Below are 49,749 nucleotides of genomic sequence, written 5' to 3' on the forward strand. Positions count from 1 at the left end.
GCCATGCCGCCATGCGGCGGTGCACCGTGCTTCAGCGCGGTCAGCAGGAAGCCGAATTTCTCTTCCGCCTCGTCCTTCTCGATGCCCAGCAGTTCGAAGATCTTCGCCTGCATGTCCTGGCGATGGATACGCACCGAACCGCCACCGATTTCGTAGCCGTTCAGCACCATGTCGTAACCCCGCGAGACAATGCTGTCGAGCTCGCCGGTGAGCTCTTCCGGCGTGTCGACCTTCGGCGCGGTGAAGGGATGGTGCATGGAATAGTAGCGGCCATCCTTGTCGTCGTATTCGAACATCGGGAAGTCGACGATCCACAGCGGCGCCCACTCGCCCTCGACCATGTCGCGGTCGTGGCCGATCTTCTGGCGCAGCGCGCCGAGCGCGTCATTGACCACCTTGGCCTTGTCGGCACCGAAGAACACCAGGTCGCCGTCGGCAGCCGCCGTCGCGTCGAGGATGCCCTTGCAGGCCTCGTCCGACAGGAACTTGACGATCGGCGACTGCAGGCCTTCCTTGCCCTTGGCCACGTCGTTGACCTTGATGTAGGCCAGTCCCTTGGCGCCATAGCGACCGACAAAGCTGGTGTACTCGTCGATTTCCTTGCGGCTGATTTCGTTGCCGCCCGGGATCTTCAGCGCGGCGACGCGGCCGTTCGGATCCTTCGCCGGGCCGGAAAAGACCTTGAAGTCGCAGTCCGCGACCATGTCGGCCACTTCCACGAGTTCCAGCGGGATGCGGGTATCCGGCTTGTCCGAACCGAAGCGCTGCATGGCCTCGGCATACGGCATGCGCGGGAAGGCGGCCGGCAGGTCGACGTCCAGGGTCTCGCGGAAGGCAGTACGCACCATCTCTTCCATCAGGCCCATGATGCCTTCCTCGTCCATGAAGGAGGTCTCGACATCGAGCTGGGTGAATTCCGGCTGGCGGTCGGCGCGCAGGTCCTCGTCACGGAAGCACTTGACGATCTGGTAGTAACGATCGAAGCCCGACATCATCAGGAGCTGCTTGAAGATCTGCGGCGACTGCGGCAGCGCGAAGAACTTGCCCGGATGGGTGCGCGACGGCACCAGGTAGTCACGCGCGCCTTCCGGCGTGGCCTTGGTCAGCATCGGGGTTTCGATGTCGATGAAGCCGGCCGTGTCCATGTAACGGCGAATGCTGGAGGTCAGGTCGTGGCGCAGGCGCAGGCGGCGCTGCATCTCGGGACGACGCAGGTCGATGTAGCGGTACTTGAGGCGGTGCTCTTCACTGACCTCGTCCGCCTCGTCCAGCTGGAACGGCGGCGTCTCGGCCGTGTTCAGGATGTCCATCTGGCGGGCATAGACTTCCACCTGGCCCGACTTCAGCTTGGGATTCTCGGTGCCCTCGGGGCGACGACGAACCTTGCCGGTGATCTTGAGGACGTACTCGGAGCGCACGCGCTCGCCTTTTTCGAACACGTCCTTCTCGTCCGGATCCATCACCACCTGCAGCAGACCGTCCCGGTCGCGCAGGTCGACGAAAATCACGCCACCGTGGTCACGCCGGCGATGCACCCAGCCGCATACCGTAACCTCTTGATCCAGAAGGGATTCATCTACCTGTCCGCAATAATGACTGCGCATTTGCACTTCCAACTCAGCGGGGCCCGAGGGGCCCGAAACGAAAAAATGCCGGCGCATACCGGCCAGAAGAGGCGGGATATTAAGTTTTTCAGGCAGTTACCGCAACCGAAAGGACCGCTTGACGGGCCCGTCCGAGGCCGCTGGCGAGTGTGGAAAGTCCGTGAATTGACAGGTTTTTCGGCTTCTCAGGGGGGCGGCAATACTGGTAGGCTTGCGACCTTCCGAAATGCGCTGATCCTGTCCCGGCGGTTGCCTTCCGCCCGAGGACGATTTGGCATCGCTCAAACTGATGTGGAGTTCCCAACCCGATGAGAATCCTGGGTTTCCTTATGCTGGCATGCAGCTTCCTCGGCCTTGCTGCCTGTGGCGGCGACGACAGTGATCGACCCATTGCGCGCATCAGCGTGGAATGCATCGATTACCTTTGCACCTTCGACGCGTCGGAATCGGTCGCCCGAGTTGGTACCGGTCTTGAATATGCCTGGAGCTTCGGTGACGGCAATGGCGCGTTCGGGCAGGTTGTCCAGCACGCCTACGTCGAACCGGCAGACTACGAAGTCGAGCTGCGCGTCGCTGACGACTTTGGCCAGCTCGACCAGGAGTTCGAGACGGTGACGATCGAGAACACCGATACCGTCGAGTATTTCCTGGCCGTGCAGCGTTCAGTCACCAACATGCTGTTCCTGTTCGATACCGCGACCACCTTCGTGGAGTCGGCCGACATCCTGCAGGACGAAGTCGAAGCCGCTGGCGTGCCGCCAAGCAACGGCTACGACCTGTCCTGCCCCGTGTCCGGCAGCGCCATCGTGGACAGCTGGGACGATGCCAATGCCAACCTGGTCATCGATAACGGCGAAGCGGTAAACCTGCGTCCGGCCGATTGCGAAACGGAGACGGACCGACTGCTCGATTCCGACGCCGATATCGGCCTTGAAGACGACTACGATGGCACCGACTTTGCCTTGCGCTCGCCTGCGGATATCGGCCTCGGGGTAACGACAGAGCAGCTGGAGCGCTGGAGCTACCGTGGCGACATGGTGTTTGGCGCGAGTCGCTCGTCGGGCGACATTGTCGGCCTGAACATCAGCAGCCCGGCGGCGTCGATCATCAACATCGCCGAGGAAGGCGGGCCGAACCTGATCGTGGACACCAGCTTCAACCTGTACGCCGTCGTGCCGGGGCCGGACAACATGACCGGCAGCATGGACTATCGCTACGGCAAGGGCGCCAGCAATTTCCAGACCAACGTGGTCATCGATGCCCCGCTGGTCATCGACAACACCGGTGACACGCCGGCGATCTCCGACGGGTCCTTTACGGTCACGTTCGGTACCGCGATTGTCGCTGTCAGCGTCGATGCCGATCCCGAATACCTGATGCTGGAAATCGACGAGGACGGCAACGGCAGCATCGACGACACCATCAGATTCCCGCAGTCCCAGGTCATCGTGACCTTCGACGACCTGGCGGTGATCCAATGACTACCGAGTTGACCAACATGAAAGTATCCCGACTGTCATGCCTGCTTGCAGTTGCCCTGCTGGGCGCCTGCGGCGGCAGCATCGATGATGCAACGCCACCGACCGGCTCGATCAGCTACACCTGTGATGAATTCGTCTGCACGTTCACGGCCGATGGCGACAACGGCGACGTGGACGGCAACCTCGGCTTTCGCTGGGACTTTCCCGGTGGCGTGGTTGAATCCGGCCGGAAGGTTCGTCACGTGTTTTCCACCGGCGGCGAACAGGTCGTGCAACTGACCACCGTCGATCGCCGCCAGAACACCTCGACTGTCGAGACCACGGTCACCCTGGAGAACGTGCCGGAAATGGCCGCTTATGTCGCCTTGCTGCGCAGCGGTTTCGCCACCCTCCAGTTCATGTCCACAAGCCTTGCCCAGTTGCAGCCGCAACTGGCCGCGCTGGACACGGCAACGGAAGCACAGCTGGGCGGCGCATCTTTGCCCGCCACCCTCCAGTGCGATGTCGCTGGTACGGCAACGCTGACCGCCTGGGAAGATCCCGAGGACGACCAGCTGCTCGGTCCGGATGACGAGCGCCGCTACGAATTCGATGGCTGCAGTTTCGACTCCACCCTCAATCCCCTGGATGCACCGACCGGGCTGGGCATTGGCGGTGATACACGCAGTGACGACTTTGCCCTTGGCAACAGCTTCGACAACGAGGGCGTGGATACCGGCGTCGCGTCGAATTTCCGCCTCGTGACCCAGGGCAGCTACTCGATGAGCGCGAGCCAGGAAGACTTCCTGCTCGAGGGAGATTTCGTCCAGGCGCTGCGCTTCAATGCAGTGGACAACCCGGTCAGCGAATATTCGCTGGAATCCCCCGACCTGCGCATCCGTTTCGACAACACGGAATTCTTCGGCAAGGCCCGACTGACATCGAGCACGCTCAACTCCGACTGGACGTTGCGACTCGATCCCGCGGTCACCTTCGCCGAAACCAATGGTGAAATGCGGATGACGTCCGGGCAGATCGATTTCGTCGTTGCTGGCGGCTCGACGATTCGTGTCACGGCGGCTGCCGATCCGGCCTACCTCCAGATCACGGTCTACCAGCTGAACGAAACGACGCCGGCCCTCTCCGGCACCATCGAACAGCGCTTCGTTCTCGAAGCCTTCGACGAATTCTGAGGCGTGCCCGGCATCGCCGGGCACCATGCAGAGTGACGCGCTGGATTGTCATAACGGGCTGCTCATCGGGAATCGGCCGTGCGGCCGCAGTTGCCCTGGCAGCGCGTGGCTACGAGGTCATCGCCACTGCACGCCGTGAAGCCGACCTCGAGGCGCTGCGCGCCGCGGGGCTGCATCCGGTTCACCTGGACCTGGCTGACGAGCACAGCGTCGCTGCAGCCTGCGCCGCGATAGCACACCTGACCGGCGGCGTACTGGATGCCGTGGTGAACAACGCGGCCTTTGCACTCCCCGGAGCCGTCGAAGATCTTTCCCGCGCCGCCATGCGGACGCAATTCGAAGCGAATGTCTTTGGCACCATTGACCTGACCAACCGGCTGCTGCCCCTGCTCGAACGGAGCGACAAGGGGCGAATCGTGATGATCAGTTCGATTCTCGGCCTGGTCGCGATGCGCTGGCGCGGTGCCTACAATGCATCGAAATTCGCCCTTGAAGGCTTCGTGCAGTCCATGCGCCTGGAGTTGCGGGATCGCAACATCAAGGTCATCACCATCAATCCCGGCCCCATCGAATCCCGCTTTCGCCTCAATGCACAGCAGCAGGCCGACCGGCATGTCGACATGCAGAACAGTCGCCATGCCGAACGCTATGCCGGGCTGCGCAAGGAACGCGAACAGGAAGACGGCAAGATCGGCTTCTCGCAACCGCCACAAGCGGTCGTCGCAAGAATCGTGACCGCCATTGAATCGAAGCACCCGGCGCTGCGTTACCTCGTCACCGGTCCGGCCCACTGGCTGACCTGGCTGAAACGCCTGCTCCCGGAACGTTGGCTGGACGCACTGCTGGCCCGCATCAGCTGACTTCCCGACCAGGACCACGCCCGCCCGGAGAACGGACGGGCAACCAGGTCAGCTGATCGCGTTCAGGACGTCCTGAACGTCAGCGCATCCGCGTCGACATCCACCCTGATCGTGTCACCCGGCAACAAGGCACCCTTGAGGATTTCCTGCGCCAGCGCGTTCTCGACCTGCTGCTGGATGGCTCGCTTCAAGGGGCGTGCACCGTAGACCGGATCGAAGCCGGCATCGCCGAGGCGGTCCAGTGCCGCCTCTGAAAACTCCAGCGCCATGTCCCGATCTGCCAGCCGGCGCCGGAGGTAGTCCACCTGGATGTCGACAATCGAACGGATCTGTTCCCGACCCAGCGGATGGAACACCACCGACTCGTCGACGCGGTTGATGAACTCCGGCCGGAAGTGCTGGCCGACCACTTCCATTACCGCCGACTTCATTGCGGAATAATTGTCTTCGCCTGCCCCTTCCGAGAACAGGTCCTGGATTCTTTCCGAGCCCAGGTTGGAGGTCATCACGATGATGGTATTGCGGAAATCCACCGTACGGCCGTGACCGTCGGTCAGGCGCCCGTCGTCCAGTACCTGCAACAGCACGTTGAACACGTCGGGATGCGCCTTCTCGACTTCATCCATCAGGATTACCGAGTACGGCTTCCTGCGCACGCGCTCGGTCAGGTAACCGCCTTCTTCGTAACCGACGTAACCCGGTGGTGCGCCGATCAGCCGCGCCACGGAATGCTTTTCCATGAACTCCGACATGTCGATTCGCACCATCGCCTCTTCGGTGTCGAACAGGAAGTGCGCCAGCGCCTTGGTCAACTCGGTCTTGCCGACACCGGTCGGACCGAGGAACAGGAAGGAACCCATCGGTCGGTTCGGATCGGCCAGCCCGGCACGCGAACGGCGGATGGCATTCGACACGGCCGTGACCGCCTCGTCCTGGCCAACCACCCGACGGCGAATCTCCTCTTCCATCCGCAGCAGCTTGTCTTTCTCGCCTTCCAGCATCTTGGACACCGGGATGCCGGTCCAGCGCGACACGACTTCGGCGATCTCCTCGTCAGTCACGTTGTTGCGCAGCAGGGTCGTTTCCTGCTGCTCGGCTTCCGATGCGGTCGCAAGCTGCTTCTCCAGTTCCGGCAGGCGGCCGTACTGCAGTTCCGACATGCGGTTGAGGTCACCGGCACGCCGTGCCGTTTCCATCTCCTGCTTGGCCCGCTCGATTTCTTCCTTGATGTGCGTGGCGCCCTGCATGGCCGCCTTTTCGGATTTCCAGATCTCTTCCAGGTCGGAGAACTTGCGATCCAGTTCGTCGATCTCCTGCTCGAGATCGGAAAGCCTCTTCTGCGAAGCCGCGTCCTTTTCCTTTTTCAGCGCTTCACGCTCGATCTTCAGCTGGATGAGACGGCGTTCGAGGCGATCCATTTCTTCCGGCTTGGAATCGATTTCCATGCGAATGCGCGAGGCGGCTTCGTCGACCAGGTCGATGGCCTTGTCCGGCAACTGCCGGTCCGAAATGTAGCGATGCGACAGCGTCGCGGCAGCCACGATTGCCGGGTCGGTGATCTCGACACCATGGTGCACTTCGTAGCGTTCCTTCAGGCCGCGCAGGATGGCGATGGTGTCTTCCACGCTGGGCTCGTCGACCAGCACCTTCTGGAAGCGACGTTCCAGCGCCGCGTCCTTTTCGATGTTCTGGCGATACTCGTCCAGCGTGGTCGCACCGATGCAATGCAGTTCGCCACGTGCGAGCGCCGGCTTCAGCATGTTGCCCGCATCCATCGCGCCCTCGGCCTTGCCTGCGCCAACCATGGTGTGAATCTCGTCGATAAAGAGAATGATGCGACCTTCCTGCTTGGCCAGGTCGTTCAGCACCGCCTTGAGGCGCTCTTCGAAATCACCACGGTACTTGGCACCGGCCAGCAGCGCGCCGAGGTCCAGCGACAGCACGCGCTTGTCTTTCAGGCCTTCCGGCACTTCGCCGTTGATGATGCGCTGGGCCAGGCCCTCGACGATCGCAGTCTTGCCCACACCGGGTTCGCCGATCAGCACCGGATTGTTCTTGGTGCGACGCTGCAGTACCTGCACGGCCCGCCGGATTTCCTCGTCGCGACCGATCACCGGATCGAGCTTGCCCTGCTCGGCGCGCTCGGTCAGGTCGATGGTGTATTTCTCCAGCGCCTGGCGCTGTTCCTCGGCATTCGGATCGTTCACCGTTTCGCCACCGCGGACTTCATCGATGGCGCTTTCGATGGCACCACGGACGGCACCCGCTTCCTTCATCGCCTTCCCGGCCGGGCCCTTGTCATCGACCGCTGCCAGCACGTACAGCTCGGATGAAATGAACTGGTCCTTGCGCTGCTGTGCCAGCTTGTCGGTCTGGTTGAGCAGCTTGCCGAGATCGTTCGAGAGGTGGACTTCGCCAGCGCTGCCCTGGACCTGCGGCAGGCGATCGAGCGCCTCCTGCAACTGCAAGCGAAGCACATTGAGATTGACGCCCGCCTTCTGCAGCAGCGGCCGCACCGTGCCGCCTTCCTGGTTCAGCAGGGCCAGCAGCAGGTGCGAAGGCTCGATGTACTGGTGATCACGACCGACCGCCAGCGACTGGGCATCGGCCAGTGCCAGCTGGAACTTGGAGGTCAGCTTGTCCATTCGCATGTGATTTCTCCCATGGCATCCGCCGCAGGTCCGCAGCGGTCATGCCTTGATTGTCGGCGCGAGGCAGCGCTGGACGCATTGACCTGCGTCAGCCGTGCGCGCCGTTGAATTTCAATGCTTGAGAGATGGGGGCGCGCTGCGGATTTTCAAGTTATCCACAGGCCGGGACACAGTGGCACGGGGGCTAGTGAAGCAGGGAATGGCCCAGCATGATCATGCCAAGCCCGGCAAAGATCATGATCACCTGCTGTGCCCCGCCTTTCAGGTCGGTTCGCTTGTGCAGGCCAGGAATGAGATCGGCCACCGCCACGTAGACGAAGCTGCCCGCCGCGATGGCCAGGACATAGGGCCGCACTGCATCCGCAGTTTCCAGTGCGAAATAGGCCGCAATGCCGCCCAGCACCGAGGTCAGCGAGGCGAGAATGTTGAACAGGAACGCCTTGCCGCGGCTCATGCCCGATTGCAGCAATACCGCCACATCGCCCACTTCCTGCGGGATTTCGTGGGCCGCCACGGCCAGCGCCGTCACCACGCCGAGGTGGAAATCGGTCAGGAAAGCCGTTGCGATCAGCACGCCATCGACCAGGTTGTGCAAGCCGTCTCCGATGAGGATCAAGGCGCCGGCGCTGCGCTCGGGGTGATGGTGTGCCGAATCCGGTGCATGGGTAACGCACTCGTCATGGTGGCAGTGCCGCCAGATGACGAGCTTTTCGAGAATGAAAAAGATCAGGATGCCCACGACAAAGGTCAGCCCGATGCGGTGCATCTCCGTATTGCCCGCCAGCTCCATGGCATGCGGCAACAGTGCCAGGAAGGCAGCGCCCAGCAAGGCGCCCACGGCAAAACTGATCAGGTGTGGCAGCAAGCGGCGATGCCAGGCATCGGACAGCAACAGGAACAGCGACGCAATCACGGCACCCAGCACGCCGCCAAGCGCGGTAAAGAGAATGATGGCGAGCAGGAGGGTCATGTGATCAGGTTCCGGGAATGGCTGTCAGCGCGGCATTCTCGCACAGCGCCGCGCGTCGTTCGATAGCAGCTCATTCGACAGCCAGCCAGGCCAGCGTGGCCATGCGACCCGTGCCACCGGCCTTGCCGACACCGCCCTGCCCGTCGCGCCGGTGCGAAAAGAAGGCATCGGTTTCCGTGAAGGTGTCGCGCCCGCCGCCGCGCACCGACCCGACGCCCAGCCCCGCCAGCTCCAAGCGTGCCAGATCATAGAGGTCGGCCAGGTACTTGTCGTGACCGTGGGTCTTGAAGGCAGCCTCCGCACCCGGCAATTGCGCGGCAAAGGTTTCCAGCAGCTCGGTACCGACCTCGAAGGAATCCGGCCCGATGGCAGGCCCCAGCCACGCCAGCAGCTGGTCGTGGCCAAGGCCATCCGCAGTCATCGCCTCTACCGTCGCCCTCAGCACGCCGTTGGCCAGCCCGCGCCAGCCGGCATGTGCAATGCCGATCCGGGTCCCTGCCCGGTTGCAAAACACCACGGGCAGGCAATCCGCCGTCAGGATGGCCAGTACCTGGCCGGGCTCGTCCGTCCAGGCGGCATCCGCCTCGGGCGGCGTATCAGGGGCCGCCCCCGTGACACGCAGGACATCGGTGCCATGCACCTGCGCCAGCCAGCGAGGTTCGGCCGGCAGCCCCAGCCGCCCCTTCAGCAGGCGCCGGTTGCCCGCCACGGCGTCGGGATCGTCACCGACATGGTCGCCCAGGTTGAAGCCGGCGTAGTTGCCCTGGCTGACACCGCCCACCCGCAGGCTGGTCGCTGCCCGGACATTGTCCGGCGCCTCCCAGTTCGGCAGCAGGAATTCAGGTGCGCTCATCGTGTTCCTTGAGATCGGCTGCCAGCACCTGCAGCAGGCGCTGGAAATCATCCGGCAAGGGCGCTTCGAACTGCAGGGCCTCGCCGGTCACCGGGTGCGCCAGCCCCAGCCGCCGGGCATGCAGGGCCTGGCGCTTGAATCCCTGCAAGACGTTGCGGGTTTCTTCGCTGGCCCCCTTGGGCAGCACCAGGCGGCGGCCATAGACCGGGTCGCCAACCAGCGGATAACGAATGTGCGCCATGTGCACGCGAATCTGGTGGGTACGGCCGGTTTCCAGCTTGACCGCGACGTGGGTATGGGCGCGGTAGCGCTGCATGACACGAAAATGCGTCACGGCCTCGCGACCGCCGGTGGGCCTGATGGCCTGGCGCTTGCGATCGACCGGGTGTCGACCAATGGCCGCATCAACCGTGCCGCCAGCCGTCATCACGCCGACACAGACCGCCTCGTACTCGCGGCTGATGTCGCGCTCGGCCAGCGCGGCCACCAGCGCGGTATGCGCCGCCAGCGTTTTGGCGATCACCAGCAGGCCGGAGGTTTCCTTGTCCAGCCGATGCACGATGCCGGCCCGCGGCACGTTGGCCAGCTCCGGCGCATGGTGCAGCAGCGCGTTCTGAAGGGTGTTGTCCGGATTGCCGGCGCCCGGATGGACAACCATCCCGGCCGCCTTGTTGATGATCAACAGCGCGTCGTCCTCGAAGACGATATCCAGCGGAATGGCCTCCGGCTTCAGCGGCACCTCGTTCTCGGCCTCCGCCTCCAGCACCCACTGCTCGCCGCCACGCACGGCATCGCGGGGCTTGGGAATGCGGCCATCCAGCGTCAGCCGGCCGGCGTCGATCCATTGCTTGATGCGGGAGCGGGAATAGTCCGGCAACAGGCGGGCCAGCGCCTGGTCCAGCCGCTGGCCGGCCATCTCCACAGGAATTTCACCGTCATGCTGGTAAGTCTGCGCCACTGCCCCTCCCGGAGATCGGCCTTGATCTGCTATGCTTCGCCCTCGCCCGACGGGTCCCGAAGGCCCGTGCATTCTAACAGTTTATGGATTCCCTACATGTTCACCCGCTTGCACGCTCGTTCGATCGAAACAGCTCTTCCCGGCTCGCTTGGCCGCCTGGCCCTGCTCCTGGCACTCGCCATGGCGCTTGGCGCCTGCGCGAGCAAACCGGATGACTACATCGAGCCCGCTGACGTGCTGTATGCCAAGGCCAACGAGGCCCTGGTGAACAACAATTTCCCGCTGGCCGCCGACCGACTCAACACCATCATGGCGCGCTACCCGTTCACGCCCTATGCCGTGCAGGCCCACCTGGACTCGCTGTATGCCATGCACCAGCTTGACCAGGCAGACATGGTGGGCGAGGAAGCCGAGCGCTTCATTCGCGAGAACCCGCGCCATCCGGCCATCGACTACGCCTATTACATGAAGGGCGTGGCCTACTACCGGGATCCGCCGAACGTGCTGGAACGCGTTTTCGATGTCGACGCGGCCACGCGTGATGTCGACTACGCTCGCAAGAGCTTTGCCAATTTCCGTGACCTGATCCTGCGCTACCCGGACAGCAAGTACTCGGTGGATGCGCGCCAGCGCATGCTGGAACTGAAATACCGCCTGGCACGGCACGAGATTCACGTCGCCGATTACTACATTCGCCGCGGCGCCTGGATGTCGGCCATCCGTCGTGCCAATCGCGTGCTGGAAGATTTCCAGGGCACGCCGGCGGAAGTCGACGCGCTGATGATCCTGGTGAAAGGCTACACGGAGCTGGGCATCGATGACCTGGTAGCCCAGCCGCGTGCCGTCCTGGCGGCCAACCCGGACCGGCAACCTGCCGTCCTGCCCCCGGACTTTCTCGACGACTGACCGTCGAGCGGCAACCTGCCACCGGATCTACTTCTGGTGGCGGTAGCCCGACGTGATGGGATAGCGCCGTTCGCGGCCGAAGGCGCGACGGGAAATCTTCACCCCCGGTGGTGCCTGGCGACGCTTGTATTCATTTCGCTGCACCAGTCCGACCACGCGTTCGACCGTCTGCCGATCGAAACCCCGCGCAACAACCTCGGCCACGCTGAGATCGTCCTCGACGTAAGCCTCGAGAATGGCATCCAGGGTGTCGTAATCCGGTAGCGAATCCGAATCCTTCTGGTCCGGCCTGAGTTCGGCCGATGGCGGTCGCGTAATGACCACCTCCGGAATCGCCGGCGACAGCCCGTTGCGGTACTTCGCCAGGCGGTACACCAGTGTCTTCGGCACGTCCTTCAGCGCCGCAAAGCCGCCTGCCATGTCGCCATACAGCGTCGCGTAGCCCACGGCCATCTCGGACTTGTTGCCCGTGGTCAGCACGATGTCGCCGGACTTGTTGGACAAGGCCATCAGGATCACACCGCGCGACCGCGCCTGGATGTTTTCCTCGGTCGTGTCCGGCGGCAGGCCTTCGAATACCGACGCCAGGATGTCCTCGAACGCGACCACCGGTTTCTCGATGGCGATGGAATGGTAGGTCACGCCCAGCATCTCGGCCTGGCGCGCGGCCTCGGTCGTGCTGATGTCCGAGGTGTACTGCGACGGCATCATCACTGCGGTGACCTTGTCGGCACCCAGCGCATCGACGGCGATCGCCAGGGTCAGGCCCGAGTCGATACCGCCGGAAAGCCCCAGCAATGCCCCCGGGAAGCCGTTCTTGTTGACGTAGTCGCGCACACCCATGACCAGCGCCTTGTAGACGCTTTCTTCCTGGCTGCCCTCGACATGCACCTCGCCCGGTTCGACATCCACCACGCCGTTCTCGCGCCTGAGACGAACCGGCGTCAGCACTTCATCGAAGGCAGCGCTGCGCACCGCGGCGCGCCCATGCCGGCTGACGGCCAGCGAACCGCCATCGAACACCAGCTCGTCCTGGCCACCGACCAGGTTCACGTAGACGATCGGCAGGCCGCATTCCTCGACCCGCAGTTTGAGGACCTCGGCCTCGCGGTGCATCTGCCTGCCCATCTGGAAGGGCGACGCCGAGACATTCAGCAGCACGTCGGCACCGGCATCGGCCGTCTGCCGGGCCACGCCCGGGTGCCAGAGGTCTTCGCAAACGGTGAGCCCCAACTGGAAGCCCTGGTACTCGACCACGCAGGGCACGTCGCCTTCGACGAAATAACGCTTTTCGTCGAACACGCCGTAATTCGGCAGCAACTGCTTGCGATACACGCCGAGCACATGGCCGCGAGTCAGCAACTGCGCGGTATTGAAGATCCGCCCGCTGTCGAACACGTATTCCGGCAGGCCGAGCAGCACGGCCACACCCTCGGGCAACTCTGCCAGCAGGCGCTCGAAGCCGGCATGCAGTTGCCCGCGCAGGCCACCGTGATGCAGCAGGTCTTCCGGCGGATAACCCGTCAGCATCAATTCGGGGAAGATCACCAGCTCGGCGCCCTGCTCGCGGACCGCCTGGGCCGTCAGCGCCAGCACCTTGTCGACGTTGCCCGGCACGTCTCCCACTGTCGGGTTGGCCTGGGCCATGCTGATGTTCAAGGTGTTGCTCATGTTGCTCCCTGGGAAGAAAAATTACCCTGCATACAAAATCCCCGCCGAAGCGGGCCTTGCATACAAAAATCCCCGCTGAAGCGGGGATTTTCCAACAACTTCACTGCAAAAGCATCAGCCGGCGAGCTTGGCGTGAATCGCTTCGCCCAGTTCGGCCGGGGAACGCACGGTGGTCACACCGGCAGCTTCCAGCGCCTTGAACTTCTCGTCGGCCGTGCCCTTGCCACCGGAGATGATCGCACCGGCATGGCCCATGCGCTTGCCCGGAGGCGCAGTCACGCCCGCGATGTAGGCCACCACCGGCTTCGAGACGTTCGACTTGATGAACTCGGCAGCCGCTTCCTCGTCGGTACCGCCGATTTCGCCGACCATGATGATGCCTTCGGTCTGCGGATCCTTCTCGAACAGTTCGATGACTTCGATGAAGTTCATGCCGCGGACCGGGTCGCCACCGATGCCGACACAGGTCGACTGGCCAAGGCCATTGCCGGTGGTCTGGTGCACGGCTTCGTAGGTCAGGGTGCCCGAACGCGACACGATGCCGACCTTGCCCGGCTTGTGGATGTGGCCCGGCATGATGCCGATCTTGCACTCGCCCGGCGTGATCACGCCCGGGCAGTTCGGGCCGACCAGGTTGGCTTCCGGGTAATCCTTCAGCGCCTGCTTGACCTTGATCATGTCGACGACCGGGATGCCCTCGGTGATGCAGATGATGGTCTTGATGCCGGCATCGGCGGCTTCGAGAATCGCGTCGGCCGCAAACGGCGGCGGCACGAAGATCATCGAGGCATCGGCGCCGGTTTCGGAAACCGCATCGCCAACCGTGTTGAATACCGGGCGGTCGAGGTGCTTGTCGCCACCCTTGTTGGGGGTAACGCCACCCACGAGCTGCGTGCCGTAGGCAATCGCCTGTTCGGAATGGAAGGTGCCCTGCTGGCCGGTGAAGCCCTGGGTGATCACCTTGGTGTTTTTATCAATAAGAATACTCATTGCTAATGCTTCCTGAATTCGGTGAGTGGGCTTACTTGGCGACCGCGGCGATGATCTTCTTCGCTGCGTCCGTCAGGTCGTCGGCCGGCTGGACGGCGACATCGGAATTCGCCAGCAGCTCCTTGCCCTTGTCGACGTTGGTGCCTTCGAGACGCGCCACGACCGGCACGGTGACACCGACTTCCTTCACCGCCGCGAGGATGCCCTCGGCGATCAGGTCACAGCGGACGATGCCGCCGAAAATGTTGACCAGGATGCCTTCCACGTCTTCGTTCGACAGGATCAGCTTGAAGGCCTCGGTCACGCGCTCCTTGGTTGCACCACCGCCAACGTCCAGGAAGTTGGCCGGCTCGCCACCGTGCAGCTTGATCAGGTCCATGGTGGCCATGGCCAGGCCCGCACCGTTCACCATGCAGGCGATGTTGCCGTCGAGCTGGACGTAGTTCAGCTCGTGCTCGTGGGCGATGTTTTCCTTTTCGTCTTCCTGGGTCGGATCGCGCATCTCGGCCAGGTCCTTGTGACGGAACATGGCGGAATCGTCGAGGTTCACCTTGGCGTCCAGCACCACGACACGGTTGTCGGTGGTGATGATCAGCGGGTTGATCTCGACCAGCGAGGCGTCCTTTTCAACGAACATGTTGTAAAGACCCTGCACGATCTTGCCGAAATCCTTCTGCTGTTCCTTGGTGATGCCGAGGCCGAAGGCCAGTTCGCGCATCTGGAACGGCATCAGGCCGGTCACCGGGTTCACGTGGACCTTGAAGATCTTTTCCGGGGTCTTCTCGGCGACTTCCTCGATGTCCATGCCACCCTCGGTGGAGGCCATGAAGGTGATGCGGCTGGTGTCGCGATCGACGACCACCGACAGGTACAGCTCGCGCGAGATGTCGGAGCCGGCTTCGATCAGCAGCTGGCTGACGGGCAGGCCTTCCGGTCCGGTCTGGTGGGTGACCAGGGTCATGCCGATCATCTTGTCGGCCGCCTCACGGACCTCATCAAGAGTCTTGCAGAGCGTGACACCGCCGGCCTTGCCGCGGCCGCCTGCGTGAACCTGGGCCTTGACGACCCAGAGGTTGCCGCCCAGTTCCTCGGCAGCTGACGCTGCGGCGGCGGCGGAATCGACCACCTTTCCGCGTGGAACAGGCATGCCATAATTCGCAAAAAGCGCTTTCGACTGATATTCGTGAAGATTCATGGTTATCCGCGTGTTGGAGGGTCAAAAATGAAGCGCGTATTTTGGCTGAAATGGCGCCAATTCGCAAAAACTGCCACAGTGGCAAGGATTTCCGGGCAAATGCAGCGCACAAAGGCCGCCGCAGGCCCGGCAGAAAAGGGAGCTTGCGCTTGAACCAGCCCGCCATATCCCGCTCCGACAGCAGGCCGGCCACACCGGGCAGGCCCAGCAGCGAGGACCGCCTGGCCATGCTGGCCGAGCTGTTCCAGGTCTCCGGTCGGGACCTGAACTGGCGAATCCTGCGGCTGCTGAACCTCTACCGGGTCCTGGCGGCCGGCGTCATGCTGCTGCTGTTCCTCGACACCACGGTCGCCACTTTCGGGGCGCTGCACCCCGACCTGTTCGTGTTCGGCGCCTTTTTCTGGCTGGGATTCGGCCTGCTGCTGTCCTTCCTGCTCAGGGGCCGCTGGCCGGGCATCACACTCTTGACCTACTTCTCGCTGCTCACGGACATCGGCATCGTCACCTTGCTGACCCACGCATCCGGCGGCCAGGGCTCCGGCCTGGCCGTGCTGTTGTTCGTCACCACGGTGGCGGGTGCCGCACTGCTCAAGGAGCGGGTCGCGCTTGCGTACGCTGCCATCGCCTCGCTCTCGCTGCTGGTGGAGCAGACCCTCGGGCATCTCGAGGGCACCAGCCAGTCCACGCTCTACGCCAATGCCGGCATTACCGGCATCATCCTGTTCACGACCGCCGTGGTCGGCTCGCGCGTGGCACAACGCTTCCGCGAATCGGAAGCCCTTGCGGAACGTCGCGGCATCGATCTCGAGAACCTGTCGCAGGTCAACGAGGCGGTGGTCGAGAACATGCAGACCGGCATCCTGGTCATCGATGGTCGCGATCGCATCCGCCAGATGAACCCCTCGGCCGGACGGTTGCTCGATACCAGCTCGCGCGGTGGACGAAGCCTGGACAGCGTCTCGCCACTGCTGGCCGGCCTGGTCCGTCACTGGCGTGATGGCGAGGCCATCGTCAAATCCAGCGTCAAGCTCGGCGACCGGACCCTGTTGCTGCGTGTCGAACTGCTGGGCAACGATTCGGGCAACGGGGCCGCAATCATTTTCCTGGAAGACGCGGCAATCGCCTCCGAGCAGATACAGCAAACCAAGCTGGCCGCACTTGGCCGCCTGACTGCCTCCATGGCCCATGAAATTCGCAATCCGATCGGCGCCATTTCGCATGCCAACCAGTTGCTGGCCGAGGCCGATCTCGACGCAACGGATCGTCGCTTCGTCGACATCATCCGCCAGCAAAGCGACCGCGTGAACGACATCATCGAGAATATCCTGCAGCTGGGGCGTCGCCAGGCCTTGCAGTCCGAGCAACTGGACATCGAGACCTGGCTGCGCGATTTCATCATGGAATACTGCGACAGCTATGGCCTGGAACTCGATGCCATCGAATTCATCGCACCCGCCGATGCCATGAATGTCCGCATCGACCCGGGCCACTTGCGACAGGTCCTGGTCAACCTGCTGGACAATGCCCGCCTGCATGGCGAGCCGGCTGCCGACGGTCGCCATGCCAGCCTGAGGCTGACCCGCACACCCCAGGGTGAAATCTGTTTCCTGGATGTGGTGGATTTCGGTCCGGGTGTACCGGATGACATTGCCAGCCAGATTTTCGAACCCTTCTATACGAGCGCGCGCAAGGGTACCGGTCTCGGCCTGTTCATTGCCCGCGAGCTGTGCGAGTGCAATCATGCGCAACTGACCTACGGGCGGGACGAACAGGGGAACAGCTGTTTCCGTATCACCTTCTCCGACCGCGATTTCAACCTGACCTGAGCAGGCAAGGGCACCCTGGCTGACGGACATGATGGACCTGAGCAACAAAATCGCACTGATTGTCGATGACGAGCCGGACATCCTCGAGTTGCTGGCCATCACGCTGGAACGCATGGGCCTGGCCGTCGATCGCGCGGACAGCCTCGCGGCCGCTCGCGATTGCGTTGGCATTCGCAAACCCGACCTCTGTCTTACCGACATGCGCCTGCCGGATGGTGACGGCCTCGAGCTGGTGGAGTGGCTGCAGAATCAGCACCCCGGTTTGCCCGTCGCGGTCATCACCGCGCACGGCAACGTCGAGGCTGCCGTGCAGGCGCTCAAGCTCGGTGCCTTCGATTTCGTGTCCAAGCCGGTCGACCTGGGCCAGCTGCGCGGAATGGTGCAGACGGCGTTGCGGCTCGAACCCACCGTCACGCCGCTGGAAACGGCAAGCGAGCAGCAATCCACCCTGCAAGGCAATTCAGCCGCCATCGAGGACGTGCGACGCCTGATTGCCAAGGTGGCCCGCAGCCAGGCACCCGTGCACATCAGCGGCGAGTCAGGCACTGGCAAGGAACTGACTGCGCGACTGATCCACGCCAGCAGCGCGCGCCGCGACGGACCTTTCGTGGCCGTCAACTGTGGTGCCATCCCGTCCGAATTGATGGAATCGGAGTTCTTCGGTCACAAGAAGGGCAGCTTCACCGGCGCCCATGCCGACAAGGAAGGCCTTTTCCAGGCCGCCGAGGGTGGCACGCTGTTCCTCGATGAAGTCGCCGAACTGCCACTGCACATGCAAGTGAAGCTGCTGCGGGTCATCCAGGAAAAAGCCATTCGACCTGTCGGCAAGACGCACGAAGAGGACATCGATGTCCGCATACTCTCCGCCACGCATCGTGACCTGGCGGAGCGGGTGGCTGCCGGCGCGTTTCGCGAGGACCTGTTCTACCGCATCAATGTCATCGAGTTGCACGTTCCGGCACTGCGCGAACGTCCCGGTGACATTCCCGTGCTGGTAAGCTCCCTGCTCCGCAAGCTGGCAAACACCACCGGCCTGCCCGAACCTGAAGTCGAGCCGGCAGCGCTGGACAAGCTGGCGGGCTACTCGTTTCCGGGCAATGTCCGCGAACTGGAGAACATACTGGAGCGCGCCATGACGCTGTCCAGCGGCCAGCGCATCCATGCCGATGACATCAAGCTTGGCCAGAAGGTCGCCCGGCAGGCCGATCCACAGAGCACGCCGCCGCCCAATGGCCATGGCGCGGATGTCGCCTCCCTGCCCCGCAACCTGGGTGACGAAGAACGTCAGGCTATCGAAGCCGCCTTGCAGGCCACCCGCTACAACAAGACCAAGGCGGCCGAAAAGCTCGGGCTCACCCTGAGGCAGCTGCGTTACCGCATCCAGAAGCTCGGGATCGAGGACTGAACCGAGGGAATCGGCGGGAAACAGCGACCGTCATGAGCTGCCAATTGCGCCAGTATTTGTCAGCTCTGGGGCATCAACCCCACCTATCCTGATAAGCACTCCGCTCCAACGTTCCACACCTGGCTCGGATTTTCAGAGGCTTGCGCCCGATGAATGAGCCCTTTTCCCCACAATAGATTTTTTCCAAAGCCTGGCACATGACGTGCATGAGTCATGGCGGGAGCAATGACCGCTCCCGTTGACCAGAACTCACAAGGAGTGACTCAATGGATATGGAAATCACGCATCGCCGCCACCTCAAGCAGGGCGGTTTCACCCTGATCGAACTGATGATCGTCGTCGCCATCGTCGGCATTCTCGCCGCGGTCGCCATTCCCTCTTACCAGGACTATATCGACCGGGCCCGCATGACCGAAGTCATGTCGGGAATCGACATGGCGAAGACCACCATTGCCGAGGATTTCATGACCAATGCGGCCATGCCGGACGCCCCCGCCGCGGGGAACCTGCTGGAAGGCCTGCGAACCACCTTGGCGGCCAACTCCGGCCTGATTACGTCCGTGGCATTCACGCGCGACGATGACCAGAACGTGACCGGCGTCATCACCTTGAACGACGCGGAATTCACCGGCATCACTGGCAGCGGTGATACTGACTGGGCCTTCCAGGTCCAGGGGAGCGAAAACGGTGTCGTCCTGGACTGCAACGCAGCCGGCACGACCGTCCCGGCCAGGCTGCGACCGGCCAACTGCCGATAACCACCGCAGCAGACGCATGCAGTCAGCCCGGCGTCAGCCGGGCTGGCTGCACTTGAAACCCTGATGACACATGGATTGCCCCGTCGGTTGTCAAAACCTGACAATTGTCAGCCATTGTCCCAGCGCAATCCCCGACGTGGCCAAGGGAATCCCCGATAAATGGGCTTTCTTGCTTGGCATGGATATTGCATCATTATGGGCAGGTGAACTCATCACCTGACCACAATCCATTTATGGGGAGATTTACCATGCAGAAGATGCAGAAGGGCTTCACGCTTATCGAATTGATGATCGTTGTCGCGATCATCGGCATCCTGGCCGCCGTGGCTATCCCGGCTTACCAGGACTACATCACCCGCGCCAAGCTGTCCGAAGTGATGGGCATCGCAGCCAAGGACAAGACCACGATTTCCGAGTACTACGTGTCGATCGGCGCCATGCCGCTGACTCCGGATGCCGCTGGTATTTCCGAAGATGCTGGCCAGTCGCAGTACCTGAAGACGGTTGCATTCAACAACACCGGCACCAACTCCGCCACCATGACCTACACCCTGGACGCGCCGCTGTCGGCCGCCCTGGAAGATCGCACCATCATCTTCACGGGTACGGGTAATGCTTCCGGTGTGACCTGGACTTGCAACACCGGTACGCTGGAACCGAAGTACCGTCCGGCCAACTGCCGCTAATCTTCGGATAAGCTGCAGTTAAACGACTGTACCCGGAGCCCCATGGTTTACCATGGGGCTCTTTTTTCGCCTTGAAAATCCTGCTGTCCAGGGAAACGGAAGATGCGAACAGCTCTCGAATTCTCCAATCGCACCTTGCTGATGATGTTGCTGCTGCTGGCAGCCGCCATCGGCATCCTGGTCCCGGGAATCACCGGCCCCTGGATATTCGACGACTTCCCGAACATTGCCGCCAATCCCGCCCTATCTCCTGAAAGCTGGGGTTGGCAGGAATTCCTGAAGGCCAGTTTCTCGGGCAATGCCTCGCAACTGGGCCGTCCCGTGGCGATGGCCAGCTTTGCTCTGAATACCTGGCTGACGGGCCTCGATCCCTGGTGGTTCAAGCTGGTGAACATCCTGCTTCATGCCCTCAATGCCGCCCTGCTGTTCCTGCTGGTAAAACGCCTGGCCAGCCTGCCCGCCAGCGGACTTTCCGCGGATCGTGCCTGGAAACTGGCAGCCTTCACAGCTCTCGCCTGGGCTGTGCACCCGCTTGCGGTGAATACCAGCCTGCATGTCGTACAGCGCATGAACCTGCTGGCCACGGGTTTCACGCTGGCCGCTCTGCTGCTCCTGCTGCCGGCACGCCAGCAGCTGTTTGAGCGCACCCCGTGGGCCCTGCGGCGAATCGCACTGGGCGCCCTGTTGCTGCTCGCCGGTATCTTTTCCAAGGAATCGGCGGCCTTGGCGGTTTTCTACCTGATGTTGATCGAGGGACTGCTGTTTCGCGGCCAGGACGCAAGCGGGCGCTATCGCCCCGTCATCGGCAGGCTGGCCATCGCCACGCTGGCGATGATCACTGTCGCAGCCATTGCCGCCTGGCCTGCACTGACGGCCAATTACGCCTACCGGGATTTCACCCTGGTCGAACGACTGCTGAGCGAACCACGCATACTCTGGCATTACATCGAAATGACCCTGGCGCCCAGCTTTTACAGCCTCGGCCTGTTCCTGGATGACATACCGGTGTCGCAAGGCTTGCTGACTCCTGCCGCCACCTTGCTGTCCATCTTCGGGCTTGTGGCCCTGGCGTTGCTCGCCTTCCTGGCGCGGCGCCGGCTGCCATTGTTCAGCCTGGGCCTTGGCCTGTTCCTCAGCGGCCACCTGCTCGAATCGACTTTCCTGCCACTGGAACTGGCCTTCGAACACCGCCAGTACCTGCCGGCGGCCGGCCTGTTGCTGGCCCTGATGAGCCTGTTGACGCATCCTCGACTGGAACGCATTCCGGTGCTGCCGAAAATCCTGCCGCTGGCCATCATTGCGGCCTTCGCCGGCCTCGCAGTGCTGCGCTCGCTGCAGTGGTCGGATGGCTTCGTGCACGCCCAGCTGGAAGTGCAACACCACCCCCAATCGGAACGTGCCAACATCAAGCTGGCTGAAGCCTTTGCACAACTTGCCCAGCAGGCCCGCAGCAAAGGAATGACCGACTGGACCGAGTTCTACATCCAGGCTGCCATGTCGCATTACCGGGAGGCGGCGCTGGCCGCACCGCGTTCGCCAGCGGCGCATATGGGCAAGCTCCTGCTGGCTGCCGACTTCCGGCAACCACTGGACGAGCAGGTGCTGGACGCTGCCGCCGAGCGGATCCGTTCGACCGCCGTCCGGGCCGACTGGCCAAGTTACCTGCAACAGCTCTACGACTGCCTCGGGGCACCTGGCTGCCAGTTCGACCCCGACGCTTTCGAGGTCTTGCTACGGCTGACTCTCGAGAACCCCGAACTGAATCCGCGGCTGGCAGTAAAGCTTTATTACCTGGCCGCGCAGTATTTTGCCGTGGTCAGGCGAAACGGCAGCGCCGCGCTGGAACTGATGCAGGCAGCGGTCGATGTCGCGCCGGGCACATTCCAGGTCCACATGCTGCAGGCGGAATTGCTGATTGGTGCTGGCCGCCTCGACCAGGCAGGAGCTGCACTGGCCAGGGCCAGGGAAATCGATTGGCTGGGCATCCACGCCCGCGATGTGCAACGATTGGCATCGAAGCTTCAAGACGCTCGACAGTCTGGCGACATCCAGGAGGAGCAGCAGCCATGAGCAGGGGCGAAGCACCAGGCAGCCGACTGAGTATCGTGATTCCGGCAAAGAACGAGGCGAACACCCTCGCCCGCATGCTTCCGGAGATCAGGAGGCTGCATCCCGAGGCGGAGATCGTCGTGACGGATGACGGCTCCAGTGATGGTACGGCCGAGGTGGTCGAAGCCAATGGCGGCATTGCCGTAAGACATCCGTTTTCCATGGGAAACGGTGCCGCCATCAAATCCGGCGTGAAACGCGCCACGGGCGACATCGTCGTGTTCATGGATGCCGATGGCCAGCATTCACCGGATGATATCGGCAAGCTGGCCGATCACTTGCAGCAAGAGAATTTCCGCATGGTGGTCGGGGCTCGCAGCCGCAAAGGCCAGTCCAGCGCGTTCCGCGGCCTGGCAAATGCCATCTACAACCGCCTTGCCAGCCTGATTGTGGGCCACCGGATTCACGACCTGACCTCCGGCTTCAGGGCCACTTACCGGAAGGATTTCCTGCGCTTCCTGGTCTTGCTGCCCAACGGGTTTTCCTACCCGACCACCAGCACGATGGCCTATTTTCGCTCGGCCTTGCCGGTCGGCTACCTGGACATCGACGTCCGCAAGAACCAGGGACGCAGTCACATCAATCCACTGAAGGACGGGCTGCGATTCCTGTTGATCATCATCAAGGTGGCAACCCTTTACTCGCCCTTGAAGGTCTTCGTGCCACTCAGTGCGGCTTTCTTTGCGACCGGCGCCTGCCATTACGCCTACACCTTCCTTACCCAGGGTCGCTTTACCAACATGTCTGCCCTGCTGTTCTCGACGTCGGTACTGGTGTTCCTTATCGGGCTGCTGTCGGAACAGATCACCACGCTGATCTACAGCACCACCTCGCAAGATGACTGACAGCATCGCTAGGCCGAGGGTGCTCGTTCTGGCTTCGACGTTTCCCCGCCACGAGCATGACACGCTGCCTGATTTCGTCAGCCAGCTCTGCAACGCCCTGGCCGGCGATTTCAGGATCACGGTGCTCGCACCCCATGCACCCGGCAGCCGCAGGGTCGGTCGCATCGGACGTTGCAGCGTGGTGCGGTTCCGTTATGCCTGGCCGACCAGCCTGCAAGGCCTCGCCTATGGAAATGGCATCCTGGCCAACCTGCGGCAACGCCCATGGTCATGGCTGTTGCTGCCGGGCTTCCTGCTGGCCGGCATGCTCGCCACGCGCCGCCTGGCCCGCCGCGTGGACGCAAAGCTGGTGCATGCCCACTGGCTGCTGCCGGCTGGTCTGACGGCCGCACTGGCCAGGCCGGGCCGTCCCTTGCTGCTGACCTGCCATGGATCCGATGTGCTCGCTGGCCGGTCCGGCCTGCTGTCACGATTGCGGCGATTCACGCTGGCGCGTTGCACGCGCGTAACCGCTGTCAGCTCATCACTGGGAGATGCTGTCCGGCGCCTGTCGCCAGGCAGCAAGCCGCTGGTCATACCGCTGGGCATCGACACGCAGCAATTCACGCCCCCGGCGATCGACACCGAGCGGCAGGGAATCCTGTTTGCCGGCCGACTCGCCGATGCGAAAGGCGTCGGACTGCTGCCTGGGATGCTCGAGCAACTGCATCCGGATCACCCGACGGCCGTGCTGCACATTGCCGGCGAGGGTGCACAGCGCGCGCAGCTCGAGAAAGCGTTTCGCCGGCATGGCCTGCAGCAGCACGTGGCATTCCATGGCTGGCTGCCACCCGACAGGCTCGCGAGCATCATGCGTGACTGCCGGATACTGGTTTTCCCAAGCCGCGACTTCGAGGGTTTCGGTCTCGTGCTGGCGGAAGGCATGGCGGCTGGCTGCGCTGTCGTCGCCAGCGACCTGCCGACCAGCCGTGAACTGATCGACGATGGCGAAAACGGCCTGCTGGTTGCACCCGGTGACGTCGATGCCCTGTCGACGGCAGTTGCCAGACTGCTGGCTGACCCGCAACTGGCGGCAAGACTGGGCATCGAAGCACGACAGCGAATCGAGAGCGGATATTCGCGGGCCAGCGCCGTGCAGTCATTTGCCGGCCTTTACCGGAAGCTGCTGGCTGGAGACTGCTCGTGAGCCTCTATCCCATTACCGCCAAGCTGACCATCATTACCGGGGCGGGTCGTTGCGGTACCAAGTTCTTCGGCCAGCAGCTGGGCCGGTTCGTGTCGAACTGCCACGCCGAGCACGAGCCGGAAACACTTTACCTTGGCGACCTCGACGACCTGCATCGCCAGCTTGCACGCTTCGGGCCGAACCACTTCCTGATGGGCAAGCTGCTCGGGACGCGTGGACTGCGCAACCACGCCATCAACTATTACCGCGGCCGGATCACTCGTAGTGAAACCATCGACCGAATCCGGCACGACCGGCGCAACGTGTTCAAGGTGGATGCCGAGCTGCTGGTCGAGGCCAATTACGCCTGGTGGTCCCTGACTGGCCTGCTGGACGCGCTGGCCGGAAATTATCGCGTCATTACCATTGCCCGGGACCCGGTGGACTGGATTCTCAGTGTCCGGCGCCGGCGCGAGCTGCTGGATCGCTGGAACTGGCTGGCGCGGCTGCGCTTGAACCGCCTTTCCGACCTGCACTGGGACGAGGATCCGATCGTCCGCCTTGCTCATGCCTGGAATATCGTGCACGGCGAATTGCTGCAGGCAGCCAGCAACGATGCGCGGCATCGAATTTTCCGCATGGAGGACGTGTTCGACCCAAGCGGCGATGCCTACCGCGAGTTGCTGGCATTCGCGGTGCATGATGAAACTGCAAGCGTGGACTGGCCGGCAGCAATGGCGGCCCGTACCGAGGTCATCAACCCGAGCAAGCCGGGCGATACCGCGCTGGAACAAAGCCAGCTGGACCAGGTAGCCGACATCTGTGGCGAAACCGCGCAACGACTTGGATACCCTGCGAGGAGGACAGCCTCGTGACACTCGGCCGCCTGCGCAAACTGTTGCTGGTGATCACGTTGCTGGCCGTGTTCTTCCTGAGCCTGCGCAGCCTGAAGGTCGACCAGCTGGCGTACGCCGTTCAATCGCTCGGGCCGCTGCTCCTGGCCGGCCTGGCCTTGCTGCTGTTCGCCACCCGATTGTTCCAGGCCTTGCTGCTGCGACTGTCCTTGCGCAAGTCGGGCTCGCCGCCGTTGTCGCTTGGACAGTGCCTGGACCTGGTAGCCAGCAAGGGCCTGTTCCTGCAAGTTGCCGGCGGCGGCGCCGTGGTTGCCCAGGGATGGATCGCCCGGGATCGCCTCGGGATCCGCGTTGGTGATTTTGCCAATGCGGCTTTCTGGCGAATACACGCCCAACTGGCATCCTTGCTGATGCTGGCCCCATTGCCGTTCCTTGCATGGCATGGCGGGTCCTGGCAGGCCATCACCGGATGGCTGTTTGTCGCAGGCCTGATCATGCTGATGCTGGCAACTGCCTGGCTGGTTCGTGACTGGCCACGATGGCGGCAATTCCTGCTCCGTCGCCTGCCTGCGGTTTCCCCGCAACTCGACGCCTTGCCCGGGCAGATGGTGACACCCGGCGTGGTCGGCTGGCTCGGCTACCTGCTGCTGTCGTTCCTGATCGTGGCACTGCGGTTTGCGAGGCTGTGTTTGATTGCAGCGGTGGTGGCGCCCGAGATCCCTGCGCTGTTGCTGGCGAAGGCATTCGTCCTGGCTGAGGTGACGGTCATCCTGCCATTGACACCCGGCGGGCTTGGAGTGAGGGAGCTGGCGCTGGCTGCTGGCGGGGGCCTGCAAAACGCCTTTGACACACTGTTACTGATTGCCCTGCTGGACCTGGCACTGGTGCTGTTGTTCAACCTGGCTCACGGCGCCATCGCGCAGGCGCGCCTGTTTGGATCAACAAGGGATTGAGCATGCGTCCCGCGTGACGCTCACCGGCGGGCATAGATGTAGAAGTCGGCAAAACTGCCACCAAGAAGACCAAGGAACCTGGCCGGATAACGGTTGGGCACTGTCTCGACCAGTTTCCAGCCTGGTGCCAGGCGCGCCACGTCATCGACAAAACGACGATGCCGGACATGCCGGTGGGTGAGGAAAGGCAGGCTGGTCTTGTTGCTGGAATAGATGATTACCAGGCGCTCCGCGAGAGCGAACAACTGCTGCAGGTACAACTGGTAAACCTCGTCTTCGACCAGGTGGTAAAGCACATCCAGCGACAGCGCGGCATCACTGTGCTTTCCGGCAGCCGAGGGTTCGAACCGGGCCGGATCATAGAGCTCGCAGGAAAAGCCCGTTCGGCCTGCAAACCGCTCGGCACATCGCTGGATTGCACCCGGCGCCACATCCAGCCCCAGGTAGCGATCTACGTCGAACAGCAAGGCCTGGTTACCATCTCCGCAGCCAAGTTCGACCAGGGTCTCGATGCCGTGCTTGGCCACCAGTCGATTGATGACTTCGGCCTTGAATTCCGCAAAATGGCCATAAGAACCGGCACCAGAATCACCACCCTCCGCATACCGCTGCGACCAGTAGTCTCCTGAGCCCGAAAAATCAATGTTTTTCAGGAAGTTGCGAACGAACTGGGGTAACCTAGTCGGCAAGGTGTGACGCCTCGGAAGGATTGGGGCTGGTCGCGATTATTCAGCTTGGACAAAACCGCATCGTCCACCTACTATAACCATAAGAATTATTAAGGAATACTCCTAGCTCACTAATTTATAGAGGATTTTCCGTGGCGACACCGTCGGTAAAAACCAACTTGGGTGGTCTCGGCCGCAAGCTGGTCATGGAAGGCATTGTCCAGGAGGACGCTGCCCAGGAAGCCATGCAGCTTGCGAACAAGGAAAAGCGCCCCTTCGTTTCAGTTGTTGTCGAAAAAGGCATGGCCAAGGCCGCCGACATCGCTGCAGCGGCCTCCACGGAATTCGGCGTGCCGATGATGGACCTCGGCGTGGTGGATCTCGACATCGAGACCGTCAAGCTGGTCGACACCAAGCTGATCCAGAAGCATCACGCCCTGCCTGTCTACAAGCGCGGCAAGCGCCTGTTCATTGCCATTTCCGATCCGACCAACCTTGCTGCACTGGACGAAATCAAGTTCCAGACCAGCATGACGGTCGATGCAGTCGTCGTCGAGGAAGACAAGCTGCAGAAGATCATCGAGAAGGCGCTGGAAGCAGCCGACACCTCGATGGCAGAGCTGTCCGAAGGCGACCTGGAGGATCTCGACAACCTCGACGTCTCCGGGGGTGACGAGGAAACCGATCACGGTGGTGCCGAGGATATCGACGATGCGCCGGTGGTGCGCTTCGTGAACAAGGTGCTGCTGGACGCCATCAACAAGGGCGCGTCTGACATTCACTTCGAGCCTTACGAAAAGTTCTACCGCGTGCGCTTCCGCATGGACGGCATGCTGCACGAAATGGCCAGCCCTCCAATCCAGCTCGGCGGCAAGATCTCGGCGCGCCTGAAGGTCATGTCGCGCATGGACATTGCCGAACGTCGCGTTCCGCAGGATGGTCGCATCAAGATGAAGCTGTCCAAGACACGCGCCATCGATTTTCGTGTCAACACCTGTCCGACCCTGTTCGGCGAGAAGATCGTGCTGCGTATCCTGGATCCGTCCAGTGCCAAGCTGGGTATCGATGCGCTGGGTTACGAGGACTTCCAGAAAGACCTCTACATGGCAAACCTGGCCAAGCCGTACGGCATGATCCTGGTGACCGGCCCGACCGGTTCGGGTAAGACGGTCTCGCTCTATACCGGCGTGAACATCCTGAACACCCCGGACCGCAACATCTCCACTGCCGAGGATCCGGCGGAAATCCAGTTGCCCGGTGTGAACCAGGTCAACGTCAACCCCAAGGTGGGTCTGACATTCTCCTCGGCATTGAAGGCATTCCTGCGACAGGATCCGGACATCATCCTGGTGGGTGAGATTCGTGACCTGGAAACGGCCGAGATCGCGATCAAGGCCGCGCAGACAGGTCACATGGTGCTCTCGACCCTGCATACCAACGACGCGCCGAAGACGTTGACTCGAATGGTCGACATGGGTGTTGCACCCTTCTCCATCGCGTCGGCAGTCAACCTGATCATTGCGCAACGACTGGCACGCCGCCTCTGCCCGCATTGCAAGGAAAAGCAGGACGTCCCCAAGGAAGCCCTGCTGAAGGAAGGCTTTACCGAAGCGGAGATCGATGAAGGCATAACGATTCTCGGCCCCAAGGGCTGCGACCAGTGTGTCGAGGGCTACAAGGGCCGAACCGGTATCTACCAGGTCATGCCTGTTTCGGAAGCCATGGGCAAGATCATCATGGAAGGCGGTAATTCGATGCAGATCGCCAAGCAAGCCGAGGAAGAAGGCATCCCGGATCTTAGGAAGTCGGGCTTGAAGAAAGTGAAGGATGGCCTGATCGGCCTTGCAGAACTGAATCGCGTGACCACTGACTGATAACAGGGAAACTCATGGCGGACGTTAAGGAATTCAACTGGACCTGGGAAGGCACCGACAAACGCGGCAATCGCGTCAGGGGCAAGACCCTTGGACAGAATGAGCAATCGGTCAAGGGCGAACTCCGCAGGATGGGCATCAGCCCCATCAAGATCAAGAAGGGCAAGGCCGTTGGCGCGTCCTCCAAGGGCAAACCCATCACTACCGGCGACATCGCCGTTTTTTCGCGACAGATGGCCACGATGATGTCTGCTGGTGTGCCGCTGGTGCAGTCCTTCGACATCGTCGGCAAGGGCCACGAAAACCCGAACATGCAGACCTTGATCATGGAGATCAAGGCATCGGTCGAAGGCGGCGCTTCTCTGGCTGAAGGCCTGGCACAGCATCCTTTGTATTTCGACGACCTGTTCGTGAATCTTGTGGAAGCCGGCGAGCAGGCCGGTGCCCTGGAAACGCTGCTGGACAAGATCGCGACCTACAAGGAAAAGACCGAGGCAATCAAGAAGAAGATCAAGAAGGCGCTGACCTATCCGATCGCGGTACTTGTGATTGCTTTCATCGTGACCGCAATCCTGCTGATTTTCGTGATCCCGCAGTTCGAGGAACTGTTCAGTGGCTTCGGTGCAGACCTCCCGGCCTTCACCCAGATGGTCATCAACTTGTCCGAGTTCGTGCGCGACAAGGGCTTTTTCATCGCCGCCGCCATCGCCGGTTTCTTCAGTACCTTCTTCTACTTCAAGAAGCGTTCCCGCAAGTTCCGCGAATTCCTCGATCGTACGGCGCTGAAGATTCCCGTGGTGGGCGACATCCTGACCAAGTCGGCAATCGCCCGCTTCGCACGCACCCTGTCGACCATGTTTGCTGCCGGTGTACCGCTGGTGGAAGCACTGGAAAGCGTCTCGGGTGCCTGTGGCAACATCATTTACGAGGAAGGCGTGCTGCAGATGAAGGACCAGGTATCGACCGGTCAGCAGCTCAATATCGCCATGGACCAGACGGACCTCTTCCCGAACATGGTGGTGCAGATGATTGCCATTGGTGAAGAGTCAGGCGCCATCGATCAGATGGCCGACAAGGTCGCAGATTTCTTCGAGGCCGAGGTGGACGATGCGGTAGACAACATGTCCAGCCTCATGGAGCCGCTGATCATGGCCGTGCTGGGCGTCCTGGTAGGCGGCCTGGTCGTCGCCATGTACCTGCCAATCTTCAAGATGGGTTCGGTCGTCTAAAAATCCGGAGAGCTTCGTGAACAATCTCTTGCTGTTACTGGAATCCAGTATGGCGGCGTGGGTTTCCGTCGCCATCGTGCTCGGTCTGATGATCGGCAGTTTCCTGAACGTGGTCATTCATCGCTTGCCGCTCATGCTGGAACGGGAATGGCGCTCGCAGAGTCGGGAAATGCTCGAGCTGCCGGCAGCGGACGATGGCGAAAAGCTCACCCTGGTCACACCACGCTCTCGATGCCCGCATTGTGGTCACCCCATCAGTGCGCTCGAAAACATTCCCTTGCTCAGCTATGCCGTGCTCGGCGGCAAGTGCCGTGGCTGCAAGGCCGGGATTTCCTTGCGTTACCCGGCCGTAGAATTGCTCACTGGCCTGCTCACCGGCCTGGTTGCCTGGCAGTTCGGATTCACGCTGGCCGCATTCGGCGGCATGCTGTTCTGCTGGTTGCTGATTTCGATGACATTCATCGACCTGGACCACCAGCTGCTGCCGGACAACCTGACCCTCCCACTGCTCTGGCTCGGACTGCTGTTCAGCCTGGGGAACGTCTACGTGTCCCCTGCAGTCGCGATCATCGGCGCCGCTTGTGGCTACCTGTCGCTGTGGCTGGTGTTCCAGGGCTTCAAGCTGGCCACCGGCAAGGAGGGCATGGGTTACGGCGATTTCAAGTTGTTTGCGGCCCTCGGAGCCTGGCTCGGCTGGAGCATGCTGCCATTGGTGATCCTGCTGGCCTCGGGTGTCGGCGCCGTGGTCGGCATCAGCATGATCCTTTTCGGAGACCAGAAACGGAGCCAGCCGATTCCGTTCGGCCCCTTCCTGGCAGCAGCCGGCCTGATCGCATTTCTGGCCGGCGACCCGATTGTAGGCTGGTATCTCGGACTGTACCGCTGAGCATGCTCAGAGTCGGGCTGACAGGTGGTATCGCAGCTGGCAAATCCGCGGTTGCCGGCGAACTCATCAAGCGCGGCAACCCGGTCATCGATAGCGATACCATCGCGCGTGACCTTGTCGAGCCTGGCGCCCCCGGCCTTAACGCCCTGGTCGGCCGACTGGGCCAGGACATCCTGCAGCCCGACGGGCACCTGGATCGCAGCGAACTGCGGCAACGAATCTTCAGCGACGATGCGCTGCGTGCCGAAGTCGACGCGCTGCTGCATCCGCTGATCCTCAGGGAAATCGAGCAACAACTGCAGTCGCACCTGAACGCACCGGTGGTCTACATCGATATACCCTTGCTGGTCGAAAAGGGTTTCGAAAAGCATGTCGACAAAGTCCTGGTCGTACAGGCTCCGGAGGCGTCGCGGCTGGCGCGACTTGTCGAACGCGATGATGTCAGCGAGCAACAGGCTCGTGCAGCCATGCGCAGCCAGGCCACCGACGAGCAGCGTGCCGCCGTCGCAGATCACGTGATCGTGAATGATGGCAGCCTGCAGGAGCTGGCAGCGGCGGTGAAAACCGTGGACGAAACATTTCACGGCATTGCCCTTGCGAACGGGACTGCGTCAGAATAAGCCGATGGCCACCGACTGGATAAACTACGAACTCCCCTTGAACGAACGCGTTCGGGCTTTCATGCGCCTCGAGCACCTGTTCGATCGCTTTGCCCGTCACAGCCGCGGCGAAGATCCCTGGGACAGTCGCGCAGCCATCAACGCGTTGCTCGAGGCGATGGGTATCCTCGGCAGGGGTGACCTGCGCAGCGAGATCCTGAAGGAGATGGACAAGCAACGCCAGACCTTGTCGAGGCTCAAGAACCGGCAAGGCATCGACGACGAGCGACTGGAGTCGATCCTGGTCTCCCTGGAAAAGCTGAAACAGCGGCTGGACGACTCTCCGGCCCAGGTCGACAAGGCGTTGAAGGAAAACGATTTCCTGTCCGCCATCAAGCAACGCAATACCATCCCGGGCGGAACCTGCGGTTTTGACATCCCTTCCCTGCAGAACTGGCTGTTGTCGCCAGTCGCAAAGCGCCATGCCGATCTCGAAAGCTGGCACGCCGGCCTCGATGCCATGGAACGCTGCATTCGACTGGTACTGATGCTCTTGCGAGAAAGCGATTCACCCAGGAACGAAGTGGCCGAGAAAGGTTATTTCCAGAGCACCCTGGATTCCCAAGGCAGCTACCAGCTGATCCGCGTGCAGATACCTGCGGATGCCGGACTGTTCCCTGAGATCAGCGGCGGCAAGCATCGATTCACGATTCGCTTTCTGACCCAGCCGGATACGGATGTCCGCCCCAAACAGGTCGACCACGACGTCAACTTCCGCTTGCTCTGTTGCCAGTTATGAAAAGATCGGACACCCAACAGCCGAGGCAGGTACCCTGCCCGCATTGTGGTCAACCGGCCGTCTTCTCACCAGAGAACAAGTGGCGACCGTTCTGTTCAGAGCGCTGTCGGCTGATCGATCTCGGGGAGTGGTTTGCCGAGGAGCACGCCATTCCCGGCCAGGCTGCGGAGATTCCCGAAGACAGCAACGACAGCTGATTTTCAGGACTTCCAGAATCCCCTGATTCCTGCGACACCCTGCCCGCCGTATTCCCAAGCCACGTCGGCATCGGCCGGCGTCATGCCACCAAGGGCGTAACTGGGCCTACCCGCATTTCGAGCCATCCCGGAAAAACCTTTCCAGCCAATGGCCTGCATTTCAGGGTGCGAAAGCGTCGGTTTCACAGGGCTGATCAACAGCAGGTCGGCATCGAGACGAATCGCCTGGTCGAGTTCGGTGTCATCATGAACGGCAATCGATAGCAGCTTTCCCTCCGCTACCGGGCGGCCCGACGGTCGGGCGGCTTCGGCTGCGGGCAGATGAATGCCTGCGACCTCGGGAAACGTGTCGAGCAGTTGCGGTGGACCGTTCAGGATCAAGTGCTCCGGTCGCACCCCGTGCTGGTCGAGCAAGCGGCGAACAAGTCCCTCGTAATCACGGGGTGATAGTTGCGGTTGCCGGAGCTGCAAGAGCGGCGATGCCGCCGATGTCGATGCGAGACTGATGGCGAGGGAAGCCAACCAGGAATCTTCGTCATCACAAGGAGGCGTGATCAGAAGCTCGGTCGGAAGGTTTAGAGCCTGGAGCACGGGCTTGTCCGCTGGCAGGATGTCTTCATCATGCAATCGGGCACGCGAGACCCATTTCATCGCCTGGCCTTCCATCGCCTGCAAGCCGCCCGACCAGGCAGTCACCAGGAAAAACTGGAGTTCGACATCAAACTCCGGGTAGGAATGAGACAGCGAAATAAGTGGCCGGCAGGACGCCGGCGCAATACCGAGCTCCTCACGAAGCTCCCTGTCCAACGCGGCCAGGGGCGGCTCACCGGTCTCGATCTTGCCCCCTGGAAACTCCCACTGGCCGGCATGGGCCTTGCCCGCGGGACGCTGGGTTATCAGCACCCGGTCACCGTCGCAGAGGACTGCGGCAGCAACTCGGATTCGTGACCGCTCAGGCATCGAGCATCAGTTCGGCTTGCCGTGGCAATGCTTGTACTTCTTCCCGGATCCGCAGGGACAGGGCTCGTTGCGGCCGACCTTTTCAGTGCTGCGCTTGATGGGCTGCACCGGTGCCACCTGACCACCGCCCTGGCGCTGGCCGGGCAGGCCCTGTCCGGCGGCCTGCTGCTTCGCTTCCGCCGCTGCTGCGGCCGCCTTGGCGGGATCGGCATGCTGGAACTGCATGCGACTGGTATCCGACTTGCGCTGGGCCTCCATGCGTTCGACTTCCTCTTCGGTCCGAATGCGCACTCGTGACAGCATGCCAACCGTCTCATGCTTGATGCGTTCAAGCATGGTAAAGAACATTTCGAACGCTTCGCGCTTGTATTCCTGCTTGGGGTTTTTCTGCGCATAGCCACGCAGGTGGATGCCCTGGCGAAGGTAGTCCATGGCCGCCAGGTGTTCCTTCCACAAGGTATCGACGCGACCCAGCATTACCACCTTCTCGAGATGGCGAATGGCTTCGCTTCCCGCCTGCTGCTCCTTGGCATGGTAATCATCGATCACCATTTTCAGAATCTGCTTGCGGAGCTCCGGCTCGTTCAGCTTGTCATCCTCGTCAAGCGCCTTCTGCACGTCAAAGCTCAGGCCGAGGTCGGCTTCCAGGCTGCGTGTCAGGCCCTCGGCATCCCACATTTCTTCCGGGCTCTGCGGCGGGATGTGCTGGCTGACGATGTCGTTGACCACATCTTCGCGAATGGCCTCGATCGTCTCCGATATGTCATCGGAAGACATCAATTCGTCACGTTGCTCGTAGATCGCCCGGCGCTGGTCATTCGCAACGTCGTCGTATTCGAGTAGATTCTTGCGGATATCGAAGTTGTGCGCCTCGACACGACGCTGCGCATCCTCGATCCGCTTGGAAATCCAGCGGTTCTCGATGACCTCGTCATCCTGCATGCCGAGCCGTTCCATCATGCCCTTCATTCGATCACCGCCGAAGATGCGCATGAGGTTGTCATCCATCGACAGGTAGAAGCGGGTCGAACCCGGATCACCCTGGCGACCCGAACGGCCTCGCAGCTGGTTGTCGACGCGGCGGGATTCATGGCGTTCGGTACCGATGATGTGCAGGCCGCCAGCCTGCATTACCGCGTCATGGCGCTCCTGCCACTCCTCTTTCGCCCTGGCGAGTCGATTGTCGTCTTCGCGTTCTTCATCGGTCAGTTCGGCTTCGAAATTGCCACCCAGTACGATATCGGTACCACGGCCGGCCATGTTGGTTGCAATGGTGACTGCTCCCGGACGACCTGCCTGGGCGACGATTTCCGCCTCGCGCGCGTGCTGCTTGGCATTCAGCACCTCGTGCTTGATGCCCTGCTTGTCCAGCAGTCCGGACAGAAGTTCCGACACTTCGATGGAGGTAGTACCAACGAGCACGGGCTGGCCACGCTCGCGACAATCCTTGATGTCTTCGGCAATGGCCTTGAACTTGGACGCAGCGTTCAGGTAGATCTGGTCCGACATGTCGTTGCGCAACATCGGCTTGTTGGTCGGTATCACGACCACTTCCAGGCCGTAAATGCTCTGGAATTCGTAGGCTTCCGTGTCTGCCGTGCCGGTCATGCCCGAAAGCTTGGCGTACATGCGGAAGTAGTTCTGGAACGTGATCGACGCCAGGGTCTGGTTTTCGGCCTGGATCTTGACACCTTCCTTCGCTTCGACGGCCTGGTGGAGGCCATCGGACCAGCGCCTGCCCGGCATCGTCCGGCCGGTGAACTCGTCGACAATGACGACCTGGCCATCCTGTACGATGTAATCGACATCCTTCTTGTAGAGGGCGTGAGCTCGCAACGCTGCATCAACATGATGCATCAGCTGGATGTTGGCCGCGTCATACAGCGACTCTTCCTCGGGCAGGATGCCGGCACTCCGCAACAGTCCCTCGATGCGTTCCTGGCCATCTTCTGTCAGCAAGGCACGCTTGGTCTTTTCATCGATGGTGTAGTCGCCGGGCGACTCCTCATCCGCGGCCAGGGACAGTTTCGGTACCAGCTTGTTGATCTTCTCGTAGTTGTCGGTCGTGTCATCTACCGGTCCGGAGATGATCAGCGGGGTGCGGGCCTCGTCGATCAGGATGGAGTCGACTTCGTCCACGATGGCGAAATGCAGCGGTCGCTGGACCTTCTGGTCCAGGGTGAACGCCATGTTGTCACGCAGGAAATCGAAGCCGAGTTCGTTGTTCGTGCTGTACGTGATGTCGCAGGCGTAGGCCTCGCGCTTCTCTTCCGGGCTCTGACCGGACTTGATCACGCCGACGGTCATTCCGAGACCTTCGAATACCGGCCGCATCCAGTTGGCGTCGCGCTCTGCGAGGTACTCGTTGACGGTGACGATATGCACGCCCTTGCCCTCGAGCGCATTGAGGTAGGCCGGCAGGGTAGCGACGAGCGTCTTGCCTTCACCGGTCTTCATTTCGGCAATCTTGCCGCTGTGCAGCGTGATGCCACCGATCAGCTGCACATCGAAGTGCCGCATGCCGAGGTGGCGCTTCGCCGACTCGCGAACTGCTGCAAAGGCTTCAGGCAGAACAGTGTCCAGCGGCATGCCTTCTGCGAGCTTTTCCCGAAGGCGTTCGGTCGTGGCTTCCAGCTCCTCGGCCGAGCGGGATTCGATCTCCGCTTCGAGAGCATTGATGGCCTCGACCTGGCGGAACATGCTCTTGATGAGTCGCTGGTTTCTGCTTCCGAAGATCTTCTTGACGAGACTGCCAATCATTTTTCGTTCCGTTATGTTTGATTTGTCGAATCCTGCAAGCGCAAACGCCGCCCATTCATGGCGGCGCTGCTGGCAAGACTGGATTGCCTGATTTCAGGCCGGACCTGGCTGGCCCGGCACGACGTCAGTCTTCGATGTACGTCAGCGGATTGACGACACGACCGTTCTTCAGCACCTCGAAGTGCACATGCGGTCCGGTCGACCTGCCACTCGAACCCATCAACGAAATCGTCTGGCCCTTCTTCACCACCTCGCCCACTTTCACAAGGATTTCCTTGTTGTGAGCGTACCGGGTTACAAGGCCATTACCATGGTTGATCTCAACCATATTGCCGTAGCCGTAGCGCGGGCCTGCAAAGGTCACGACACCTGCGCCGGTAGCAACCACGTCAGCGCCTTCCTTGCCGGCGAAATCCAGTCCGTAATGGCGTGCGCGCTTGCCAGTGAACGGATCGGTTCGCACCCCGAAGTAGGACGACAACCAGCCACTCCGGATCGGTCGGCCGCCTGGCGTTACCTGATCCTTGAGATTGCGACTCATCAGCAGGTTTTCAAGGACCATCAGCTGCGCTTCCTGGCTCTCGATGCGACGCTGGGTCTCGTCCATGGCCGTCAGCAGCTGCGGCAGGGATTCGGATTCAACCGCTTCGGTACTTTCGGGACCGCCCTGTGCCGGGTCGCCGATGAAATTGAACTCGCCCTCTTCCAGGCCTGCCATGCGCGTGAGCCGATCGCCCAGGGCATCGAGGCGGATAACGTGGGCATTGAGCTGGCCAAGCCGGAAGGAGAATGCATTCAGGTTTTCACGGGTTTCACGCCGCATGGCCTCGACAGCTTCCATCTGGCGGGAAATGTCGGCCCGGAAAGCTTCCACTTCCTGCAGGGGACGATCCGCGAGCTGGTGCTCGGCAAGACGGTAGCCACCGTATACCAGCGAGCCCAGCAGGCCGCCCATGATGACCAGCAGGCCGAGAAGGCCTGTCGGTCGGGACAGGTCCAGCCGACGCGTCTTGCCGTTCTTGCTTAGCAGGATGATATTCATCATTCTGTTCTCGTTACGTCTCCTTGGCTGAAACGTCCACCAGGTACCTGATGAAACGATTGCAGCATACAATTCCAGGCGGCTCGACGATCGACCGCATCAAGCAGCAAGGCTCCGTCCTGGACAAGCTCACCGAGCTGGTCCGCCAGACCCTTCCAGCGGCGCTGCGCCAGCACGTGACGGGCTGCGCCTTGAATGCCAAGACCCTGGTCGTGTTTGTCGACCAGTCGGAGTGGACCACCCACTTCCGCTTTCTCGAAGCCGAAATCCTCACCATGCTGGACAAGCATCCGGAATTCGGTGTCGAACGCATTCAATGCCGTGTCTTCATTGACACCCGGCCTCCGGCACCCTCGGTGCCGGACCGCAAGATCAGCGCAGCAACGCGCGACTTGCTGAATCAGACCGCGGAATCCATTTCCGACGAAAAGCTGGCGGAGGCGCTTCGGCGCCTCGCCAGCAAGACCGATGATCAGGCGCCTTGAACGGCCTGCACCGGTGACATGTACGAAATCGGTGCCTTTTCTTCTTCTTCGAAGGTCACCATCTCCCAGGCCTCGGCATCAGCCAGCAGCGTGCGCAGCAACTGGTTGTTCAATGCATGACCTGACTTGAAACCCTTGAACTCGCCGATCAGCGAGTGACCCAGCAGGTACAGGTCGCCGATCGCGTCCAGCACCTTGTGCTTCACGAATTCGTCTTCGTAGCGCAGACCATCCTCGTTAACGATGCGGTAGTCATCCACGACAATGGCGTTGTCCAGCGAGCCGCCGCGAGCGAGGTTGCGCTCGCGCAGCATTTCGTAATCACGCATGAAACCGAAGGTGCGGGCCCGCGACACTTCCTTCACGAAAGAGGTCGTCGAGAAGTCCACACTGGCTTCCTGGGTGTGCTTCTTGAACACCGGATGATCGAACTGGATTTCGAAGCCAACCTTGAAGCCCTCGAAAGGCACAAAGGTGGCCCACTTGTCTTCCTGTTCGACACGCACCGGCTTCTTGATGCGGATGAAGCGCTTGGCAGCGTCCTGTTCGGCAATGCCGGCGGACTGCAGCAGGAACACGAAAGGACCAGCGGAGCCGTCCATGATCGGCACTTCGGCCGCCGACAGGTCCACGTAGGCGTTGTCGATGCCCAGGCCAGCCATGGCAGAAAGCAGGTGCTCGACCGTCGATACTTTCGCACCGTTCTCGGTCAAGGAAGTAGACAACGCGGTGTCACCGACATTCTCTGCCGTTGCACGAATTTCAACCGGTTCATCAAGGTCCACGCGGCGGAACACGATACCCGTGTCTACCGCAGCCGGGCGCAGCGTCATGTAAACCTTTTCACCCGTGTGCAAGCCCACGCCAGTGGCGCGAATGACATTTTTCAGCGTACGTTGTCTGACCATTTACTCTGTTCTCTCAAGCCATGTTGTTCGCATTCGGAAACCTTCCGAACACGACAAGTAGTTTTGTGGCTCCCACCACAAAACTTCGCTCTGCTCCGTCAGGCAGGCAACAACGGCCCGCCTTTTGGCACGCAGGGGCGGAACAGTAACACAATCGCAAAAATCAACGCAAGTGCCTGATTTCCCCGACAATTCACTGTCACCCCCGACGGCGCCGGCAGCGTTTCACACACCCTCCAGGCCACCCGACCGACCTCAGTCAGCCTGGCGACGCAGGAAGGCCGGAATGTCGAGGTAATCCTCGTCGGTCGCCTCGGGTGCCACGTCCTCCCCGACGGCCCGCTTGCGAATCACCGTGGGACGCTCGAGATCCGCATAATTGGGCTCTGCCGTGCTGACTGCAGGCTTGGAAACCACTTCCATCTTGGGCGGCTGTTCGGCCCGCATGGTGACGCCACCAAGACCCGTGGCCACTACCGTAACCCGCATTTCACCCTGCATTTCGGGGTCAATTACGGTTCCGATTACCACCGTGGCGTCGTCAGAAGCGAATTCCTTCACGGTATTACCCACTTCCTCGAATTCACCAATCGCCATGTCCATGCCCGCGGTGACGTTCACCAGGATGCCCTTGGCACCGGAGATGTTGATGTCATCCAGCAAGGGGCTGGCGACGGCCATCTCGGCCGCTTCACGGGCCCGGTCGGAACCTGCCGCCACGCCGGTGCCCATCATCGCCATGCCCATCTCGGACATCACGGTGCGGACATCGGCAAAGTCGACGTTGATCAGGCCCGGGCGGGTAATCAGCTCGGCGATGCCCTGGACGGCCCCGGAGAGCACGTCGTTGGCGGACTTGAACGCATCCAGCAGCGTGCAGGTACCCCCCAGTACATCCTTGAGCTTCTCGTTCGGGATGGTGATCAGGGAATCGACGTAGCGTCCCAGCTCGTCAAGGCCCTGCTGGGCAGCCGTCATCCGCTTCGAGCCTTCGAAGTCGAATGGCTTCGTCACGACGGCCACGGTCAGGATACCGAGCTCCTTGGCGACCTGCGCCACCACCGGAGCGGCACCGGTGCCGGTTCCTCCACCCATGCCAGCCGTGATGAAGAGCATGTCGCTGCCCTCGATCACTTCCTGGATGCGATCCCGGTCTTCCATCGCCGCCTGGCGTCCGAGTTCCGGATTGGCTCCGGCACCCAGGCCCTTGGTGATGTTGCAACCGATCTGCAAGGCCGTCTTGGCCCGCGTGCTTTTCAGGGCTTGTGCATCCGTGTTCGCGCAAACGAAATCCACGCCCTCGATGCCCTGGTCAACCATGTGCTGCACGGCATTTCCGCCGCCGCCCCCGACACCAATCACCTTGATGATGGCGTTCTGACTGTAACCATCCATAAGTTCAAACATTGCTGCGCCTCCTCTTTGACCGACGGTCAAAATTCAAAATCGAATTCAAAAGTTGCCCTGGAACCACTGCTTCATTCGCTCCCAGAGCGAACTGACACTGGTTCCGATGTTTTCTCCGCCACCGTGTTCCAGGCTGTGCTTGCCGAACAGCAGCAAGCCGACACCGGTGGCATGGATGGGATTGCGGACCACATCCGACAATCCCGATACGTTCTGTGGGAAGCCGAGTCGCACCGGCATGTGGAAGACTTCTTCCGCGAGCTCGATCGCGCCTTCCATTTTCGAGCTGCCGCCTGTCAGGACGATGCCCGCGGCGATCAGGTCTTCGAAGCCGGAGCGGCGCAGTTCCGCCTGCACCAGCGAGAACAGTTCCTCGTAGCGCGGCTCCACGACCTCGGCCAGGGTCTGTCGGGCCAGGCGGCGCGGCGGACGTTCACCCACGCTCGGCACTTCGATGGTCTCTTCCGGGTTTGCCAGCTGTGGCAGCGCGCAGGCGTACTTCACCTTGATCTCTTCGGCGTAGTGCGTCGGCGTGCGCAGGGCCACGGCAATGTCATTGGTGACCTGGTCACCGGCAATCGGAATGACTGCCGTGTGGCGGATCGAACCGTCGGTGAACACCGCAATATCCGTCGTGCCACCACCGATATCGACCAGGCAGACACCCAGGTCCTTTTCATCGTCGGTCAGCACGGCATAGCTTGAAGCCAGCTGTTCGAGAATCACGTCGTCGACTTCCAGGCCACAGCGTTTCACGCATTTGATGATGTTCTGTGCAGCGCTCATCGCACCGGTGACCATGTGTACCTTGGCTTCGAGTCGCACGCCGGACATGCCGATCGGCTCCTTGATGCCGTCCTGCTCATCGATGATGAATTCCTGCGGCAGGATGTGGAGGATCTTCTGGTCGGCCGGAATGGCGACTGCCCTGGCAGCATCGATGACCCGCTCGACGTCTCCCGCCGTCACTTCGCGATCGCGAATCGCGACGATGCCGTGCGAATTGAGGCTCTTGACGTGACTGCCCGCAATTCCTGCGTAGACCGAGTTGATCTGGCAGCCGGCCATGAGCTCTGCTTCTTCGACGGCACGCTGAATCGACTGCACGGTCGACTCGATGTTCACCACCACGCCCCTCTTCAGGCCGCGCGACGGGTGCGTGCCGATGCCGATGATCTCGATCGCATCGTCAGGCTTGATCTCGCCAACCAGCGCGACCACTTTCGACGTGCCGATATCGAGACCGACAATCAGCTGCTTATCCGTTTTCCTGGACATTACCCGTTTCCCCCGATACGTCATTCGCATCGTCAGCTGCCGGCGCTTTCCAGCCGACAGCAAATCCGTTGGTGTATCGCATGTCGATGTATTCGATTTCGTTCAGGCGCTCAGCCAGCGTCGGCCACGCGATCTCGACGAAGCGCTGCAAACGCACCTCGTGGTCGCGGCGGCCAAGGCGCACTTCAATACCGTTTCCGAGCCAGAATCGTTCAGCCCGCCGATCGGTCACGTAAAGCCGACGCAGGTCCATGGATTTGAGGCCAAGGAACTCGCGCAACTCCGCGAGGCGCGCCAGCACATCACCCTGCCGACCGGCCGGTCCACCGACGTCTGGCAGGACGCCCGAGTAACCGACTGCACCGTCAACGAAGACCTCGCCATCGGCATTCAACAAGGAAGTGCCAAACCAGCTGGCGACGGCCTGCTCCTCGATGACTTGCACGTGCAGCACCCCGGGCCAGCCTCGACGCAGCGATGCATCCCTGACCCAGGGCAGGTCGACAACCGCTGCCTTGGCCGCTTCGATGTCGAAATCGAGGAAGCCCTTTTCGATGTGCGGTGCGAGCGCGCGCTGGACCTCGTCGACCGACACGTTGTTCAGTTCGCCCTGGACTTCGAGGTAGCGGAACTCCTCGTAACCCGCGGCGACAATCTGCTGGAACAGCACGTGACCTGCGACACCGAGAACCAGGACAACCGCCAGCCAGCTGGCGGGGCGCTGCCAGTTCAGCGGTCGCTTTTCGACCTTGCGATTGGACTTCCTGCGCTTCAGGAACTTCATGCCACGCCCTCCACGTCATCACTTGGCAAGGTCTGCGCAAGGATTTCCCAGCACAATGCGGCAAAGTCCAGCCCACTGGCGGCAGCCGCCATGGGGACCAGGCTGTGATCGGTCATTCCCGGCACGGTATTCACTTCCAGTACCTGCGGGTCGCCATTGGCATCGAGCATGAAATCGACGCGTCCCCAACCTCGGGCACCCACCAGCCGGAACGCCTCGAGGCAGATGTCGGCAAAGGCTTTTTCCTCGCGGCTCGTGAGTCCACAGGGAATGTGGTACTGCGTGTCGTCAGTCAGGTACTTGGCTTCGTAGTCATAGAAATCACGTGGCGTTTCCAGCCGGATCATCGGCAGTACACGCTCGCCGAGGATCGCTGCCGTGTATTCGGGCCCCGGCAGGCAGGCCTCCGCAATGACACTGTCGTCGCAGGCAGCGGCAGCCTCGTAGGCCGCCTGCAACTCCGTTGCCGATGTGACCTTGCTCATGCCGATACTCGAGCCTTCACGAGCCGGCTTGAGGAACATCGGGAATCCGATGAGTTCGACCGCCATGTCGAGGTTGTCGGCCGCAAGTTCCGCCCATTCCGGTGTAGGAATTCCGGCCGAGTGCAGGATCTGCTTGCTGCGCAGCTTGTCCATTGCGAGCGCCGAGCCGAGAACGCCGGATCCGGTATAGGGAATGTCGAGATACTCGAGCAGGCCCTGTACCGTGCCGTCTTCACCACCGCGACCGTGCAGCACGATGAACGCCCGGTCGAAATTGCCGGCTTGCAAGGCGTTAACCAGGCCATCCACCGGATCGACACCATGCGCATCCACACCTCGCTCCTGCAGGGCCGCAAGGACTGCACGACCGCTCTTCAGGGACACCTCGCGCTCGGCAGAATGCCCGCCAAACAGCACGGCGACCTTGCCGAAGTCACTGGCTTTCCAGCGGCTCATTGCTCACCTCCCTGGCTGGCTGCAAGCTTGTCGGCAAGCTCCGCGGCAACGGAACCGATATCACCAGCACCGAGCGTCATGACCAGGTCACCGTCTTCCAGCACCCCCGGCAGCGCGCCCGGCAGGTCGGCAACATCCTTGACGAACACGGGCTCATGCTGGCCACGAGCACGGATGGAACGAATCAGGTCCCTGGTCTCGGCACCCGGCACCACGGCCTCTCCGGCCGGGTAGACTTCCGTCATGACCAGCTGGTCAACGGTATTCAAGACCTCGCTGAACTCGTCGAAGAGGTCGACGGTGCGGCTGTAGCGATGCGGCTGGAACACGGCAACCAGTCGACGATCCGGCCAGCTGCTGCGAGCGGCCTCGATGGCGGCACTCAGTTCTCGCGGATGGTGAGCATAATCGTCGACCAGTTCGATCGATCGTCCATCCGGCAAGGTCACTTCACCGTAACGGTGGAAGCGTCGACCCACGCCCTGGAAGATCTTCAGTGCCGCGAGAATGTCGCTGTCGCTGATATCGAGCTCGCGACCGACGGCAATGGCTGCCAGCGCATTCAGGATGTTGTGCTTGCCGGGCATGTTCAGCTCGACATCGAGCGCGGTGTCGTCATCGCGCTTGCCGCGACCCTTGATCTGGACCTTGAACAGCGAACGTCCCTCCTGCTGCCGGATGTCATAAGCCCGCACATCGGCATCCGGGTTGTCGATTCCGTAGGTCACGATCGGGCGACTGATGCGCGGCAGCAGCGCCGCAACAACCGGGTCGTCACTGCAGAGAACCGCCAGGCCATAAAACGGCAGGTGATGCAGGAATTCCACGAAGGTGTCCTGCAGGCGCTGGAAATCATTTTCATAGGTGCCGAGGTGATCGGCATCGATGTTCGTCACCACCGAAATGACCGGCTGCAGATGCAGGAACGATGCATCCGATTCGTCGGCCTCGGCCACCAGGTAATTGCCGGCGCCGAGACGTGCGTTGGTAGCCGCACTGTTCAGACGGCCACCGATGACGAACGTCGGATCAAGCCCGCCTTCGGTCAGCACGCTGGCCACCAGCGAGGTTGTCGTGGTCTTGCCATGCGTGCCGGCAATCGCAACGCCTTCACGGAAGCGCATCAGCTCGGCGAGCATTTCGGCACGTGGCACGATCGGGATGCGGCGTTCGCGAGCTTCACTGACTTCCGGATTGTCGGCAGGGATTGCTGTCGACACGACCACCACGTCGGCATCAAGCACCTGCTCCGACGCATGACCGATCCAGACCTTGGCACCCAGCGATTCGAGATGACGAGTCACGGCATTGGGGCGGGCGTCGCTGCCCTGCACCTTGTAGCCGAGATTCAGCAGCACTTCGGCAATTCCGCCAACACCGGCGCCGCCGATGCCGACCAGGTGAATGCAATTGATCCGGCGCATCCGGTCCGTCATGCCGCCTCCCTCGCCGTGTCATGCAGCGCGGCACACACAGCGGCCAGTTCGCGGTCGGCACGCGGCTGGGCCATGCCGCGGGCCGCCACGGCCATCGCGAGCAAGTCCTGCCGAGAGCCCAGGTGGCTGCGCAGGCTGCCAGCCAGCGAGTTCGCATCGAGCGAGTCTTCGCGGATGATCTCGGCAGCATCGACAGCGGCGAGGTAGTTCGCGTTCGCCGTCTGGTGGTCGTCAACCGCATGCGGATACGGCACCAGCACTGCACCGAGGCCGACGGTGGCGAGTTCGAACACGGTCATCGCACCGGCGCGACAGATCGCGAGATCCGCCCATGCATAGGCAGCTGCCATGTCATCAATGAACGGTTCGACGCTGGCATCGATACCTGCGTCGGCGTAGCGCGCTTCGACCATCGGCGCATTGTCGCGACCGCACTGGTGACGCACCGTGACATCGACATCAAGCAGCGACAATGCCGCGGGCAGCATCTCGTTCAGGACGCGAGCGCCCTGGCTGCCACCTACGACCAGCAGGCGCAACGAGCCGCTACGCCCGGCGAAACGCTCTTCCGGCGGAGCGATATCCTGCAGGTCCTTGCGCACCGGGTTGCCGATGCTCCGCACGTTGCGACCGCTCAGCGCACCCGGGAAAGCCACCAGGACCTGGTCCGCGAACTTGCTCAATACGCGATTGGTCAGTCCTGCGACGGCGTTCTGCTCGTGTATCACCAGTGGTCGGCCAAGCAGCTTCGCCACCAGGCCGCCCGGTCCGGCGGCAAAGCCACCCATGCCCAGGACCACATCCGGATTGATGCGACGAATCACCCTGCCCGCCTGCCAGCAGGCCCGCAACAACTTGAAGGGTGCCAGCAACAGCGAGGCCACGCCCTTGCCACGCAAGGCCGAGACATCCAGCCACTCGATATCAATGCCGGCGGCCGGGACCAGTCGCGCTTCGATGCCACGCCGTGTACCGAGCCAGGTCACTTGCCAGCCCTCGGCGCGCAGGACATCCGCCACGCTCAAGGCCGGGAAGACATGCCCCCCGGTGCCGCCAGCCATGACCAGGATGGAGCCTGCCTGCAGCTGCGTCACGGCGTTCATACCGTCACCCCCTGCTTCTTGCGCGCCCAGACATCATTGGCCTTGTCGGCTTCATGACCGATTCGCAACAACAGCCCGACAGCAGCGGACGTCACCAGCAGGCTGGAGCCACCTGAAGAGATCAGTGGCAGCGTCAGGCCCTTGGTGGGCAGTACGCCCATGTTCACGCCAAGGTTGATCATCGCCTGCATGCCGATCCAGATCGCAATGCCGTAGGCAAGGTAAGCGCCGAAGCGCTGTTCGGCAGCCAGCGCAGCCCTGGCAATCGCAAAGCTGCGGAAGAAGAAGACGGCATACAGCGCCACCACGAGCAACACGCCGACCAGGCCAAGCTCTTCGGCGATGACGGCAAAGACGAAATCGGTATGCGCTTCAGGCAGGTAGAAGAGCTTCTGCACACCTGCCCCGAGCCCGACACCGAACCATTCTCCCCGGCCGATGGCGATCAGTGACTGTGTCAGCTGGAAGCCACTGTTGAACGGGTCGGCCCAGGGATCCATGAAGGTTGTCAGGCGCTTGAGGCGATAGGGCGAGGTCACGGCCAGCGTCGCCATGCCGGCAGCAGCGATGCCGACCAGCAGCAGGAAGTCGCGCAGCCGGGCACCGCCAATGAACAACATGCCCATGATGGTGGCCAGCAACACGGTCGCAGCACCGAAGTCCGGCTCGCCCAGCAGCAGCATGACCGCCAGCGCCGTCAGGCCCAGCGGCTTGGCGAAACCTGCAAAGCTCGTCTGCACTTCGTACTGGCGACGAGCCAGGTAGTCAGCCATGAAAATGAACATGAACAGGCGGGCCGGTTCGGAGGCCTGGATCAGGCGAATCGGGCCGATCTTCAGCCAGCGAACGCTGCCGTTAACCTCGTGACCGAAGCCGGGAACCAGCACCAGCGTCAGCATGGCGAACGCGCCGAGCAGCAGCAGGGGCGCAAGGCGGCGCCAGAAAGCGAGCGGCACCACCGCCATGAACAAGGCGAACAGGCTGCCGGCAGCGGCATAGGTAAGCTGCTTGCTGGCAAAATAGAACATCTCGCCGGTCTCGCGCTCGGCGAGCGCCACCGATGCCGAGGCGACAAACACGATGCCCAGCGCCAGCAGCATCAGCGCGGACAGCAGCAAGGGAACGTCCACGGGCAACGGCCGGCCCTCGAAGCCCGACTGCCTGAAGTGTGCAGTCCGTGCCGTCATGCCAGCGCCTCCACGGCGTTCACGAATGCCTTGCCGCGATCCGCGTAACCGGAAAACATGTCGAAGCTCGCGCAGGCGGGCGACAGGAGAACCATGTCCCCGGACTCGGCAACCCTGCTGGCAAGCATGACAGCCTCGTGCATGCTGCCCGCCCGCTGCCAGTCGATTTCGGCGCCGTCGTGATCCAGAGCTGCGGCGATACGATCGGCATCCTGGCCGATCAACACGACGTGCCGCACCTTGCCCGGCAAGGCCTCGACCAGCGCGTCGAAGTCACCACCCTTGCCATCACCACCGGCAATCAGCACGACGGGCCGCGTCGAACCCGTGATGGCGGCAATCGCGGCGCCGACGTTCGTGGCTTTCGAATCGTTGATGTACTGAACACCGTTGTGCTCGGCAACCCAGGCCATGCGATGCGGCAGCCCGCGGAAGGTACGCAGGGCTTCCAGCATTGCCATCTTTGGCAGGCCGCAGGAGAAACCCAACGCGAGGCATGCCAGCGCGTTGGCCCAGTTGTGCCGGCCGGCCAGCAACATCTCGTCTACCGGAAGCAGCGACTCGCTGCCACGCGCCAGCCAGTAGCGACCATCCTTCTCGCGAAGGCCGAAATCGATTTCACGCTCCGGCGCATCGAGACCGAACGACACGGCATTGTCCCGGGCCTCGCCCATCCGCACGGTTTCGGCATCGTCACGATTGAAGACGCAGACCTGCGCACCATCGAACAGGCGGGCCTTGGCAGCAGCGTAGTGCTCCAGGGAACCGTGCCAGTCGATGTGATCCGGGCTGATGTTCAGCACGGACGCCGCCCGGCACTCGAGCGAACGAGTCGATTCGAGCTGGAAGCTCGAAAGTTCCAGCACGTAGAAATCTGGCACTGCCTCGTCCAGCAATTCGAGCGCGGGACGTCCGACATTGCCGCCCAGGCCAGCCCTCATGCCGGCGGACTGCACCATCAGTGCAAACAACGTTGCCACGGTGCTCTTGCCGTTGGAGCCAGTGACACCAACGATCGGTGCCTGCGCCTCCCGGGCGAAGAGTTCGATATCGCCGATCAGGTCGACGCCGGCATCGCGCACGCGAAGAATGAAGGGATCGTTCAGCGGAATGCCCGGCGACACCAGCACGAGATCGGCACTGGCCAGCGCCACGTCCGAAAAGCCGCCAACGAAAATCGCAGCATCGGGAATGTCACGCTGCAGGTCGGCCAGCCCCGGCGGCGCTGCACGGCTGTCGGTCACCGCCACGGCATAACCCTTGCCATGGAGGTAACGCGCACAGGACAGGCCGGTCATGCCGAGACCGATGATCATGGCCTTTCCAGCGCCTTGTTGTGTTGATGCTTCAGGCATGCAACCGACGTCCTCAGCGAATCTTCAGGGTTGAAAGACCGATCAGCACGAGAATCACCGTGATGATCCAGAAACGGACAATGACCTTGGGCTCCGGCCAGCCCTTCAATTCGTAGTGGTGGTGCAGCGGCGCCATGCGGAAGATCCGCTTGCCGGTCAGGCGGAACGACGCCACCTGCAACATCACCGACAAGGTTTCCACCACGAAGATGCCACCCATGATGAACAGCACCAGCTCCTGCCGGACGATGACCGCAACAGTTCCCAGCGCCGCACCCAGTGCCAGCGCACCGATATCGCCCATGAATACCTGGGCCGGGTAAGTGTTGAACCAGAGGAAGGCCAGTCCGGCGCCGCAGAGTGCACCGCAGAACACGACCACCTCACCAGCGCCTTCCACATAGGGAATCGTCAGGTAGTTGGCAAAATTGACATTGCCACTGGCATAGGCGAACACGCCGAGCGCACCACCAACGAGCACGGTCGGCATGATGGCCAGGCCGTCGAGTCCGTCTGTCAGATTGACCGCATTGCTGGTGCCAACGATGACCAGGTAGGTCAGCACGACAAAGAACGGCCCCAGCGGAATGGCGACATTCTTGAAGAAGGGAACAATCAATGCCGTCTCGATGGGGGTCGCTGCGTAATGGTAGAGCGCCAGCGCAGCCGCAAGTCCGACCACCGATTGCGACAGGTACTTCCAGCGAGCCGGCAGGCCGACGGGATCGTTCAACACCAGCTTGCGGTAGTCGTCGACAAAGCCGACCACACCGAAGCCGATCGTCGTCAGCAGCACGATCAGCACGAAGCGATTCTGCAGGTCGCCCCACAACAGCGTGCTGACCACGATGCCGAACAGGATCAGCAGTCCGCCCATGGTCGGCGTACCTGCCTTGGTGAGGTGCGAGGTCGGGCCATCATCGCGAACGGTCTGGCCGATCTGGCGGAACGTGAGATGACGGATCATCCAGGGACCAATGATGAAACCGGCCAGCAGCGCAGTCAGCGCGCCGAGAATGGCGCGCAGCGTCAGGTACTGGAATACATTGAAGCCGGAATAGAACTGGCTCAGGTAGTCAGCTAGATACATCAACATCAGGCAGTTCCTCCCAGGCGGAGCGCCGCGACGACTCGCTCCATGCGAGCAGCACGCGACCCTTTGACCAGCACCGTGATGCCGGTCTTGATATCTGCAGTCAGCGCCTCGATCAGCGCCTCGACCGAATCGAAGTGACGGGCATCTGCGCCGAACCCTTTCGCGGCGTGCTTGCTGAGCTCGCCCACCGCGTAGAAGCGCGTCACGCCCTGCTCTGCCGCAAAGCGCCCGACATCTTCATGCAACTGCTGTTCTTCCGGACCCAGCTCGCCCATGTCACCCATAACCAGCCAGCCCGGACGACCACGACCCGCTAGCCATTCGGCGGCGGCGCGCATCGATAGGGGATTGGCGTTGTAGGTGTCGTCCACCAGCTCGATATCGTCAGCCAGCTGCTCGACATGCATGCGACCGGATACATTGCGTGCCACGGCGAGCCCGGCCTGTATTTCTGCCAGCGAGCAACCGCAGGACCAGGCCGCAGCAGCGGCAGCCAGCGCATTCTTGACGTTGTGGCGACCTGCCATGGGCAGCGCTACCTGGACTTCGCCATCCGGCGTGACCATGGAAAACCTCAGCTGGCCATCGGCTTCATCGATACCGCCGACGACATGGAAATCATGCGCACCGGCCTGGCCGAAGGTGATCACCCGCCGCGACCCGGCGCGTTCCCGCCATTCGTCCTGCCAGGGCTGGTCCGCATTGATGATGCAGGTGCCGCCATCCTGCACACCGGCGTACATCTCGCCCTTGCCCCGCACCACGCCTTCGATACCGCCGAAACCCTCGAGATGGGCTTCGCCGGCGTTGGTGATCAAGCCGATGGACGGCCGCGCCAGTGCA

Annotated in this window: 43 protein-coding genes; 20 read left to right on the top strand and 23 right to left on the bottom strand. The window is 62.0% G+C overall.

Going from position 1 to position 49,749, the window contains the following annotated elements:
* On the bottom strand, positions 1-1,604 hold a 1,604-nt coding region (gene aspS / locus R3217_03115), incomplete at its 3' end, for an aspartate--tRNA ligase (GenBank protein MDX1454422.1).
* A gap of 308 nt (positions 1,605-1,912) precedes the next feature.
* On the opposite strand from aspS, the gene R3217_03120 reads away from it, so the two are divergent.
* The 3 genes from R3217_03120 to R3217_03130 are packed head-to-tail and all read left to right on the top strand — an operon-like array spanning position 1,913 to position 5,117.
* Positions 1,913-3,085, top strand: a complete 1,173-nt coding sequence (locus tag R3217_03120; protein MDX1454423.1) for a PKD domain-containing protein — start codon at positions 1,913-1,915, stop codon at positions 3,083-3,085.
* The gene (locus tag R3217_03125; protein MDX1454424.1) at positions 3,082-4,257 is read left to right on the top strand and encodes a hypothetical protein; all 1,176 of its coding nucleotides are present in this window, start codon (positions 3,082-3,084) and stop codon (positions 4,255-4,257) included. Before R3217_03120 ends, R3217_03125 begins: the two co-directional genes overlap by 4 nt.
* Positions 4,258-4,289: 32 nt before the next feature.
* Entirely contained in the window at positions 4,290-5,117 is an 828-nt protein-coding gene (locus R3217_03130) for an SDR family NAD(P)-dependent oxidoreductase (protein MDX1454425.1), read from the top strand.
* 62 nt (positions 5,118-5,179) lie between these two features.
* On the opposite strand, the gene clpB is transcribed toward R3217_03130, so the two are convergent.
* The 4 genes from clpB to rluD form a co-directional block, all read right to left on the bottom strand.
* Entirely contained in the window at positions 5,180-7,762 is a 2,583-nt protein-coding gene (clpB, locus tag R3217_03135) for an ATP-dependent chaperone ClpB (protein MDX1454426.1), read from the bottom strand.
* Positions 7,763-7,952: 190 nt separating this feature from the next.
* Positions 7,953-8,738, bottom strand: coding sequence for a ZIP family metal transporter (locus R3217_03140; GenBank protein MDX1454427.1), 786 nt, complete (start codon positions 8,736-8,738; stop codon positions 7,953-7,955).
* A gap of 70 nt (positions 8,739-8,808) precedes the next feature.
* Positions 8,809-9,591: a peptidoglycan editing factor PgeF gene (gene pgeF, locus R3217_03145; GenBank protein ID MDX1454428.1), complete on the bottom strand. Its 783-nt coding sequence runs from the start codon at positions 9,589-9,591 to the stop codon at positions 8,809-8,811.
* Entirely contained in the window at positions 9,578-10,507 is a 930-nt protein-coding gene (gene rluD, locus R3217_03150) for a 23S rRNA pseudouridine(1911/1915/1917) synthase RluD (GenBank protein ID MDX1454429.1), read from the bottom strand. Before rluD ends, pgeF begins: the two co-directional genes overlap by 14 nt.
* A 138-nt stretch (positions 10,508-10,645) precedes the next feature.
* Between rluD and R3217_03155 the strand changes: the two genes are divergently transcribed.
* A complete protein-coding gene (locus tag R3217_03155) occupies positions 10,646-11,455 on the top strand; it encodes an outer membrane protein assembly factor BamD (protein ID MDX1454430.1) in 810 nt (269 codons plus the stop codon).
* A gap of 27 nt (positions 11,456-11,482) precedes the next feature.
* On the opposite strand, the gene R3217_03160 is transcribed toward R3217_03155, so the two are convergent.
* The 3 genes from R3217_03160 to sucC form a co-directional block, all read right to left on the bottom strand.
* The gene (locus R3217_03160; protein MDX1454431.1) at positions 11,483-13,126 is read right to left on the bottom strand and encodes an NAD+ synthase; all 1,644 of its coding nucleotides are present in this window, start codon (positions 13,124-13,126) and stop codon (positions 11,483-11,485) included.
* Between the two features lie 114 nt (positions 13,127-13,240).
* Positions 13,241-14,116, bottom strand: a complete 876-nt coding sequence (gene sucD, locus R3217_03165; protein ID MDX1454432.1) for a succinate--CoA ligase subunit alpha — start codon at positions 14,114-14,116, stop codon at positions 13,241-13,243.
* A gap of 31 nt (positions 14,117-14,147) precedes the next feature.
* The gene (gene sucC, locus R3217_03170) at positions 14,148-15,311 is read right to left on the bottom strand and encodes an ADP-forming succinate--CoA ligase subunit beta (GenBank protein ID MDX1454433.1); all 1,164 of its coding nucleotides are present in this window, start codon (positions 15,309-15,311) and stop codon (positions 14,148-14,150) included.
* A gap of 149 nt (positions 15,312-15,460) precedes the next feature.
* Here sucC and R3217_03175 point away from each other — a divergent pair, with 149 nt between their 5' ends.
* From R3217_03175 to R3217_03215, 9 genes are all read left to right on the top strand, one after another.
* Positions 15,461-17,137 carry an ATP-binding protein gene (locus R3217_03175; protein MDX1454434.1) on the top strand — a complete coding sequence of 559 codons (1,677 nt, stop codon included), beginning with the start codon at positions 15,461-15,463 and terminating at the stop codon, positions 17,135-17,137.
* Positions 17,138-17,165: 28 nt separating this feature from the next.
* Positions 17,166-18,542 (top strand): sigma-54 dependent transcriptional regulator, encoded by a 1,377-nt coding sequence (locus R3217_03180; GenBank protein MDX1454435.1) that lies wholly within the window; start codon positions 17,166-17,168, stop codon positions 18,540-18,542.
* Between the two features lie 266 nt (positions 18,543-18,808).
* Complete coding sequence (locus tag R3217_03185; GenBank protein MDX1454436.1) at positions 18,809-19,300, top strand: pilin; 492 nt, start codon at positions 18,809-18,811, stop codon at positions 19,298-19,300.
* Positions 19,301-19,548: 248 nt separating this feature from the next.
* Positions 19,549-19,986, top strand: a complete 438-nt coding sequence (locus R3217_03190; GenBank protein MDX1454437.1) for a pilin — start codon at positions 19,549-19,551, stop codon at positions 19,984-19,986.
* A gap of 102 nt (positions 19,987-20,088) precedes the next feature.
* Positions 20,089-22,056, top strand: a complete 1,968-nt coding sequence (locus R3217_03195; protein MDX1454438.1) for a hypothetical protein — start codon at positions 20,089-20,091, stop codon at positions 22,054-22,056.
* The gene (locus R3217_03200) at positions 22,053-22,940 is read left to right on the top strand and encodes a glycosyltransferase family 2 protein (protein MDX1454439.1); all 888 of its coding nucleotides are present in this window, start codon (positions 22,053-22,055) and stop codon (positions 22,938-22,940) included. The genes R3217_03195 and R3217_03200 overlap by 4 nt, the downstream gene beginning before the upstream one ends.
* Positions 22,933-24,126, top strand: coding sequence for a glycosyltransferase (locus R3217_03205; protein MDX1454440.1), 1,194 nt, complete (start codon positions 22,933-22,935; stop codon positions 24,124-24,126). Before R3217_03200 ends, R3217_03205 begins: the two co-directional genes overlap by 8 nt.
* Positions 24,123-24,980, top strand: coding sequence for a hypothetical protein (locus R3217_03210; GenBank protein ID MDX1454441.1), 858 nt, complete (start codon positions 24,123-24,125; stop codon positions 24,978-24,980). Before R3217_03205 ends, R3217_03210 begins: the two co-directional genes overlap by 4 nt.
* Complete coding sequence (locus tag R3217_03215) at positions 24,977-25,912, top strand: lysylphosphatidylglycerol synthase domain-containing protein (GenBank protein MDX1454442.1); 936 nt, start codon at positions 24,977-24,979, stop codon at positions 25,910-25,912. The genes R3217_03210 and R3217_03215 overlap by 4 nt, the downstream gene beginning before the upstream one ends.
* Positions 25,913-25,932: 20 nt before the next feature.
* Here R3217_03215 and R3217_03220 read toward each other — a convergent pair whose 3' ends face one another.
* Positions 25,933-26,601 (bottom strand): class I SAM-dependent methyltransferase, encoded by a 669-nt coding sequence (locus R3217_03220; GenBank protein ID MDX1454443.1) that lies wholly within the window; start codon positions 26,599-26,601, stop codon positions 25,933-25,935.
* A gap of 131 nt (positions 26,602-26,732) precedes the next feature.
* On the opposite strand from R3217_03220, the gene pilB reads away from it, so the two are divergent.
* The 6 genes from pilB to R3217_03250 are packed head-to-tail and all read left to right on the top strand — an operon-like array spanning position 26,733 to position 32,164.
* Positions 26,733-28,454 (top strand): type IV-A pilus assembly ATPase PilB, encoded by a 1,722-nt coding sequence (gene pilB, locus R3217_03225; GenBank protein ID MDX1454444.1) that lies wholly within the window; start codon positions 26,733-26,735, stop codon positions 28,452-28,454.
* Between the two features lie 14 nt (positions 28,455-28,468).
* On the top strand, positions 28,469-29,683 hold the full coding sequence (locus tag R3217_03230; protein ID MDX1454445.1) for a type II secretion system F family protein: 1,215 nt from the start codon (positions 28,469-28,471) through the stop codon (positions 29,681-29,683).
* 49 nt (positions 29,684-29,732) lie between these two features.
* Positions 29,733-30,569 (top strand): A24 family peptidase, encoded by an 837-nt coding sequence (locus R3217_03235; protein MDX1454446.1) that lies wholly within the window; start codon positions 29,733-29,735, stop codon positions 30,567-30,569.
* 2 nt (positions 30,570-30,571) lie between these two features.
* Positions 30,572-31,189: a dephospho-CoA kinase gene (coaE, locus tag R3217_03240; protein ID MDX1454447.1), complete on the top strand. Its 618-nt coding sequence runs from the start codon at positions 30,572-30,574 to the stop codon at positions 31,187-31,189.
* Positions 31,190-31,193: 4 nt separating this feature from the next.
* Entirely contained in the window at positions 31,194-31,967 is a 774-nt protein-coding gene (gene zapD, locus R3217_03245; GenBank protein ID MDX1454448.1) for a cell division protein ZapD, read from the top strand.
* The gene (locus R3217_03250; GenBank protein ID MDX1454449.1) at positions 31,964-32,164 is read left to right on the top strand and encodes a DNA gyrase inhibitor YacG; all 201 of its coding nucleotides are present in this window, start codon (positions 31,964-31,966) and stop codon (positions 32,162-32,164) included. The genes zapD and R3217_03250 overlap by 4 nt, the downstream gene beginning before the upstream one ends.
* 3 nt (positions 32,165-32,167) lie before the next feature.
* Here the strand turns inward: R3217_03250 and R3217_03255 are convergent, their stop codons facing one another.
* The 3 genes from R3217_03255 to R3217_03265 form a co-directional block, all read right to left on the bottom strand.
* Positions 32,168-33,124 (bottom strand): Nudix family hydrolase, encoded by a 957-nt coding sequence (locus tag R3217_03255; protein MDX1454450.1) that lies wholly within the window; start codon positions 33,122-33,124, stop codon positions 32,168-32,170.
* 6 nt (positions 33,125-33,130) lie between these two features.
* Complete coding sequence (gene secA / locus R3217_03260; protein ID MDX1454451.1) at positions 33,131-35,884, bottom strand: preprotein translocase subunit SecA; 2,754 nt, start codon at positions 35,882-35,884, stop codon at positions 33,131-33,133.
* Between the two features lie 124 nt (positions 35,885-36,008).
* Positions 36,009-36,929, bottom strand: a complete 921-nt coding sequence (locus R3217_03265; GenBank protein MDX1454452.1) for a M23 family metallopeptidase — start codon at positions 36,927-36,929, stop codon at positions 36,009-36,011.
* Positions 36,930-36,976: 47 nt separating this feature from the next.
* Here R3217_03265 and R3217_03270 point away from each other — a divergent pair, with 47 nt between their 5' ends.
* A complete protein-coding gene (locus R3217_03270; GenBank protein ID MDX1454453.1) occupies positions 36,977-37,411 on the top strand; it encodes a DciA family protein in 435 nt (144 codons plus the stop codon).
* Here R3217_03270 and lpxC read toward each other — a convergent pair.
* The 11 genes from lpxC to R3217_03325 all read right to left on the bottom strand — a co-directional run.
* Positions 37,399-38,319, bottom strand: a complete 921-nt coding sequence (gene lpxC, locus R3217_03275; GenBank protein ID MDX1454454.1) for a UDP-3-O-acyl-N-acetylglucosamine deacetylase — start codon at positions 38,317-38,319, stop codon at positions 37,399-37,401. The genes R3217_03270 and lpxC overlap by 13 nt on opposite strands.
* A 255-nt stretch (positions 38,320-38,574) precedes the next feature.
* Positions 38,575-39,726, bottom strand: coding sequence for a cell division protein FtsZ (ftsZ, locus tag R3217_03280; protein MDX1454455.1), 1,152 nt, complete (start codon positions 39,724-39,726; stop codon positions 38,575-38,577).
* A gap of 45 nt (positions 39,727-39,771) precedes the next feature.
* Entirely contained in the window at positions 39,772-41,004 is a 1,233-nt protein-coding gene (ftsA, locus tag R3217_03285) for a cell division protein FtsA (GenBank protein MDX1454456.1), read from the bottom strand.
* On the bottom strand, positions 40,985-41,788 hold the full coding sequence (locus R3217_03290) for a cell division protein FtsQ/DivIB (GenBank protein MDX1454457.1): 804 nt from the start codon (positions 41,786-41,788) through the stop codon (positions 40,985-40,987). Before R3217_03290 ends, ftsA begins: the two co-directional genes overlap by 20 nt.
* Positions 41,785-42,729, bottom strand: coding sequence for a D-alanine--D-alanine ligase (locus tag R3217_03295; protein ID MDX1454458.1), 945 nt, complete (start codon positions 42,727-42,729; stop codon positions 41,785-41,787). The genes R3217_03290 and R3217_03295 overlap by 4 nt, the downstream gene beginning before the upstream one ends.
* Entirely contained in the window at positions 42,726-44,165 is a 1,440-nt protein-coding gene (gene murC, locus R3217_03300; GenBank protein ID MDX1454459.1) for a UDP-N-acetylmuramate--L-alanine ligase, read from the bottom strand. Before murC ends, R3217_03295 begins: the two co-directional genes overlap by 4 nt.
* A complete protein-coding gene (murG, locus tag R3217_03305) occupies positions 44,162-45,268 on the bottom strand; it encodes an undecaprenyldiphospho-muramoylpentapeptide beta-N-acetylglucosaminyltransferase (protein MDX1454460.1) in 1,107 nt (368 codons plus the stop codon). The genes murC and murG overlap by 4 nt, the downstream gene beginning before the upstream one ends.
* Complete coding sequence (ftsW, locus tag R3217_03310; protein ID MDX1454461.1) at positions 45,265-46,455, bottom strand: putative lipid II flippase FtsW; 1,191 nt, start codon at positions 46,453-46,455, stop codon at positions 45,265-45,267. The genes murG and ftsW overlap by 4 nt, the downstream gene beginning before the upstream one ends.
* Positions 46,452-47,771: a UDP-N-acetylmuramoyl-L-alanine--D-glutamate ligase gene (gene murD / locus R3217_03315; GenBank protein MDX1454462.1), complete on the bottom strand. Its 1,320-nt coding sequence runs from the start codon at positions 47,769-47,771 to the stop codon at positions 46,452-46,454. The genes ftsW and murD overlap by 4 nt, the downstream gene beginning before the upstream one ends.
* A 52-nt stretch (positions 47,772-47,823) precedes the next feature.
* Complete coding sequence (mraY, locus tag R3217_03320) at positions 47,824-48,906, bottom strand: phospho-N-acetylmuramoyl-pentapeptide-transferase (protein ID MDX1454463.1); 1,083 nt, start codon at positions 48,904-48,906, stop codon at positions 47,824-47,826.
* Positions 48,906-49,749, bottom strand: an 844-nt coding sequence (locus R3217_03325) for a Mur ligase family protein (GenBank protein ID MDX1454464.1), incomplete at its 5' end; no start/stop codon positions are given. The genes R3217_03325 and mraY, both read right to left, overlap by 1 nt.

The organism is Gammaproteobacteria bacterium (assembly GCA_033720895.1).
Taxonomy (GTDB): Bacteria; Pseudomonadota; Gammaproteobacteria; order Natronospirales; family JAJUFS01; genus JAWWBS01.

Excerpts from the sequence above, each read along its gene's own strand:
- R3217_03120 (MDX1454423.1), top strand. The coding sequence starts at position 1,913 with ATGAGAATCCTGGGTTTCCTTATGCTGGCATGCAGCTTCCTCGGCCTT.
- R3217_03125 (MDX1454424.1), top strand. The coding sequence starts at position 3,082 with ATGACTACCGAGTTGACCAACATGAAAGTATCCCGACTGTCATGCCTG.
- clpB (MDX1454426.1), bottom strand. The coding sequence starts at position 7,762 with ATGGACAAGCTGACCTCCAAGTTCCAGCTGGCACTGGCCGATGCCCAG.
- R3217_03140 (MDX1454427.1), bottom strand. The coding sequence starts at position 8,738 with ATGACCCTCCTGCTCGCCATCATTCTCTTTACCGCGCTTGGCGGCGTG.
- pgeF (MDX1454428.1), bottom strand. The coding sequence starts at position 9,591 with ATGAGCGCACCTGAATTCCTGCTGCCGAACTGGGAGGCGCCGGACAAT.
- rluD (MDX1454429.1), bottom strand. The coding sequence starts at position 10,507 with ATGGCCGGCCAGCGGCTGGACCAGGCGCTGGCCCGCCTGTTGCCGGAC.
- R3217_03155 (MDX1454430.1), top strand. The coding sequence starts at position 10,646 with ATGTTCACCCGCTTGCACGCTCGTTCGATCGAAACAGCTCTTCCCGGC.
- R3217_03160 (MDX1454431.1), bottom strand. The coding sequence starts at position 13,126 with ATGAGCAACACCTTGAACATCAGCATGGCCCAGGCCAACCCGACAGTG.
- sucD (MDX1454432.1), bottom strand. The coding sequence starts at position 14,116 with ATGAGTATTCTTATTGATAAAAACACCAAGGTGATCACCCAGGGCTTC.
- sucC (MDX1454433.1), bottom strand. The coding sequence starts at position 15,311 with ATGAATCTTCACGAATATCAGTCGAAAGCGCTTTTTGCGAATTATGGC.
- R3217_03180 (MDX1454435.1), top strand. The coding sequence starts at position 17,166 with ATGATGGACCTGAGCAACAAAATCGCACTGATTGTCGATGACGAGCCG.
- R3217_03185 (MDX1454436.1), top strand. The coding sequence starts at position 18,809 with ATGGATATGGAAATCACGCATCGCCGCCACCTCAAGCAGGGCGGTTTC.
- R3217_03190 (MDX1454437.1), top strand. The coding sequence starts at position 19,549 with ATGCAGAAGATGCAGAAGGGCTTCACGCTTATCGAATTGATGATCGTT.
- R3217_03195 (MDX1454438.1), top strand. The coding sequence starts at position 20,089 with ATGCGAACAGCTCTCGAATTCTCCAATCGCACCTTGCTGATGATGTTG.
- R3217_03200 (MDX1454439.1), top strand. The coding sequence starts at position 22,053 with ATGAGCAGGGGCGAAGCACCAGGCAGCCGACTGAGTATCGTGATTCCG.
- R3217_03205 (MDX1454440.1), top strand. The coding sequence starts at position 22,933 with ATGACTGACAGCATCGCTAGGCCGAGGGTGCTCGTTCTGGCTTCGACG.
- R3217_03230 (MDX1454445.1), top strand. The coding sequence starts at position 28,469 with ATGGCGGACGTTAAGGAATTCAACTGGACCTGGGAAGGCACCGACAAA.
- R3217_03235 (MDX1454446.1), top strand. The coding sequence starts at position 29,733 with ATGGCGGCGTGGGTTTCCGTCGCCATCGTGCTCGGTCTGATGATCGGC.
- coaE (MDX1454447.1), top strand. The coding sequence starts at position 30,572 with ATGCTCAGAGTCGGGCTGACAGGTGGTATCGCAGCTGGCAAATCCGCG.
- zapD (MDX1454448.1), top strand. The coding sequence starts at position 31,194 with ATGGCCACCGACTGGATAAACTACGAACTCCCCTTGAACGAACGCGTT.
- R3217_03250 (MDX1454449.1), top strand. The coding sequence starts at position 31,964 with ATGAAAAGATCGGACACCCAACAGCCGAGGCAGGTACCCTGCCCGCAT.
- R3217_03255 (MDX1454450.1), bottom strand. The coding sequence starts at position 33,124 with ATGCCTGAGCGGTCACGAATCCGAGTTGCTGCCGCAGTCCTCTGCGAC.
- secA (MDX1454451.1), bottom strand. The coding sequence starts at position 35,884 with ATGATTGGCAGTCTCGTCAAGAAGATCTTCGGAAGCAGAAACCAGCGA.
- R3217_03265 (MDX1454452.1), bottom strand. The coding sequence starts at position 36,929 with ATGATGAATATCATCCTGCTAAGCAAGAACGGCAAGACGCGTCGGCTG.
- R3217_03270 (MDX1454453.1), top strand. The coding sequence starts at position 36,977 with ATGAAACGATTGCAGCATACAATTCCAGGCGGCTCGACGATCGACCGC.
- lpxC (MDX1454454.1), bottom strand. The coding sequence starts at position 38,319 with ATGGTCAGACAACGTACGCTGAAAAATGTCATTCGCGCCACTGGCGTG.
- ftsZ (MDX1454455.1), bottom strand. The coding sequence starts at position 39,726 with ATGTTTGAACTTATGGATGGTTACAGTCAGAACGCCATCATCAAGGTG.
- ftsA (MDX1454456.1), bottom strand. The coding sequence starts at position 41,004 with ATGTCCAGGAAAACGGATAAGCAGCTGATTGTCGGTCTCGATATCGGC.
- R3217_03290 (MDX1454457.1), bottom strand. The coding sequence starts at position 41,788 with ATGAAGTTCCTGAAGCGCAGGAAGTCCAATCGCAAGGTCGAAAAGCGA.
- R3217_03295 (MDX1454458.1), bottom strand. The coding sequence starts at position 42,729 with ATGAGCCGCTGGAAAGCCAGTGACTTCGGCAAGGTCGCCGTGCTGTTT.
- murC (MDX1454459.1), bottom strand. The coding sequence starts at position 44,165 with ATGACGGACCGGATGCGCCGGATCAATTGCATTCACCTGGTCGGCATC.
- murG (MDX1454460.1), bottom strand. The coding sequence starts at position 45,268 with ATGAACGCCGTGACGCAGCTGCAGGCAGGCTCCATCCTGGTCATGGCT.
- ftsW (MDX1454461.1), bottom strand. The coding sequence starts at position 46,455 with ATGACGGCACGGACTGCACACTTCAGGCAGTCGGGCTTCGAGGGCCGG.
- murD (MDX1454462.1), bottom strand. The coding sequence starts at position 47,771 with ATGATCATCGGTCTCGGCATGACCGGCCTGTCCTGTGCGCGTTACCTC.
- mraY (MDX1454463.1), bottom strand. The coding sequence starts at position 48,906 with ATGTTGATGTATCTAGCTGACTACCTGAGCCAGTTCTATTCCGGCTTC.